Source organism: Ruegeria sp. YTSC230 (assembly GCF_059609665.1).
The window spans coordinates 283,733-341,160 of sequence record NZ_JBXWMC010000002.1; the positions used below are offsets into that span (position 1 = coordinate 283,733).

Genomic DNA, 57,428 nt, shown 5'->3' on the forward strand with positions numbered 1-57,428 from the left:
GGCTTCGTCATCAATCTCGTCCACGATCACGTCGATGGTCTGGCCAACCTTGGCGGCCAGCTTAGCCTCGGAGATGGCCTGCGCTTTTTCCATGAAGCGGTCCCAACGCTCTTGCTTGACCTCGGCTGGAACGTGATCCGGCAGGTCGTTCGATCGCGCGCCATCGACGTTTTCGTATTGGAAGCAGCCAACACGATCCAGTTGCGCCTCGCCCATCCAATCCAGAAGGGTCTGGAATTCAGCCTCAGTTTCACCCGGGTAACCAACGATAAACGTTGAACGCAGGGTGATATCCGAGCAGGTCGCCCGCCATGCGGCGATTTCATCCAGTGTTTTAGCCGCTGCCGCGGGGCGAGCCATGCGTTTCAGAACGTCCGGATGGGCATGTTGGAACGGAATATCCAGATAGGGCAGGATATTGCATCCTGCGTCTGCCATCAGGGGGATCAACTCGCGAACATGCGGGTAGGGGTAGACATAGTGGAGCCGAACCCAGGCATCCAACTGCCCCAGCTCACGCGCCAGATCGGTAATGTGGCTGCGCACCTCGCGATCCTTCCACGGGTTCACGCCGTATTTCCGATCCAAACCATAGGCGGATGTATCCTGCGAGATCACCAGCAATTCACGCACGCCGTTGTCGACCAGCTTTTCAGCTTCGCGCAGTACAGCATGTGCCGGACGGCTGGCGAGTTTCCCACGCATGTCGGGGATGATGCAGAACTTGCATTTGTGGTTACAGCCCTCGGAAATCTTGAGATAGCTGTAATGGCGTGGTGTCAGTTGCACACTTGCGACGGGCAGCAGGTCCACAAACGGGTCAGGATCAGGCGGCACGGCCGCGTGCACCGCATCCAGCACCTGCTCGTATTGGTGCGGGCCGGTAACAGCCATGATGCGTGGGTGATGTTCGCGGATGTAATCCGGTTCCGCACCCAGACAGCCGGTCACGATGACTTTGCCATTCTCCACCAATGCCTCACCAATAGCGTCCAGCGACTCGGCCTTGGCACTGTCGAGAAACCCGCAGGTATTCACGATCACGGCATCCGCGCCTGAATAGTCGGGCGAGATGCCGTATCCTTCGGCACGCAGGCGCGTCAGAATGCGCTCACTATCGACCAGGGCCTTGGGGCAGCCCAAAGAGACCATACCGATGGTCGGCTGGTTCGAACGTGGCGTCTCGGGCATCCGGGCGGCAGGCGCCAGGTCGGGGCGGAGGTTTGGCGGGTTCGTTGTCATTGCGCGGCATATAGTGGGGAACGCTTCCCCTTGCAAATGCGGCGCAGGCTTTGGATGATCTTTTTAACGCATGAAAAAGGCGGAGAGCAGAATATGAAGTGGCTGTTGCGCATAGTTTTCCTGTTGGTGGCGGTTTTTGGCTTGGTCATCGGGGCATTGCTGCTGATGCCCGGCGACAAGCTGGCCACCATATTGGCTGAGCAGGTCCGCACCCAAACCGGGCGCGACCTGAAGCTTACGGGCGATGTGAACCTGTCTTTCTGGCCCGTGCTGGGGCTGGAAACTGGTCCGGTGACTCTTGGAAATGCGCAATGGGCCGGTCCTGAACCCATGCTAAGCGCCGAAAGCCTGGCCGTGGGGGTTGATGCTGCCGCGCTGATCTCAGGGGACCTGCGCATCAAACGGGTGGTCGCCGATAATCCGGTTCTGCGGTTGGAACTTTCGGATGGGCGCGGGAATTGGGAGCTTTCGGCACCCGCAAACGCAGCCTCGGTAGGCGCCACAAGCGGCGCGGCACCGCAAGGGCAGCAGGGCGAGGTGACGCTGGATCATCTGAAGCTGACGAATGCACGTTTGGTCTATATCGAAAACGGCGCAACTAAATTCGATTTTGCCAATGTCGATCTGGCGGCCAGTTGGCCGGACGTTTCGGCGCCTCTGCAGGTTCAGGCTCAGATGGCAGTGCCCGGGGGGGCGGTCGATGTCGACCTCAAGATTCAAGATCTGCCAGCTTACGCGTCCGGCGCGGTAACGCCGCTGGATTTGACCATGACCGCGCCCGGCGGAGAGTTCGGTTTTGCAGGCCGGGTCAATCTGGCTGGTGAAATGGATGGCAGAATGCTGGCCAAAACGACGAACACGGAACGTATGCTAGCTGCTTTTGGTCAGGCCGGTGTTGGGGTGCCATTGGGTCTGGGGCGCGAGGCCGACGTGGCCGGGCAAATGACCTATACCAGCGATGGTCGGATTTCGCTGCGCAATTTGGTGGCGTTGCTGGATAATAATCGCCTGACTGGTGAGGCAGATATCGTTATCTCGAACCCGCCGCAGATTACCGCGCGGCTGGAAGGCGGTGACCTGGATCTTACTCATTTCAATGATACGCCTGGTGGCGCTGGCGGCGGGTCGGCGCCGTCACCTGACCAAGGGTGGTCGACCACCCCGATTGATGCGTCTGCGCTGGCCTTGGCGAATGGCAAAATCCGCCTCAAAGCCAATTCCATTGCCGTACCGGGTCTGACGCTGGGACCCAGCGATCTGACGCTTAACCTTGATCGATCCAGAGCGGTTCTTCAGATGAACCCTGCCACATTGTTTTCAGGGCATCTGAACGGGCAAGTGGTCGCCAACAACCGGAACGGTTTATCGGTCGGCGGCAATCTGACCGCGGATGGCATGGATGTGCAGCAAGCTCTGTCCGCCCTTGGCGGGATCGAGCGGTTGTCCGGCACCGGATCAGGGTCGTTTGAATTTCTGGGAGTTGGACAGACCGAGGATCAGATTATGCGCTCACTCAGCGGCAAGGGTCGTGTGGACGTGGGCAAGGGCGTGATCTCGGGATTTGATCTGGACCGCCTGATGGGCCGCAGCGGGGGCGAGCGCGGCACAACCGTGTTCAACAGCTTGTCTGCCAGCTTCACCATGGATCAAGGGGTGTTGTGGAACAACGACCTGTTGATGTCGCTGGATAACTTCCGGGCCGACGGTTCCGGTCGGGTCGGAATCGGCAACCGCGATATCGACTATCTTTTCACACCTGTGGCGCTGCGCGCGAATTCGGGAAACGGCATCGCGGTACCAGTGAAAATTGTCGGGCCGTGGAGCGACCCGTCGATCAAGCCGGATCTAACCAAAGTCATCGAAGCTGTTGCTGAAGGAAAGGCCAAAGAGCTTGAAGATGAGGCCAAGCAAAAAGTTTTGGACAAAGTCGGGGACGAGCTGAATACGACGATTTCGGACAGCGATCAGATCGAAGACGCGATCAAGAACAAACTGGAAGACGAAGTGAACAAGGGGCTGCTGAAGCTGTTTGGCGGCAACTAATCAGCGCCAATACGCAAGGGTTTCGGGGCAGAAAGTGCCCCGAAACGCAGTAGCGCTTAGATGGTCTGATCGTAGTCGCCAACACCGGGTTCCGTGCGAATAACCGCGTCGATATCGCCAAAGATTGCGCGCATCTCATCCTCGCTTTCGCTGCTTTCGCAGACCACGACAAGGTTCGGAGTGTTCGAGGATGCGCGCACCAAACCCCAGCTGCCATTGTCCAGAATAACACGAGCGCCGTTGACGGTGACAACCTCTTTGATCGCGCGACCGGCAAAACTGTCTCCGGCATCAGCTTTTGCAACCAGCTTGTCGACCAGCCGCTGAAGAATGTCATATTTCTCTGTATCGGCGGCATAGGGTGACATGGTCGGCGTAGACCAGGTTTTTGGCAGCGCCTTGCGCAAATCCGACATGCTTTGATCCGGGTTGCGATCCATCAGCTTGCAGATTTCAACGGCGACGCGCATCCCGCAGTCGTAGCCGCGCCCGATAGGTTCAGCCAGAAAGTAATGACCAGACTTCTCAAAGCCGGCCAGCGCGTTGATCTCCTTGACCCGACGCTTCATGTGGCTGTGTCCGGTCTTCCAGTAGTCCGCTTTGACACCAAGGGCCTGCAATTCGGGATCGCTGGCAAACAGACCAGTGGATTTCACATCTGCCACAAAGGTCGAGTTCGGATACAATTTGGCCAGATCACGGGCCATGATCACTCCGACCTTATCGGCGAAGATCTCTTCCCCCTCATCATCCACAACACCGCAGCGATCGCCGTCGCCGTCAAAGCCCAGAGCCAGATCGGCACCGCTGGCTTTCACAGAGGCGGACATGTCGTGCAACATCTCCATAGCCTCGGGGTTGGGGTTATAGTGGGGGAAAGTATAATCCAATTGGGTATGGCTGGGCACCATTTCGACGCCAATGCGCTCGAAAATCTCAGGCGCAAAGGCCGAAGCCGTTCCATTACCAGTTGCGCACACGACTTTCAGGGGGCGGGACATTTTGAAATCGCCGACCAGATCGTCGATGTAGGCTTCTTTTACACCATCAACGAATTCGTATGTTCCGCCTTCATGCGGGGTGCCTTCACCGTTCAGGACGATGTCGCGGAGCTCTGACATCTCGTCGGGGCCGTGTGTCAAAGGACGATCAAAGCCCATCTTGACGCCGGTCCAGCCGTTAGGGTTGTGGCTGGCTGTGACCATGGCCACGGCCGGCACATCCAGATGGAATTGCGCGAAATAGGCCATCGGGCTGAGCGCGGGGCCAATGTCCTTGACCTGAATGCCAGCCTGCATCAGACCCAGGATCAGCGCGTTTTTGATTGCCAGCGAGTAGTCGCGGTAGTCGTTGCCCACCGCAATCACCGGTTCGATCCCACGTTTGCGCATCTGTGTGCCCAGACCCAAGCCAAGCGCGGTCATGCCGGGCAGGTTGATCTCTTCGGGATATTTCCAGCGCGCGTCATATTCGCGAAAGCCGGTCGGCTTGATCATCGGATCGCGCAGAAAACTCCAGGTGTTCGGGGTCACCTCTGGGATGGGTTTGGTCATGCTATTGCTCTTGCTTAAATCTGTATAGGATTGGCTTTGGCCAGTGCATCAAAGCGCATCAATGTGTCAATCAATTGAGGCATTTGATCCAGATAGATCATGTTGGGCCCGTCTGACGGAGACTTGTCCGGGTCTTCGTGTGTTTCAATAAACACAGCACCTACGCCGATGGCGGCAGCTGCGCGCGCCATCACCGGAGCAAATTCACGCTGTCCGCCGGTCGAACCTCCAAGCCCTGCAGGCTGCTGAACCGAGTGGGTTGCGTCCATCACAACCGGATAGCCCGTCGCCGCCATCTGCGGGAGCGAGCGCATATCTGTCACCAAGGTGTTGTACCCAAACGAGGTGCCACGTTCTGTCAGCAGAATATTCGAGTTACCAACACTCTCGATCTTGGCGACAATGTTCGCCATATCCCATGGTGCCAGAAATTGCCCTTTTTTGACATTGATCGCTGCGCCTGTTTGGGCTGCGGCCAACACCAAGTCGGTTTGACGGCACAATAACGCGGGAATCTGCAAAACATCACAAACACTGGCCGCGTCTGAGCATTGCTCCGGCGTATGTACGTCAGTCAGGACAGGTACCCCAATTTGTTTTTTGACACCTTCCAGAATGTCCAGTCCTTTAGCAATTCCGGGCCCACGGACACCTGAAATTGATGTGCGGTTCGCCTTGTCATACGAGGCCTTAAAAACATACTGCGCACCGGCGGCATCACAGGCTTCTTTCATTTTGCCTGCGATCATCTGCGCATGATCCGCGCTTTCAAGTTGGCAGGGGCCAGCAATGATCGTCAGAGGCAGATCATTGCCGACCGTGAGATCGGAGATTTTTACATGTTTCATGTGTCTTACGAGGATACCTGTTCACGAAGGACCGACGCGGTAAGCGAGATCAACAGGTAGATACCAGCAAACAACAGAAAAGCCAAAATCGTATTTTCGAACTTGCGCGGATAGGTGGGTTCCTGACTTGGCACCGGCCTCACAGACACTGTCAAATAGCGCACTTTACGGTTTGCTTCGGTCCGCGTGGTTTCCATTTGCTGCATGGCTGTCTGCAGCATCATGTCCCTGGCAACAAGATCGGCTTGTGCCATCTGAATTCGTAAGCTGAGCCGGGCAAGCGAGTTTTCGCCTGCAGACACATCCAGCATTTCCGAGTTGAGTTCTTCCAACACAGTCTCAAGCCGCGCAATGTCCGCGCGGGCACCATCCACCTTGGCCTGGTTCGGACGACGGTTGTCCAGCAATGCGGCCAGCTGCAGCTCTTTTTCTTGAATCTGTGTTTCCAGGGCGTCGATGCGGCCGCGCAAACTGACGATGACGTTTTGCGGGTCCAGCAGCGCGCCTTGAATCTGAAGTTCGATCAGATCTTCCTGTGCTCTCCTGCGCTCCTTCTGTGCCATTTCAAAACCATCCAGCGCGTCGCGCATCTGGTCCTCGCGCTTGAGTTCTGTGAGCCCGTTTATGGTTTCTTCGGCGTAGGACAGAAGACGGTCAGAGATGGCCACCGAAATCTGCGGATCAGGTGCCGCAACTTCCATTCGGATAATGCCATCGCTCGGGTCGTATCCGATGGTGATCATGCGCCGGAAAAGCTTGTAGGCTTCTTCCAGCGTGGCGTCCGGCGAAAGCCGTTGAATAGGGTCGATCCAGTCTTGCTGGAAAATCTCTGCGAAGCCCATGTCACGTTCAAGCCTCAGCAGCGCATCCTTGGACTCAAGAAATTCCTGAGTAGCGACAGAATCCTGTGCGGTGGCGAATTGTGTGCCCGCCAAAAGCCCGCCAAAAGCTGCACCGCCCCCGTCCGCCTGCAGGATCGAAAAGGCCGAGTCGCTGGCATACATGGGCGTCGCCACACGGTAGAAATAGAACCCGACAATAAAGGTGGGCAGGAAGACGAAAACCGTCAGGCGGGCAAACAGGGCAAGCAGTTTGCGACGGCGACGGCGGGCGATGTCTTTTTGTATCTCGCCAATTTCAAGCTCGCGTCGTTGCGCAGGAGACATCTCGGGCCCGGGCAGGGTCTTTCCACCTTCACTGACCGTTTGCGGCAAATGAATCGTGACTTTGTCCTTGGCTTGATCCTCGGTTTGTGCCGTTTCACCGGCCATCCCCAGCAAATTGGCGCGATGAAACGGATCGATGCCCTTTTGGCGTAGCAAACGCACCGCATCATAGTCCGAGGTCGCCTCTAGGCCGTTCTTTTGCGCCAATCTGCGTGCCAACCGCAATTGGCGCCCGGTCAGTCCCTCGCGTTTGATGGCGTCAATCTCGGTATTGGACTCCGAGTCATTGGCCGCAGTGGGTGGCTGGGTCGCGTTGCGAATGCGTGAAATGGCATCAGCGCGGTCTTCTTCCGTTCCCGCGTTGCGGCGTTTGCGGCGCCAGTTGTAGATGCTAGCCTTGGGTTTGGTAGTCATATAGCTGCTTTGCCTCTTCCAAGGTGTCGAACATGTAAAGCTGGCCATCCATCAAAACGGCAGCCTCTTGCGCAAATTTCTCCAGCACGGCGGGACTGTGCGACACGATCACCATTGTAGTCGTGCGTAGTTTTTCCCGAAGGATGTCGCCGGCCTTCCTGTTGAATTCCACATCCGTCGACGCCGGCATCCCTTCGTCAATCAGGTACATGTCGAAATCCAGGGCCAACATCAACGCAAACGTAAAGCGCGCTTTCATACCGCTGGAGTAAGTGGCCAAAGGTTGGTTGAAATACTCCCCCAATCCGCATAGCCATTTGCAGTAGGCTTCGACGTAATCGGGGTCCATCCCGTAGATGTTGGCGACGTAGCGCGCGTTTTCCAGGGCGGACAGTTTGTTTGCGACACCTCCGGTGAAACCCATAGGAAAAGACACTCGGCAGGACTTTCGAATCACGCCTTCATCGGGCTTTTCCAGGCCGGCCATCATATTGATCAAGGTAGTCTTGCCGGTTCCGTTAGGTGCAAGAATGCCAATCGAACGGCCCAATTGAACCCGAAACGAGACACTGTCCAGGATCACCTTGCGGCGTGTCCCGGTCCAGAAGGACTTACTGACATTTTCAAACTCAAGCATTGAGGGCCTGCTGCTTGCACCATTTTAAAAGTACCGGATGTGCCGGTAATCGGGTTGTTATCCTACGTTTTATGTGGGCCATATTATGTCGAGTTTTAGTGGCAATGATCAATGCACCGGCACGTGTGCTGTTGGTAATGTGACTTTTCCATCGGTTGGACCCACGCATTGCGTTGACTATCTTTAAGGGTGACCGTCAACCAATTTGATGCAGGAAACCTTGCCATCTGATGAATTCGCTACAGAAAGAAATCTCGGCCTGCCGTATTTGCGCGGAAAGATTTGCTGCGACAGAGACCGCGCATCAGCCGCGCCCAGTGGTCTGGTTTCAGCCGGGAACGCCAGTTTTGATTGCCGGTCAGGCTCCGGGTGCGCGGGTGCATGAATCGGGTCGGCCGTTTACCGATCCGTCCGGAGACCGTTTGAGGGACTGGCTTGGGGTGGATGAAGCCGTGTTCTACGACCGGTCACGGGTTTCAATCGTGCCGATGGCTTTTTGTTTTCCGGGTTATGATGCGCGCAAGGCGGATTTGCCGCCCCCCCCTGTCTGCGGGCAAACCTGGCACAACAAAGTCATGCAAACGCTGGGGGAAATACCCCTGACTATTTTGGTGGGTGGGCACGCTCATAAATACCACCTGCATGTGCGCAGCTCGGTGACGGAAACGGTTCGCAACTGGCGGGACCATGCGCCGCGGGTCTTTGCCTTGCCTCATCCCTCGTGGCGGAATACGGCATGGATGAAGAAAAACCCGTGGTTCCAGACCGACCTTCTGCCGGTTCTGCGTGCACGGGTGCAAGAGGTTCTGAATGACTGAAACCACGGCTCTGGACGCTACCTACGCCGCAATGACTACCGCCCCACAAGATGATGCAGCGCGATTGAGGTTCTTCGAACGGCTTGCCGACAGCGAGCTGTTTCTGATGCTGACAGAAGAGGCGAAGGGCGAAAACATCTCACCCGAGTTGTTCGACGTCGCCGATGGGCGCTTTGTGCTGGCCTTTGACCGAGAGGACCGGTTGGCGCAGTTTGCCGAACGTCCTGTCCCTTATGTGGCGCTTTCGGGCCGGGTGTTGTCCTCCATGCTCGCGGGGCAAGGGATTGGGCTGGGCCTCAACCTCGAAGTTGCGCCGTCCTCTATGCTGATCCCGTCCGAGGCGCTGGGCTGGCTGGCGGAAACTCTGCAGCATGAGCCAGAGGAGGTTCAGCAACGGTTGGCAGAGTTCTTGCCCCCTGCAGGCCTTCCCGACGATTTGTTGACCGCACTGGACGCGAAACTTGCCACCGCAGTTGGGCTGGCGGAAGCCGCATATCTGGTGGGAACGAAGTCCGAAGGCGGCGGTTCCGGTCACCTGCTTGGGTTCATTGGTGCGGTAGAAGGGGCAGAGCCCGCGCTGGCCAAGGCCGCGTCCGAGGCGTTGACGTTTTCCGGGATTGAGGCCGGGGCAATGGATGTCGGGTTCTTCGGTGTACACGATCAGGCTGCTGCCTCATTGGCGCGGATCGGTTTGCGGTTCGATCTGCCACAGCCAGAGGCGCGTGTTGTCGCGCAGACGACACCCGGCAGTAACCCGGATAAACCGCCTATTCTGAAGTAGAAAAAAAGCCCCGCGCACGACTGATCTGCGGGGCTTTTTGTGATTATTCCGCAGCTGCTTCCAGTTTGTCCTGGGTGCGGGTTTCGAAATCGCTGGCCTCGTGACGTTCGTGCAGCTGGGTATGTGGCTCACCGAACGGGCGGTTGACCATGCGGCCCCGCTGAACGGCAGGGCGTGCGTCGATCGCCTTGGCCCACCGCATGACGTTCTTGTAGGATTCCACGTCTAGGAACTCGGCGGCGCTGTAAAGGCGGCCCAGAACCAGCTGGCCATACCAGGGCCAGATCGCCATGTCCGCGATGGTGTAATCCTCGCCTGCGATATACGTCTTGTCGGCCAGTTCGCGATCCAGAACGTCCAGCTGGCGCTTGGTCTCCATCGTAAAGCGGTCAATTGGGTATTCGAACTTTTCCGGCGCATAGGCGTAGAAATGGCCAAACCCACCGCCCAGATAGGGTGCACTGCCCATCTGCCAGAAGACCCAGTTCATGACTTCCGTACGTTCCGGTCCGGACGCGGGCAAAAACGCGCCAAACTTTTCGGCCAGATGAAACAGGATCGAAGCGCTTTCGAACACGCGTGTCGGCTTGTCGCCCGAGCGATCCCAAAGAGCGGGGATTTTAGAATTTGGGTTGGCCCCGACAAAGCCCGAGCTGAACTGATCGCCTTCGCCGATATTGACCAGCCAGGCGTTGTATTCGGCACCTTCGTGACCCAGCGCCAGCAGTTCCTCCAGCATCACGGTCACTTTCACGCCGTTCGGCGTGGCCAGTGAATAGAGCTGCAGGGGGTGCCGTCCAATCGGCAGATCCTTGTCGTGGGTGGCGCCAGCGATTGGGCGATTGATGTTGGCAAATTGGCCGCCATTCTGGCTGTCCCATGTCCAGACCTTTGGGGGCGTATAGGTCGGTTGCTCGCTCATTTCTTGCCTTTCTTCGCAAAGTGCAGGTGAATTGTCCGTCCATCACAACAGCTAATGTTGCAAAGCACCAAGTCCAACCCCCCAGAGCGCAGCGTTTTTGTAACAATCCTCACCCGACATCTCACGAATTCTCATTCAACGTCACAGCGACGCGAGGGGGACTTCGCAAGCGGTCTGAATCACCTATTGTATGTTCAGACCCGCAAGTTCGGGCAAATCAACAACCCCGAGGACAAAAGGACTTACCACCATGAAACGTTTTGCCCTGACTGTAGCTGCGGCTCTGACCCTTGCCGCTCCGGCCTTTGCTGGTGACCAGTATATTGACGGCACCGGGTTCGCCGTGTCCGGCTACGATGTCGTCGCATACCGTGGTCTAGATCAGGTTGCGGTTGGTCAATCTCAGCCCGCGCCTGTACGCGGCCGTGCAGACATCACTGCGGAATACAATGGTGCCACCTGGGCATTTTCGTCTGAAGAGAACCGCGACAAATTTCAGGAGAACCCAGCCTTCTACGCACCGCAATATGACGGACATTGCGCATACGGTGTGTCGAAGGGCGGCAAAGTCCCGGCGAACCCGAACCTGTGGCGCATCGTCGATGACAAGCTTTACCTGAACATCACCGATGTCGTCGTCGGTTTCTGGGAAGAAGATGTGCCCGGCAATATCAACCTCGCCGAAGGCAACTGGCCGGGGATCGAACCCGATGGCGCATCCACCAGCGTGATCCCGAAATTCACCTCGGAAGGCCCGGTTACAAACTAAGTGGCCACTCACCAAGTCAAAGCTCGGCTCATTTCAGCCGGGCTTTTTTTGTCAATGCGCAAACGAGAATTCGTCCCGCATCTGCTGATCGGCATCGAACCGAATGCGAACGCTTTTGGCCCCGGGGAACGTACGCGCAGTAATCGCTTCGGGCACAACAACCTCGCCACCGCCAGAGTCGTTGGACTGGAAATTCAGCACCTCGGTTTCCGTCTGGCGTGAACTCGCCAAAACCGATGTGGGCAATGCCACGCGGTTTGCACCTTCATAGACCGGCGTTGAGACAAAGAATGTCAAATGGCGGCCAAAGAAGCCGACCGCATCGGGCACATGGTCCGACTTGCACATCAGCTCGGAATCCGGTGTTTCAACCTCGTCTGATCGGTCCGGCAACGCGTTGTTCAGCAGGGCGCGGCATGCGTTGATATCGGCGGTTTCCAGTGTCAGAATACGACGGCGCAGTTTCGGGCGCCGGGGTTTTCCCGATCCAACACCCTTACCCGCCAGCCCTTCTTTACGCAAAAAATCATATGCATCCTTGGCGCGGGTAAATCCGGAGCTATCACCCTTGGCTTGGTCTGGATGACCATGGAACGCAATGTCCCGCCAGGCGCTTCTGATGTCGTCCGAACTGGCGTTTTGATCCAACCCCAGAGCATGCAGTGCTTCTGTGCGGGCTCTGATCTTCTCAACAGTTTCCATAACCCAATTTACTCATTACAAAACAAAAAAACGTCACTTCTTCAGTTTGAGCAGGACGGTGTATTTGTCAAATTTCACGCAAAATTGAAGTGCTTACGGGAACAATTGCAGCGCGTCGCGGCAATTGTTCTTAGTTTCTTTCCTCGCAGTGGGATACTGTCTTTTGGGCCGACCCGATTAGGCCACGTTTTGCAGATCAGCCTTCGGCGTTATGCCAAGGGCAAAACACACATCACGCGTCAATTCCGGCCGGTTCAGCGTGTAGAAATGCAGTTTGTCCACGCCCCCGTCGATCAGGTCCGAGCACAGTTCGGTACACAATGCTGTAGCCAGCAAATCCTCACGATCGTCGCGCACGGCCTTTTCAAACGCCTGTTCGACCCATTGGGGAATGCGCGTGCCGCATCGTTTGGCGAAATTGCGTGCACCCTTCCAGTTCTCGATCGGCAGGATGCCGGGCACGATGGGCTTGTCGATGCCGGCTTTTTCACAGGCGTCCCGGAACCGGAAAAACGTCTCGGCCTCAAAAAAGAACTGGGTCAGGGCCTCATCTGCGCCCGCATCCAGTTTGGCTTTGAGCCAATCAATATCGGTGCGGGCGTTTTGTGCCTCGGGGTGAATGTCGGGGTAGGCGCCGACCCGAATGTTGAACATCTCAGTCTCAGCCAGGGCCGAGATCAGTTCAACCGAATTTGCAAAACCTTCGGGGTGTGGCTCAAAACGATCCTGACCGCTTGGCGGATCACCGCGCAGGGCAACGATATCCTGAACGCCCGCGCGCGCGAAAGTATCCGCGATTTCCAGCGTTTCCTGCCGCGAGGCATCAACACATGTCAAATGGGCGGCAACAGGCAGCCCCGAGGATTTGTGCAGGGTCGCCACCGCATCACGGGTCAGTTCCCGCGTTGTGCCACCCGCACCATAGGTGACCGAGACAAAGCGCGGCTCTAAAGGGGCCAGAGTCTGGACCGTGTCCCAAAGACGAAACGAGGCTTCGAGCGTCTTGGGCGGAAAGAACTCGAATGAAATTTCTGGCTTGGTCATCTCGGCCTCATTTGGTTGGTGTAGAGTCCTTGTGCCAGTTCGGGCAATGTGAGACAAACTCATATTATTCAAGAACAACATGAGTATCGCTGTAATGCACATCGAATTCCGCCACCTGCGTACAATCAAGGCGATCCATGAATGTGGTGGTTTGGCCCGTGCGGCGGATCAATTGAACATCACCCAATCGGCTCTGAGCCACCAAATCAAAGGGTTAGAGGATCAGGCGGGGGTTGAATTGTTCCTACGCCGGTCCAAACCGATGAAGCTGTCTGCGGCCGGGCTGCGCCTGTTGCGTCTGGCCGAACAGATATTGCCGCAAATCCAAGCCGCACAACAGGAATTCTCGTCGCTTCGGGATGGACGCACGGGGCGGATGCATATCGCGATCGAATGTCACGCGTGTTTCGAATGGCTGTTTCCAGTTCTTGAATCTTTCCGGAAATCATGGGGTGATGTGGACGTTGATATCCGCCCAGGTTTGGCATTCGACGCCCTGCCAGCACTGCAAAAAGAAGAGGTGGATCTGGTTGTCTCGTCCGACCCCGAGGACCTGCCGGGCATCGAGTTCATTGAACTGTTTGACTATGATGCCGTCTTTGTCGCTGCATCATCCCACCCGTTGGCGCAGAAAGAGTTCATCGAGGCCGAGGATTTCCGTGGGCAAACCCTGATTACCTATCCGGTCGAGCGCACCCGGCTGGATGTGTTCAGCCAGTTGCTAATACCCGCGCGGGTCGAGCCGGCCGCAATCCGGCAGGTCGAATTGACTGCAGTGATCCTTTTGCTCGTCGCGTCGAACCGCGGTATTTCGGTGCTGCCTGACTGGGTTGTGCGCGAAGTGAAGTACAATTCCGACTACGTCACTCGCCCCCTGACCAAGGGCGGCATCACCCGCAGGCTTTACGCGGCAGTGCGCAGCGAGGACCTAGAAAAACCTTTCGTACAAGAGCTGATCAAGCTGGCCGAAACCGAGGCGCGCAAGCTGCAAGAGCAATAGGCAAAAAACGCGGGTCTGCTATGCGCATCATTCCTCTTGGCAAGGGCGCTTTGCATCAGTATACGCGCGGTTTGACCGGACAGGAGCCTTTGGACAATGGTTGGCAGTGCAAACCTCAACATCATGATCAAAGCCGCGCGTAAGGCGGGGCGTTCTTTGGTCAAGGATTTCCGTGAAGTCGAGAACCTTCAGGTTTCGATGAAAGGCGCAGGCGACTTTGTGTCCAAAGCTGACATTGCTGCCGAGGCGATCCTGAAAGAGGAACTGCTGGGCGCGCGCCCGACCTACGGGTGGCTGGCCGAAGAGGGTGGCGTGATTGAGGGCGAAGACCCGACCCGCCGCTGGATCGTCGACCCGCTGGACGGCACCACGAACTTCTTGCACGGCCTGCCGCACTGGGCGATCTCAATTGCGTTGGAACACAAGGGTAAGATCGTGGCTGGCGTAATCTATGACGCTGCCAAGGATGAGATGTTCTTTGCCGAAAAAGGCGAGGGCGCTTGGATGAATGACATGCGTATCCGCGTCTCGGGCCGTCATCGGATGATCGAGTCGATTTTCTCGACCGGCCTGCCTTTTGGTGGCCGTTCGGACCTGCCTGCAACGCTGCAGGATCTGGCGCGCCTAATGCCTGCTTGTGCTGGTGTGCGCCGTTGGGGTGCCGCTGCGCTGGACATGGCCTATGTCGCAGCGGGACGTTACGAAGGCTTTTGGGAACGTCGGCTGAATGCATGGGATGTGGCCGCTGGGATCATCATCGTCCAAGAAGCGGGCGGATTTGTTCAGGCGCTAAACCCTGAAGGCAACGTTTTGGAAGACGGTGAAGTGATCTGTTCGAACGAGCCGATTTTTGATCAGTTTTCCAAGGTGATCCGAGGCTAATCAGCCATATAGAAATTCCGCAAGCGCGCCCCGATTGAGGCGCGCTTTTTTTGTTTTCAAAGGGTCGCGCGTTGTGCCAGACCTGCTTCGTCCGCCAGCCGCGCGGCGACGGATGCAACAGCGAGGTCCTGCAGACCCACGCCAGTTCCGTCGAACAGGGTGATCTCGTCAGCACTGCTCCGCCCGGGGTGATCGCCGTTGATGACCGCACCAATTGGGGTGATCTGTGTTTCGGTCAAAGTGCCGCTTCCCATGGCGTGCTGTGCCTCGCCAATCGTCGCGGATTGCGCGACCTCGTCGGTGAAAACGGTGGCCGAGGCGACCAGCGCCGGATCGACCTCCATCTTGCCTTTCGTGTCTGTGCCCATACAGGCCAGATGCGTGCCGGGTTTGATCCAGTCTTTCATCAATAGCGGCTCGAACGCCGAGGTGATGGTGATGATGACATCCGATTGGGCACCCAGCTCTTGTTGACTGACGGCTTCGAATTCCAGTCCGATTTCCTCGGCGACAGCCGCCAAACGCGGCAGCATGTCCGGGTGCGGGTTCCAGGCGACAACTTTTTCAAAGTCCCGCTGTTCAGCGGCGGCGCGTAGCTGGAAGGCCGACTGATGTCCGGCGCCAACCATGCCCAGCACTTTGGCGTCTTTTCGGGCAAGTTGTGCGATGGAAACCGCTGATGAAGCTGCTGTTCGCACGGCCGTTAGGTAGTTGCCACCCACCAATGCCGAAAGCCTCCCCGTGTCGGGATCGAACAGAAACACCGTGGATTGGTGATTGGTCAATCCTTGTTCGGCATTGCCCGGCCAATAGCCGCCGGACTTAACGCCCAACACCTGTCCATCCCGATCAAAACCGGATTTGAAACCATACAGCGCATCAGCATAGCCAAGTGCCTCGCGAACGACAGGAAAGTTCCGTGCCCCGCCGTTGGCCATCGCACCAAACACGGATTGGACCGCGTCAAAGGCCTGTTGGCGGCCCACCAGCTGTTCGCACAAGTCTTCGCCCACAATCAGCAGGCCATCTTGCGTGGTCATAGCATCCCTCATCAATAAGCCTTTCCGCGGGCCGACACGGGCCACAGAGCCTCGACCTTGCCGTCGCGCACGCCGACATACCAATCGTGGACGTTGCAGGTGGGATCACAATGTCCGGGCACAAGCCGCAGCTTGTCGTTCACCTTCAAAACGCCGTCGGGATCGCCGATGACACCGTGTTCGTCCGAACATTTGAGGTATTCCACATCGTCGCGCCCAAAGATGAAGGGCAGGCCGCTATCGACCGATTGCGCCTTGAGGCCGGCGTCGCAGATGGCCTTGTCAGTCTTGGCATGGCTCATAACGCTGGTCAGAATGAACAGCGCGTTTTCCCATTCGCCCTGATCGATCCGTTTGCCGTTCTCGTCCAGAATGCGCCCATAATCCGCATCCATGAAAGCATACGATCCGCACTGCAACTCGTTGTAAACGCCTGAATTGCTCTCGAAGTAGTATGATCCTGTTCCGCCACCCGAGACCAGTTCACATTCGATGCCTTCGGCTTTCAAACCGTCAACCGCGTCTTTGACCATGGCGATGGCTGTAGCGAGCTTCTCTTTGCGCGCCTCATAGGTGTCGAGGTGCTGCATCGCGCCCTGATAGGCTTGAATGCCGGTAAACTTCAGGTTTGGCGCAGCGTTGACTGCTTTTGCGATATCGACAACCGCCTGGGTCGTGGTCACACCACACCGACCTGCGCCGCAGTCAATTTCGACAAAGACTTCAAGTTCCGTGCCGTGATCGACAGCGGCTTTGGACAGGTCGGCGACATTGTCGATGTCGTCTACGCACACAATAGTGCGCGCGCCCAATTTGGGCAGTTGCGCCAACCGGTCGATCTTGGCCGGATCACGGACTTGGTTCGACACGAGAACGTCCTTGATGCCGCCCCGCGCGAAAACCTCAGCCTCAGATACCTTTTGACAGCAGACGCCAACCGCACCGCCGAGCTGTTCCTGTAGCTTGGCGACGTCGACGGATTTGTGCATCTTGCCGTGCACGCGGTGGCGCATACCGTGGGCCTTCGCATAATCGCCCATCTTCTTGATGTTCCGCTCCAGCGCATCGAGATCCAGGATCAGGCAAGGGGTCTGGATTTCGCTTTCATCCATGCCGATTGCAGCGGGGATGTCGAACCCGACTTCCAGTTCTTTGATGTTCACAGGTTTGTTCATGTCGTTCCTCCTTACCCTTTCAGCCAGGGCAGTTTGTCCAGATCCACGTTGCCGCCGGTGATGATCACACCGACGCGCTTGCCGCGGCATACGTCCGGGTTCTTGAGTATGGTTGCCAGAGGCACGGCCGATGACGGCTCCATCACGACGCGCAGGTATTTCCACGTCAGCTTCATCGCTTCGATGATCTCGTCGTCAGAGGCGGTGAAAATGTCGGTCACATTTCGGGACACGAAGTGCCACGTGTTCTCTTTCAGCGGCACCAGCAGCCCGTCGGCGATCGTTTTTGGCGCGTCGTCGGCGATGATGTGACCTGCTTTGAAGGACCGGTATGCGTCGTCCGCCTGTTCTGGCTCGGCGGCATAGATCGCGGTGTCAGGTGCCAGGTTCGAAACCGTCAGGCACGTGCCCGAGACCATGCCCCCGCCTCCGATCGGGGCGATGACTGCATCCACTCCGTCTGTCTGCTCCAACATTTCGGCCGAGCAGGTGGCCTGACCCGCAATGACGCGCGGGTCGTTATAAGGGTGCACGAACTCTCCGCCCGTTCTGGCCTGAACTTCGGCAAAGGTCGCCTCGCGGGATGAGGTTGACGGCTCGCACTCCGTGATTGTCCCGCCATAGCGGCGCACGGCGTCCTTTTTGGCTTGCGGCGCAGTGCGCGGCATCACCACGTTGCAGGGAATACCCCGCCGTCCGGCGGCATAAGACAGGGACAAAGCGTGGTTGCCACTGGAGTGTGTGCAAACGCCCTTGGTCGCCATATCATCACTCAGGCCGAAAACCGCGTTGCTCGCACCGCGTACTTTGAACGCGCCGGCTTCTTGGAAGTTCTCGCATTTAAAGAACAGCTGCGCTCCGGTCAGGTCGTTCAAATAGTCCGACACCATGATCGGCGTGCGTCGGATAAAGGGTTTGATCCGTTCATGCGCAGCGCGCATATCGTCGATCGTCAGATCCGCTGCGGGGATGTGATCCAGCATTGCCATCCTCCTCAGGCTGCGGCCTGGGCGCGGTCAGATGGGCCGGTGCGATAATAATCCTGCGCCGCCGCGACCCCGCTGCCCAAAGTGATCGGATAGTTCAGATCGGCCATCGCCATCTCGATTGTGCTGAGGCCGGACAGAACCATCACATCCGTCAGACTGCCCAGATGGCCGATGCGGAACGCCTTACCATTCAGTTGACCCAGTCCAATACCAAAGGACACGCCATAAGCGTTGAACGCGTGGTCAGTGAGTGTGTTGCTATCATACCCGTCGGGCACGTAGATCGCGCTGACAGTGTCAGAATACAGATCAGGCGATTGCGCGACCAGTTTCAGCCCCCAGGCGTCGACGGCGCGGCGCACACCTTCGGCCAGTCGGAAATGCCGGGCATAAACGTTCTCAAGCCCTTCTTCAAACAGCATCTTGAGGCTTTCGCGCATGCCGTAGATCAATTGCAGCGGCGGCGTATAGGGAAACCCGCCCGATGCATTGGCTGCCATCATATCGTCGAAGTCAAAGAAAGTGCGCGGCAGCTTCGCGCTTTTCATCGCGTCCTGTGCCTTGGGGCTGACGCATAGGATTGCCATGCCGGTCGCCAGCATGAACCCCTTTTGCGACCCCGATACGGCGATATCTACACCCCAAGCGTCAAAGTCGAATGGCATGGAGGCCAGAGAGCTGACGCAATCGACAAACAGCATCGCGGGATGGTTTTCCGAATCCATCGCTTGTCGAACGGCGGCGATGTCCGAACGCACACCAGTGGCCGTTTCGTTGTGTGTGACCAGAACAGCGCGGATTTCATGCGCGGTATCATCGGCCAAAGCGGCCTGAAACTGATCAGCGGGCGCGCCGGTGCCCCAAGGGCATTCGACAATCTGAACGTCCAGCCCGTGCCGCTCGCACAGGTCGATCCAGCGATGGCTGAACACGCCATAGCGGGCAACCAGAACCTTGTCGCCGGGGCTGAGTGTGTTGGTCACGGCCGCTTCCCACCCACCGGTGCCGCTGGCTGGGAAGGTCACGATCTGGCCGGTCGTGGTGCCGAACACCTTTTTTGTGTCCTCAAGAACGGGCGCAAAGGTTTCGACAAAATCCGGCGCACGGTGATCCTGCGTCTGAACCTGCATGGCAAGACGCAACCGGTCTGGGATGTTGGTTGGGCCGGGTATGAAAACCGGGTTTTGGTTGGACATCTGTTATTCCTCCGCTTTGGATGTAAGTGTCCGGGAAAACCTCACGGCGCGCAATTTTCTTGAAAAATATTTTCATTTTTGCGATTAAATATTTAACGCGCTGTATTTATGCAGTTTTTCGTTTTTCATTTTTGAATCTCAAAAATGGATGGTTCAGAAATATTCTGGCGTTGTGCAAGGGAGTAGGGTGATGGACAATCAGAAAAGACCGCGCGGCAGACCCAAATCCCTGTTCAAGGAAAGCTCGGCCGGGACCATGCAATCGCTGGATCGGGCGCTGGGCGTTTTGACAACGGTGGCCCGGTTGGAACGCGCGGCACTCAGCGATCTGGCACGCGAGATCGATGTTCCGACGGCCACGACGCACCGCATTCTGGTGACCTTGCAGAAACACGGCTTTGTTGCCTTTGACGACGAGCGTCAGGAATGGATGATCGAGATCGAGGCATACCGGACCGGCGCTTCGTTCCTGCGCCGCAACAGCGTGCTTGAAATCGGGCGCCCAATCCTGAGACGCCTTATGCAGGAGAGCGGTGAGACCGCCAACCTGGCGGTTCCGGATGGGTCCGAGGTGGTCTTTGTCGGGCAGGTCGAAACTCCGAACCCCATTCGCGCCTTTTTCCCGCCCGGGGCAAGAACGCCGATGTATGCCTCGGGCACCGGCAAGGCGATCCTTGCCGCGATGACCGAAACGGGGTTGGCCAAAACGCTAGAGGCAATTGATCCGGTGGAATTCACCGCGAACACGCAGATACCGGGCGACGGACTTCAACAGGATCTTTCCAAGACCCGTGCACGCGGCTGGTCGCATGACCGAGAAGAAAGATATCAGGGCATGTCCTGTATCGGCTCGGCGATTTTCAATGACCGGGGGGAGCCATGTGCAGGGATCTCGGTATCGGGTCCGACCGCTCGGTTTGGCGCGGATCGAGCGCATGTGCTGGGTGAATTGGTTCTGGCCGCAGCGCGGGAAATCACCCATCTTAGCGGCGGCCAGACCCCGAAAACCTGAAGCCCTGCTACCTGCGGGGTACGCGGGGAATACGCGACTGAGTTAGCTTGTACTTGTGTTCAGGATGCGGCGGATGGCCGTGGGTGCGGCCCCAAAAATCAGTGCCGCCGCGCCGCAGCCAGATTGGGATGCACAAGATCAGACCCACAAAAAACCCACCCGTATGCGCCCAATAGGCCACCCCGCCTTCGTCCGGGTTGCTGGCCAGACTGCCAAAGAACTGCATAGCTAACCAGACCCCCAGCATGACAAAGGCAGGTATTGTGAAAATGCGAAAATAGACGATGAGTATCAGCAGGATATCCACGCGGGCCTTTGGGAATAGCAGCAGGTAACCACCCATGACACCCGCAATCGCACCGGATGCGCCAATGGTCGGCACGACCGAGCCCGGCGCTGTGAAAACATGGATCAGACCCGCCCCGATTCCGGCTGCAGTATAGAACAGCAGAAAGGGCAGGTGGCCCATTTCATCTTCGAGGTTGTCGCCGAAAATCCACAGGAACAGCATGTTTCCGGCCAGATGCATCCAACCTCCGTGCAGAAACATCGAGGTCACCAGTGTCTCAAACGCAAAACCGTCCGTGATCCGCGCCGGGATAATCGCATAGTCGTAGTATAGCTGATTGATCAGCCGAGCATCGTTCATGATACCCACATAGCTGAGGAATATCAGGATATTGGCCGCCATCAGCAAATAGACGACATAAGGTGTTCGCCCCGAAGGGTTATGGTCGCGGATTGGAAACATGAGGCGACGCTGGGCTTTTCCCGGCCCAGCGTCAAGGCATGCTTACGCCGCACCCCCAAGCAATGCGGCATTGCCGCCTGCGGCTGTTGTATCAACGCACAGGTGACGCTCGGCCAGAACCCGTGCGCGGTCCGGAAGGCCGGGGATCAGCGGCAGGATCGGACCGTCCCGGCGGGCGAGGTGACGTTCGATCTCACGCGCTGTGTCGTCATCGCCCCACCAAAGAACGCCCGATATCCCGGTCACGTTCTCCAACCGATGCAAGTCTAACGAACCGGTCGCCTGAATGGCCGTACCACCCAGCGCCTGAACGGCGTCGGTCTGTACACGTGCGGCCTCGGCTCCGGGACCCAGGCACAGCAATGGCGCGCGTGGGAATTCGCTCAACCGGTTGGATTCGCCCGTCGGGCCGGGCAGGGATTGGGTCTGCACCGACGCGGGCGTACCCTGAACATCGGGAAGCTCGCTCATTGGGTGGTCCCAATGTTCGTCGGACTGCTGCCGGTCCGGGGCGCAGAACCGCGTCATGTAATTCGGCCCACCCGCCTTGGGGCCTGTGCCCGAAAGCCCCTCACCGCCAAATGGCTGAGATCCTACGATGGCGCCGATTTGGTTGCGGTTGACGTAGATATTGCCCGCATGCACCGCTTCGGTGATGTGTTGCACCCGGTCGTCAATACGTGTGTGCAAACCAAATGTCAGTCCGTACCCGGTTGCGTTAATGTCCGCGATCACCTGATCAATCTCAGATGCCTTGAAGCGAACGACATGCAGGACAGGGCCAAAAATCTCACGCTTCAGCGCGGAAATGCCGGGTATCTCAATAAGTGTTGGGGCGATGAATGTCCCTTCCGGCGGTATGGGCGTGTCCTTTAAAACGCGGCCTGCGGCGCGGGCATGGGCAACGTGATCTGCAATGCCCTGGCGCGCCGACTCGTCAACAACCGGTCCGCAATCGGTTGAGATCAACCAAGGATCTCCGACCTGTAGAGCCTGCATTGCACCGGTTAGCATTGTCAGCAAATCGTCGGCGATATCTTCCTGGACATAGAGACACCGCAAGGCAGAACACCGCTGCCCGGCAGATTGAAACGCGCTTTCGATGATAGACTGAACGGCCTGTTCGGGCAGGGCGGTACTGTCCACGATCATCGCGTTCAACCCGCCGGTCTCGGCGATCAGAGGCGTGCCGGGGCGCAGGTTGTCGGCCATGGCTGCGCGTATTTTCAACGCGGTCGCCGTCGATCCGGTAAACGCCACGCCGGATACACGCGGATCAGAGGTCAACGCCACACCAACGGACGGGCCGCCGGGCAATAATTGCAGCACGTCGCGGGGAACTCCGGCCTCGTGCAGCAATTGAACGGCCCGATGCGAGATCAGTGGCGTTTGCGGTGCGGGCTTGGCCAGAACTGCGTTGCCTGTGGCTAAGGCTGCTGAAATCTGGCCTGTGAAGATAGCGAGCGGGAAGTTCCATGGGCTGATGCAGGTGAAAACGCCTGCCGGTTCCGCATCGGGAATGTTCGCAGCGTAGTAGCGCAGGAAATCGACCGCCTCACGCAGTTCGGCAACGGCATCGGGCAGGGACTTACCTGCCTCGCGCGCGAGCAAGGCGAAAAGCTCGCCGAAATGAGCCTCATATAGATCGGCAGCAGTATTCAAGATACGCGACCGTTCTGCTGGTGGTGCCTGCCACGGTGCCGCGGAATTCAGGGCAAGCTCGACATCCTCGGCGCTGGCGGGGGCGATTGCTCCGGGGCGATCCTGCGGTTGGGCCGGATTGGTAACCGGTTGGTCCTGTTCCGGGCTTGCATCGCCGGACAACAGCGGCTGCGCATACCAGTGGTGCGCCCGGAATGCATCCCGCGCGGCGTCGATCTTGTCCAATGTCGGGGTGTGGTGAAGGTCGAAACCCTTCGAATTGACGCGTTCCGGTTGGAACAGGTTCGGTCCGGTTGGCAGCGGTCGTGCCTGATCCACAATGGTCAGGAACGGATCAGCGGCGACCTCTTCCGGCGGAACGTTCTCGTCCACGATTTGGTTAACGAATGACGAGTTTGCACCGTTCTCCAGCAGACGCCGCACCAGATAGGCCAGCAGGTCCCGATGCGCCCCGACCGGCGCATAGATCCGGCACCGTGTGTTGTTTTGGTCTTTGACAAGCTGGTGCAGGGTTTCTCCCATTCCATGCAGGCGCTGGAACTCGAATGGCTGGTCATCGGCCATATGAAGGATCGCACTGACCGTATGGGCGTTGTGGGTGGCAAATTGCGGGTAAATTCGATCGGTCAAACCCAGCAGTTTCCGCGCATTCGAGATGTAGGAAATGTCCGTGGCCGCCTTGCGGGTGAACACGGGAAAGCCATCGATGCCTTCAACCTGAGCTCGTTTGACCTCGGTATCCCAGTAGGCCCCTTTGACCAAACGAACCATCAGCTTTCGATCGTGACGCCCGGCCATGTCATACAGTGTGTCCAGCACGATCCCGGCGCGCGGGCCATAAGCCTGAACGACGATACCCAGGCCGCCCCAACCATCCAGGGCCGGTTCGGCCATCACCGCCTCAATCACCTGCAAAGACAAGGAGAGGCGATCTGCTTCTTCAGCGTCTACATTTAAGCCCATACCTGCTGCCTTGGCCAAAAGGGCCAAGGCCCGCAACCGGGGCACCAGTTCTTCCATGACTTCTGCTTCTTGCGCCAACTCATAGCGTGGATGGAGCGCCGACAGCTTGACGGAAATCCCCGGATTGGCCCGGATATCGTCGTGAATGCAGGCTTCGGCGATTGCAGCAATCGCCCGTGAGTAGGACAGGTGATAGCGGGCGGCATCGGCTTCGGTTCGCGCGGCCTCTCCTAGCATGTCGTAGGAATAGGTGTAGCCCTTAGCCTCCATGCCGCTGGCGCGGTCCAAGGCGGATTGGATGGTCTCGCCTAAGACAAACTGGCGACCCATTTCCTTCATCGCGCGCCCGACGGCCGTTCGGATTACGGGTTCGCCCAGCCGTTTGATCGCACCGCGCAAGACACCGACCGGAGAGGTCTTGTCTTCATCCAGCACCTTGCCTGTAAGCATCAGGGCCCATGTGGACGCATTGACCAGAGACGATGAGGATTGACCCAGATGCTTGCCCCAATCCGACGGGGCAATCTTGTCCTCGATCAGCGCGTCGATGGTGTCGGCATCGGGTACGCGCAGCAGCGCCTCGGCCAGACACATCAACGCGATGCCTTCGTCGGTGGACAGGCCGTATTCGGCCAGGAACACTTCCATCATACCGGGTGAGGTGCTGGACCTGATATCAAGCACCAATTGCGCCGCAGCCGCGCAGATCGCGGCGCGGTCGGCTTCGCTCAGATCAGCATTTGCGATCAACGCGTCAAGAATTCTCGACGGATCGGCATAGGTTTTGGCATCAATGCGGGCGCGCAGGCTGTGTGACATGTGTCCTCCGGTCTTTTGAGTAATATAGTGTCGATTTTTCGGGACGATTGCCTTAGTTTTGTCTTTGGTCAGGCGATCAGCCTGTTTTTTGAGGTTTTGGCGATGCAAAAAGACTTTCCGGGGCTGGATCGGTTTGACACATCAATTCTGGCGATTCTGGCCGAGGACGGCCGGATCCCCATCGCCGATCTCGCGCGGCGTATCGGGCTTTCGAAATCCCCAACTCAAGCACGTGTGAAGAGACTTGAGGCTGATGGCATCATTACCGGATATCGTGCCTTGCTGGACCCCATTCGCCTTGGTTTGGACCACGTAGCCTTTGTCGAAGTCCGATTGACTGACACGCGCGAGAGAGCTTTAGCCGATTTCAACGCGGCCGTTCGTAAAGTGCCTGAGATCGAACAAGCCCATATGATTGCGTCGAATTTTGACTATCTTCTGAAAATTCGCACCGGGTCTATGTCGGAATACCGCGCGGTTCTGGCCGAAAAGATCTCATCATTGCCGCATGTCGCCAGCACTTCAACCTTTGTCGCGATGGAGGCTGTGAAAGAGACCGGGATGTCTGGGGCCTTGGATGCGATGGGTTGACGAACACGTTGCACGCGTCACCATTGGCGCATGAAACGCTTTGCTTACGCCTCAATTTTCTATGCTGCGACCGTTTTTGCGGCCAATGCGCAAGACTGCCCTGTCGCGCCAGACCATTCCGCAGATGTATCGGCGGTTCTGGAACAGATACAAAGCGCTGAAACCGAACAGTCCGCTCGTGCACTGTCCGGTCAGTTATGGGAGTTCTGGACCGATGCCCCGGACGAAAGCGCGCAGGCCGTTCTGGACCGTGGCATGACACGTCGAAATGCATGGGACTTGCTGGGCGCGATTGAAGATTTTGACAAGCTGGTCGCGTACTGCCCGTCCTACGCCGAAGGGTACAACCAACGCGCATTCGCCCACTACCTGCTCCAGGATTTTCAATCCGCGCTGCCCGACTTGGACAAGGCAATCGAGTTGTCACCCAACCATGTTGCCGCGATCAGTGGCCGTGCGTTGACTTTGTTGGGGCTTCAACGCGTTGATGAAGCCCGCGAGGCGTTGTCTCAGGCATTGGAACTGAACCCTTGGCTATCGGAACGTCATCTCATGGCTCCGGGAGGACCGCTGGCCGTGCCGGGTGAGGATATCTGAAAAAAACGCCCCCGATCCGCAAGGCCGGGGGCGTTTTGATTATTAAGGTTTTAGCCGACCAGACCGTTATCGGTACGCTTGATTGCTATAACCGACGACCGTGGCGTGCCGCCGTCCGGCCAATTGCTGCCGGGGTGCTGAATGCCGACAAACATGGTGCGCAGATCGCTGGACCAGGCGAGACCGGTAACCTCACAGCCGTTCGGGCCGGTCATGAAGCGCGCGATCTCGCCGGTGATCGGGTCACCAACCAGCATCTGGTTGTTGCCGTTGCCTGCGAAGTCTCCTTCATTGTCGTCATTGCCGTCCGTCTGGATCCAGATCAACCCGGTCGAGTCTATCACCATGCCATCGGGCGAGTTGAACAGGTTCCCTTCATTCACGTTTGCCGAGCCGGCGCGATCGTCCGAGTGAACCGTCGGATTGCCCGCCATCACGTACAGGTCCCAATCGAACCCTTCGGCGGCGTGGTCGTCATTTGCGGGGCGCCAGCGCACGATCTGACCGTACTTGTTGGCCTCGCGCGGGTTGGGGGCGTTGACCGAGGTGTCATCTCCACCGGCGTTAGCCTTCACGCCGCGGTTCTTGTTGTTGGTCAGACAGCAATACGCTTCTACCGCAACAGGGCTGGATGCGACCCATTCAGGGCGGTCCATGGTCGTGCCGCCGGCCTTGGACGCGGCCATACGGGTAAAGACTGCGATATCGGCTTCGTCCATCCCGGTGGTTTCCGGTGTCAGAGCCAGCCATTCGCCCTTCATGTCGTCGTTGAACTTGGCGACGTAGAGCGTGCCGTCGTTCAGCAGGCCCTCGGTTTCACCTCCCGGTTGGTAGGTGCCGTTCGAAACAAACTTGTACAGGTACTCGCCCCGCTCATCGTCGCCCATGTAGACAACAACACGACCATCTGCGGCCAGAGTGACCTCGGCATTCTCGTGCTTGAAACGGCCCAGACCGGTGTGCTTGACCGGCGTGCTGTCGGGCTTGGTCGGGTCGATTTCGACGATCCAGCCCGCGCGGTGCGGCTCGTTCGGGTTTTTCGACGTATCGAAACGAGCATCGAACAGTTCATAGCCGTTCCAGCTTTCGGCCTTCACACCATAGCGCTTGAAGCCATCTGCAACCTTTTGGTCGTAAGTGGCGTTTTCATCGCTAGACCCGAAGTAGCCGTTAAAGTTCTCTTCGCAGGTCAGGTAGGTACCCCACGGAGTTTTACCCGCACCACAGTTGTTCATCGTACCTAGCGACGTGGTTCCGGTCGGATCAGCTTCAGTTTTCAGCAGGTCGTGACCTACGGCCGGGCCAACGATCTTCATCGGCGTATTGTGGTGGATACGACGGTTGAAAGGGCTGTCCTTGACGACCGACCAGCCATCGGGGCCTTCGGTGATTTCCATCACGGTGACACCTTGAATGTTCTGCAACTTCAAAACATCGTCGGCGTTGGCCGGAACACCTTCCTGCGCGGCGGGCAGGTTGATCTTGCGGTTCGGGTATTCGTGGTTGATCGCGATCAACTCGTGGCCCTGGAACGAGAATGTCTCCATCCCGTCGGTGTTTTCACCGAAGATGCGGTCCGATTTTTCAACTGGGCCACCATCGGTGATGTCATAGCCGTCGGCATCGGAAAACAGCGGGTCGCCCCAGCGCGTCATAACCTTCCACTCATAGCCTTCAGGTACGTGAACAGTGCCGTCAGTCTGTGCGGCAATCGGAGTAAAGGCAAAGCGCGAGGCCGTAACAGCGTGTGCTGCAGTTGAGCCCAGCAGGCCCGTGCCCATTGCGCCGGCACCCGAGCCAAAGGCCACTACGCCAGCCAGAAACCCACGGCGCGAGATGGCGTTTTCGACGACGCGATCAAAATCGTTTTCTTCGGGGCGGGGGAAATGCAGCTCGTCCCAATCGTCGGCGGACAGGGTGGTGTTATCAACGTCTTTCATGAATGGCTCCTGGCTGTCTTAGAGTAGTCGATGAAAGGCATGTAGGGCGACTTTGTGACATGTTCTTAACAACATTATTAATGACTTCATTTGGCCCTCAAGAAAAAGCAATCGGCTGGCGAAAGCATACCAAAGCTTTCTGCCAGCCGCGCTTGTTATCTTGGTAAAATGTTGTTGTGACGATCAGGTTGTGTGATCCCAGCAGTATGCCGGTTTAAGCCAGCCGCTGCCCTGCTTCGTCAAAGCGATAGGCCTTCTCGGATGCATATCCGAATCGCAACTCCTGACCTTCGGCGATGGCATGCTGGCCAAACAAACGGGCTGTGACGTCGTGGTCCTGAACTTTGGCTATCACATTGGTGTCCCCGCCCAACTTTTCCACATGGCTGACACGCGCGGCAAGCGGGCCGTCATCTGACAGGAACAGGTCCTCGGGGCGAATTCCGATCGTGTTCTGACCGCTTTCTTGAACTAACGCTTCAGGCAGGAAGTTCATGGAAGGTGAGCCCAGGAACCCGGCGACGAATTGATTTGCGGGGTTGTTGTACAGTTCCATCGGGCTACCGATCTGCTCGACCCGACCATCGCGCAAAACAACGATCTTGTCGGCCAACGTCATGGCTTCGGTCTGGTCATGGGTGACGTAGATCATCGATGCATCCAAAGCACGGTGCAGATTGGCGATCTCGATCCGAGTGTTCATTCGCAGGGCGGCGTCCAGATTGGACAGCGGCTCATCAAACAGGAACAGTTTAGGTTCACGCACAATGGCGCGCCCGATGGCGACGCGCTGGCGCTGGCCACCTGACAGCTCGGACGGGTAACGGTCCAAATAGGGTTCAAGGTTCAGCATCCGGCTGGCTTTGGCGACACGGCCTTCGATTTCCGATTTGGGCTGCTTTTCCTGCTTCAGCGCAAGGGTCATATTGCCCCGAACGCTGAGGTGAGGGTAGAGTGCATAGCTTTGGAAAACCATCGCGATCCCACGCTTGGATGGTGGCACCAGATTGACTTGCTGCCCGCCAATGTTGATCTCACCTGACGATGCATCCTCTAGCCCTGCAATCACGCGCAACAGGGTGGACTTGCCACAGCCCGACGGTCCGACAAAGACGACGAATTCGCCTTCTTCGACTTCCAGGGTGATGTCTTTCAGGACATGCACGTTGCCAAAGGACTTGTTCACATTGTTCAGCGTCAGGGCGGTCATGATGCGGGCTCCTCAAGGGAAACGGGCTGGCCGGTTCGGATACTTTGATCCGCAGCCAGACAAATGGCGAGCGATTGGACGGCGTCATTCATATGACGGGTCAGGTCGATATCTTCGGCGATGGCGCGCAGCATATAAGCCTGCTCAGCATCACAAAGGTCTTGATGGCCGGGTTCGTCCGGCATCTCGATCGTGTGGTCGCCTTGCGGTGTATGGACCAGCAAGCCGCCGACTTTGGTATGGCCGTCGATGTCGGCAGACGCACCCTTGTTTCCGTCGGTGATCGAGACCGACCCGTTGGGCGACACGATATCTTTCACGAAGAACGCTGTTTCCGACATCATCGGGCCCCATCCAGCCTCGTACCAGCCGACCGAGCCGTCGTCGAAGACCACCTGAAACTGGCCGTAATTGTACATGTCCGGTGCGATTTCATCCGACAGGCGCAGGCCCATACCATGCACTCGGAGGGGCTGCGCGTCAGTGATCTGGCACATCACGTCGACATAGTGCACGCCACAATCGACAATGGGCGAAGTGGTCTGCATCAGTGCCTTATGCGTTTCCCATTCCGCGCCCGACGACTGCTGGTTCAGGTTCAAACGGAACACGTAGGGCCCGCCAAGACTGCGCGCCTCATCGATCAGCCGCATCCAAGAGGGGTGATGGCGCAGGATATACCCAACCACCAGCTTACGATTCAGCCGGGTTGCTGTTTCGACCACACGCCGGGCATCGGCGACATTAGTGGCCAGCGGTTTTTCAACAAACACATGTGCGCCGGCCTCCATCGCCGCGCAGGCGAAATCCGCGTGGCTATCAGAGTAGGTGGCGACCACGACCAGATCGGGTTTCGTTTCAGCCAGCGCCGTGTCGAAATCGGAATAGGCCGGATAATCGGTGAGATGCGGGTGATCCACACGGCCAGACCGGTTCACCAAACCAACGATCTGCGCGTCGGGGCGGTGATGGTGCGCCAGCGCGTGGCTCAAACCCATATTGCCGAGACCTGCAACCAGAACGCGGGTCATTTGACTGCTCCGGATGTGATGCCGCGGATCAGCTGTCGCGAGAAGATGACATACAGGACAAGCACCGGCAGGATCGCCATCGACAGGGCTGACAGAACTGCGTTCCAGTCCGTCACGAACTGTCCGATGAACACTTGGCTGCCCAGCGTCAATGTCTTGGTCTCTTCAGCCGGAGCGAGGATCAGCGGGAACCAAAGGTCGTTCCAGATCGGGATCATGTTGAACACGGCCACGGTCGCCATCGCGGGCCTGACCAGAGGCAGAACAAGGCGGAAGAATATCGTGTATTCAGATAGTCCGTCGATACGCCCGGCATTCTTCAGGTCATCGCTGACTTGTCGCATGAATTCGGACAGGATGAATACGGCCAATGGTAATCCCTGGGCCGTGTATACAAGGATCAGCGCCCAGAGCGAGTTCACCAGCCCGGTCGCCACCATCATCTCAAGGATTGCCACGGTGCCGATGCGGATTGGGATCATGATCCCCAGCGCCAGATACAGCCCCATGATCAGGTTGCCCTTGAACTGGTATTCCGACAACGCATAGGCGGCCATCGCGCCAAAAAGCAGGATGAAGGACAGCGATGCCACGGTGACAATCATCGAGTTTTGGAAATACAGGAAGAAGTCCCCCTGCTTCATCACCGTCTCATAGCCGATCATCGAGAAGCTGTCCGCATTGGGCAGGGCCAGTGGTTCACGGAAGATCGCGCGGCGGGATTTGAAGCTGTTGATCAGGATCACAAAGACCGGAAACAGCGCGATCAGCGTGTACAGGATCAGCGCGCCGTGCATCGCGACCATGTTGAGGGGGGTATGACGTGCTTTGTTCATCGCGTGGCCCTCACAATTGATACCGGCGCATCCGGGTCTGGATGCCGAACAGGTAGATGCAGACTCCCACAAGGATGATGGCGAACATCGCCCCGGCGATAGCCGAACCCATATGCGGGTCACCCAGTTGCAGCTGGAAGCCAAAGAATGTGCGGTACATGAAGGTACCAAGAATATCGGTCGAGAAATCCGGCCCCGCCAGCGCGCCTTGTGACGCGTAGATCAGATCGAAAGCGTTGAAATTCCCCACGAAGGTCAAGATCGAGATGATCCCGATCGAGGGCAGGATCAGCGGCAGTTTGATCTTCCAGAAGGCCGCAGTTCCGGTGATCCCGTCGATCTCTCCAGCCTCAAGGATTTCTTCCGGAATGGTCAACAAGGCGGCGTAGATCAACATCATCGGGATGCCGACAAACTGCCAGACCGAAATCAGCGCCAGTGTGGTCAAGGCGTATTCCTCTTTCCCCAGCCATGGGGCGAACAGCGACTTGAGCCCGACGGCATCCAGCATCGACGGCGCAATGCCCCAGATCGGCGAGAGGATCAGTTTCCACGCGAACCCGACAATCACAAAGCTCAGGATCGTGGGAATGAAGATCGCCGACCGATACAAGGCCGCAAACCTCAGGCGCGGGTGGCTGAGCAGGGCGGCCAAGGCGATCCCGATCGGGTTTTGAACCAGCATGTGGATCAGGAAGAACCAGAAGTTATTGCCCAAGGCGTTCCAGAACTGTTCGGACCAGATCGGATCAAAGAACAGGGTTTGAAAGTTCTGCAATCCAACGAAAACGCGGCTTTGGTCAATCTCGGTGTAGAGCGCCAGACGCAGCGTGTTGAACAGCGGGAAGATCATCACCGCCGTGTAAACAAGAACGGCCGGTGCAAGAAACACAAGGATATGCCAGCGGAAGCGGGGGCGGTTCATGGGACTGCTTTCAATGGGGTGTCGGGGATACCCGGGCGATCACCGCCGCCCGGGTATATGTCAGATCAGCGCTTACTGGTGCGGAGCGTACCAGGAGGACAGACCTTTTTGCAGGTCGGCGCCCAGTTCTTCGGGGCTGTTGGCACCCTTGATGGCGGCAACGGATGCGCCCCAGGTCTCGTTCTCAAGGTTCGGCGTGCCGCGCGACAGGATCTGATATGTTGAACGGATGGTCGATTCACACTCGTCGCGCCATCCGACGAACTCCTTGGCCAACGGATCTGCCAGCTCGACCGGAGTGTTGGACAGCGGGAAGAAACCCGGGACGGCGTTGCCAAAGATTTCGGCAAACTCGGGGCTTGCGACCCACGCGAGGAAGGTCTCAGCGGCCTCGGGGTGCTCGGAAGCAGCATTCATGCCGATGCCGATATCCGTGTGGTCAGAGATATAGCAGGTGTCGCCCGCGTTTTGGACCGGCGGCTTGAACGCGCCCATCTCAAAGTCGGCTTGTGTGTTGAAGCCAGCGATTTCCCACGATCCGGCAGGGTAGATGGCGGCCCGGCCCAGAGTGAAGATATTCTGGCTGTCGGGATAGGTCTGTGCCTCATATCCGTCGCCCAGATACTGTCCCCAGCGCGCCAACGTGGCATAAGGGGCAGTCCAGGCTTCATCTGTCAGTTTCTGCTCGCCCGCGATCAGGGCCTGACGACCTTCTTCGCCCTTCCAATAGTTTGGGCCGATGTTGTTGTAGCCCATTGTGGCGGCTTCCCACTGATCGTTGGTGCCCATCGCCATCGGAATGTAGGTGCCGTCTTCCTTGATCTTGTCGAGTGCAGCAAAGAACTCGTCTTCGGTGGTAGGCACGTCGATGCCCAGCTCAGCAAACGCATCCTTGTTGTAAATGAAGCCGTGGATCACCGACGCCATCGGAACACAGAAGCTGGCCGAGCCGTCATCCGTCTGCCATGCCGATTTTGCCACGTCCGAAAAGTTGCTCATCGCGTCGACCGAGGACAGATCGGTCAGGTGCCCGGCCTCATACAGTGCCAGCGACGCATCAAACGGACGGCACGTGATAAGATCACCGGCCGAACCCGCATCCAGTTTCGAGTTCAGCACGGCGTTGTATTCCGCCGGAGCTGATGGGGTGAACTGCAGTTTGATCCCAGGGTGTTTGGCTTCGAACGCCGGGATGATCTGTTCCTGCCACAAGGTCAGGTCGTCATTGCGCCAGCTTTCGATGATCAGCGTGACGTCCTCGGCATAGGCGCTTGAAGCCATCAGGGTCGTGCCCAGTAAGGCCAGTTTCAGGCTATTGCGTTTCATTCGTGTTCTCCCAGTTGGTTAGCAGTTATTTATCTTGTTCCAGTGCGGAATTCAGAACCCCGCCGCTTGCGTCCAGAACGGCCGAGGCATCTTTGGGTGATATGCCACGTGCAGCGACTAGCACCGCCGGCTTCACGTCTCCGTTCGCGGCGTCCAGCGCGAGTTTTGCTTTTTTTGTATCAACTTTGGCGATCCGCGCGACGATCCCCGTCGCCCGCGCGCGCAACTTGTCGTTGTCGGCGCGCAGGTTGACCATCATGCCGCCGTGAACATGGCCAAGTTGCAGTGCCATGAGAGACGACAGCATGTTCAGAGCGATTTTCTGAGCTGTTCCAGCACCCATACGCGTCGAGCCCGAGATTAATTCCGGCGGCGTTGCCAAAAGAATCGGAATATCCGCGCTTTCCAGCAAAGGGCTGCCTGCGTTATTGGCAATTCCGATAACCGTTGCGCCCTGTGACTGTGCCAAATTGCTGGCGGTCAGGGTGTATGGCGTCGATCCGCTTGCGGACACTGCGATGATCGTATCCGTCGGTTGCAATGTCGAAAGCGCGTCCGCTAGTCCGTCGGCTTCGTCTTCTGCGCCTCCGGGCATTTCGACACCGGTAGGCAGGCCGCCTGCCATATGTATACGGAGTTGGTTTGCGGGAATTGAGAAGGTACCGCCCAGCTCTTGCGCGTCGGCAGCGGCCATCAACCCGGACGAGCCTGCGGCCACATAGTGCAGCACGCCGCCGGCGCGGATGGTCTGCGCCATGGCGTTGCCGCCCCGCGCGATCGCGTCCAATGCGCCACGCGCTGAGGCCGCGGCTGCAATCTGCCCCTCAACCAGCGCCCGAGCAGAGGCGACAGGGTCTTGTGGGTCCAGCTTGTTGGCGTCTGGATGCAGTTGTTCGGTCGGCGGCAGCGTCAAAAGAATCCCCCTTTGCGGTTCCCAATACAATACCTATTCAATACCACTTGTCCATAATTTTATTTTTCCAGTGGAAATCAACGTATTCTGTATCAAAACAGAGAAAAGCTACGGAAATCGGCCTATTTTTGCCTTCCTAAATTCAAATAGGTATTATAATGGTATTGTCATGACTGAGTCTCTGAGCAATGCTGTACTGGCCATAGATGGTGGCGGAACCCGATGTCGGGTTGCATGTGAAGTCGATGGTATTGTCCATTCTGTTGAAACCGGGGCTGCCAATGTCTCGACAGATTTCGATGCGTCCGTTCTGCAGATGAAATCGGGGATCACCCAGATCGCGCAAACGCTTGCTTTAGATGTTCAGGACCTGACTCAGTTGCCCGCCTTTGTTGGATTGGCTGGCGTCACAGATGACCATATTGCCCGTCGCGTGCAGAGCGCGCTGGGCCTAACGCGGGCACGCGTTTCCGATGATCGACCAGCCGCGCTGCGGGGCGCGCTCGCGTCTCAGGACGGCTTGATCGCCCATTGTGGCACGGGGTCCTTTGTTGCTTCGCAGAAGGATCGGGTGATGCGGTTTGCCGGGGGGTGGGGGCCAGTATTGGGGGATGAGGCATCTGCGCAATGGGTTGGTCGTTTTGCATTGGCAGAAGCATTGAATTCCATGGATGGAATTCAGGTCACTAGCGATCTTACGCAGAAATTGCTGGATGATTTTGGCGGTAGTGCAGGGATCGTCGAATTTGCCGGGCGGGCGACGCCGACAGAGTTCGGCGCGTTGGCCCCGATGGTTACCACTGCAGCAGTTTCCGGAGACGACGTCGCCAGAAAAATTATGCAGGCCGGTGCTACTTACATCGCCGATATGGCGGCACGTCTCGGATGGCAGCCAGAAGTCGCGATCTGCCTGACCGGCGGTATCTCTCCGCACTATGCGCACTATCTGCCTGCTGTCATGCAGTCAGAGATACGCCCTCCATCGGGCGAGCCGTTGGCCGGGGCACTGGCTTTGGCGAAGGAGGTCCCGCATGAGCATTGCTGAATTCCTACGCTCTGATCTTTGGCTGACCTCGGAAAATGGTCCCCGCTACGTGCAGTTGCGGCGCAGGTTGCAAGAGGGGATCGATACGGGCGTCCTTGCGCCGAACTCATCGCTGCCATCCGAACGGGAACTGGTGGAAATTACTGAGTTGTCCCGCGTAACCGTGCGCAAGGCGATTCAGGAGCTGGTGCAGGAAGGTGTGATCGAGCAGCGCCAAGGGTCAGGGTCCTTCATTCGGGAACGTGTTCAAAGGGTTGAACAATCGCTGAAACACCTGACCTCGTTCACCGAAGATATGTCGAGCCGAGGAATGGAGACAACTTCAAAGTGGTTGGAGCGCGGAGTATTTGCGCCAACCCCGGAAGAGGTCACTGCGCTGAATCTGTCAGAGGGTGAGCAGATATCCCGCATTTACCGCCTGCGCGAGGCGGACGGGCGTCCCTTGGCGCTGGAACGTGCTGCGCTGCCGCTGGATATTCTACCGAACCCGATCGAAGTCACGACGTCTCTGTACGAAGTGCTTGATGGTCTGGGCTGCCGCCCGGTGCGCGCGGTGCAAAAGATATCGGCTCTGAATCTAGCCGCGCGAGAGGCCGAACTGCTGGAGGTGCCCGAAGGTGCGGCGGGGCTGAACATCGAGCGTATCTCATTTTTGAAAAACGGGCGGGTCGCAGAGATGACGCGGTCGCTCTATCGCGGCGACGCTTATGACTTTGTCGCTGAATTGCGCCTATAACCGGAAGGACCGGGATCAAATGTCCGAAAAGAACTCGAAAATGCGTCAGGAAATTCTGGAGATCCCTGATGCCGTCGACAGATTGCTCAGCACGGGGGCAGACAATATCCGAGCAGCTGCGCAAAGCGTAAGGGACACGGATCCACGTTTTTTGATCTCGGTCGCCCGGGGATCATCCGACCATGCCTGCAGCTATCTGAAATATGCCAGTGAACTGCTTCTTGGATTACCGGTTGCCTCAGTAGGGCCATCCGTCAGTTCGATTTACGGGGTGGATCTCAGGGCAAAAGGATCTGTCTGCCTGTCCATCTCGCAATCCGGCCAAAGCCCGGATATCGTTGGCCTGACAGGGTCTTTGCGAAACTCTGGCGCACTGACAATTGCGGTGACCAACAACTCGGAATCGCGCCTGGCCGACGTGGCGGATGCAGTTCTGCCATTGCACGCGGGGCCGGAACTGAGCGTCGCAGCAACCAAGACATTTGTGACCTCGTTGGTGTCCGGTCTATGGTTGCTGGCCGAGGTCAAAGAGGATGCTGAATTGATCGGGGCGATCCAATCCTTGCCCGAATACCTGGCGCGAGCGGCCCAATGCGATTGGTCGGCTGCAGCCGAAACAATCACCGGGCGGTCTTTGTTTACGCTTGGTCGGGGGCCTTCTTATGCGATCTCTGACGAAGCTGCATTGAAGATCAAAGAGACATGCCAAATCCATGCCGAAAGCTATTCAGCGGCCGAAGTGCTGCATGGCCCGGTGTCGATTGTCGAAGAAGGGTTTCCGGTGATTTCGTTCGCGGCCAATGATGCAGCCGAACAGGCGACTGCCGATGCGGCTGATGCCTTGGCCGAAAAAGGTGCTGCGGTTTTTGCGACGACCACCAAAGTAACGCGCGCGCAGGCTCTGCCAGTGGTTCGAACGGATCATTGGATCACCGACCCAATAACGGCGATTACGTCTTTCTACAGCATGGTAGAGGCCGTCGCCAGTGCGCGGGGGATCGACCCGGATGCACCGCGGCACCTTAAAAAAGTGACCGAGACGGTATGATAGAACGCAAGGTGATTTTTCGAAACGGGCCAATCTTTGACGGCAGCCGATTGTTACACGACCACGCGATTGTTTTTCGCGAGGGGCGGGTTGCTGAAGTTTTCCCTGACGCTGAGGTGACCGAAGAAAAGGACGTTGTAGATCTGAACGGCGATATCCTCAGCCCCGGTTTTGTGGATCTGCAGGTCAATGGCGGCGATGGCGTTATGTTCAACGATGATCCGTCGGTCGAAACGATCCGCAGAATTGCCGGCGCCCATCGCCGATTGGGGGTGATTTCGCTGCTGCCCACTCTGATCACCGACGAACCCGCCAAAACCCGCGCAGCAATAGATGCGACGATCGAGGCAGTGCGAGCAAAAGTGCCGGGCGTCGCAGGGCTGCATTTGGAAGGGCCGCATTTGTCGGTCGCGCGGAAAGGGGCGCACGACGGTAATTTGATACGGCCGATGGAACCATCGGATCTGGACACGCTGATAGAAGCGGCTAATGCACTTCCCTGCCTGAAGGTAACTGTCGCCCCCGAGGGTGTGTCCGAGAAGCAAGTCCGCGCCATGAGCGACGCTGGTATCCTTGTCTCGCTCGGGCACAGCGATGCGGATTTTGCGACTTGCCAGCGGTATGCTGCCGCCGGTGCGCGTTGCGTAACCCATCTGTTCAACGCGATGAGCCAATTGGGCAATCGTGAACCCGGCCTCGTCGGCGCGGCGCTGGCCAGCGGAACGCTGTCTGCAGGGTTGATTGCCGATGGTGTCCATGTGCACCCCGCCGCGATGCGCGCTGCCTGGGCTGCGAAAACTGCGCCGGGTCAAATCTTTCTGGTCAGCGATGCGATGGCTGTGGCCGGTACGGATCAAACCGAATTCACCCTTGAAGGTCGCAAAATCACGCGAACCGAAGGCAGGTTGACACTGGCGGACGGAACGCTGGCCGGCGCGGACCTGGACCTGACGACCGCCGTTGGTGTGCTGGTCAACCAAGTCGGTGTGCCGTTGCAGGACGCACTGGCGGCGGCCACTTCTTATCCGGCTCAGCTGATCGGGTTGGCCCCGCCAACGGTCTTAGAATACGGTTCGGTGATCCGGATATCTGCCGATTTCAGCCGTTGCGAATGGCTGCCCGCACAATCTCGAGTTTGTCTTTAACTGCCAGAACGACTGGCTGCGGGATGCGGTATACCGCCTGTCAATTTTTGTCGACGAATTTGAAATCTGGCTTCGAACGGCGCTTGACGACATCTGACGCATCGCTTAAACCGACCAGCGCTGAGCGGGCGTCGTATACTGGCTATTACCTCAGCCTTCCAAGCTGATGAAGCGGGTTCGATTCCCGCCGCCCGCTCCAAATCAGCCCTAAAATTCTGCGTCAAATAGCCCTTTTATGTTTGGTCATATATTGTGGTTCTTGACCCGGCTTGCCGTGGCCGCCAAGAAGCGAACACTTAAGTGCGAAAAAGACGTAAGGGCCAATTATGGCAAACTCTGCCTCAGCCACGCCTAAGGGCAAACCTGCACCCGGTGCCACGGAAGAGCGTGCTGGATCGCGGAAGATAGGCGTTCTGTCGTCTCTTTGGCCATTTATGAAGCCGTATCGGGCCCTGATGACGGGGGCGATACTGGCACTGGTGTTGACAGCCAGCATGACGCTAACTCTGCCACTTGCGGTACGCCGCGTAGTCGACAATTTCCGAATTGAAGATGGTGAGCTGCTGGATTGGTACTTTCTGGCGGCGCTGGGCATTGCCGCGATTTTGGCAGTGGGAACAGGCATCCGCTATGCGTTGGTCACCCGGTTGGGTGAGCGCGTTGTGGCCGATATCCGCAAGGCCGTGTTTAACCGCGTTATCGGGATGAGCCCCGAGTTCTATGAACGGGTCATGACCGGAGAGGTTCTCAGCCGTATCACCACGGACACGACCTTGATTCAGTCTGTGCTGGGATCGTCCGTATCCATTGCCTTGCGCAATATGCTTTTGTTCGCGGGCGGTTTGGTTCTAATGCTGCTGACTTCGGCCAAGCTAACGGGTTTGGTGCTTTTGCTGATCCCGGTGGTGGTGGTGCCGATACTTGTTCTGGGGCGTCGTCTGCGGGTCCTCAGCCGCGAAAATCAGGACTGGATCGCGGCCTCGTCGGGTAACGCAGGCGAGGCACTGAGCGCGGTGCAAACCGTTCAGGCCTTTACGCATGAAAAAGCCAGCCGGAAGCAATTCGGCGATATGACAGAAACCTCTTATGCGGTTTCTCTTCGGCGTATTCAGACGCGCGCCGTGATGACGGTAATCGTTATCTTCCTTGTATTTTCGGGCATCGTCGGCGTGTTGTGGATGGGGGCAAACGACGTTCGCAACGGCGTGATGACCGAAGGTGTTCTGATCCAGTTCGTGATCTACTCAATCATCATGGCCGGCTCTGTCGCCGCCCTCTCTGAGATTTGGAGCGAGCTGCAACGTGCCGCCGGCGCGACCGAGCGTCTGGTGGAATTGCTGAATGCGCAGGATACCGTGATTGATCCGGACAAGGCAGCGTCGCTGCCTACACCTGTTCGGGGCGAGATCCGTTTTGAGGATGTGATCTTCCACTATCCGGCCCGTCCGGATGTTGTGGCACTGGACCATCTGACCCTGTCGATCCAACCGGGTGAAACCGTGGCTTTCGTTGGTCCATCGGGTGCAGGCAAAACCACAGTGATTCAAATGATCCAGCGGTTCTACGATCCGGATGCAGGTCATGTCAGTCTGGACGGCGTTGACCTGCGTGACCTCGACCGATCCGATTTCCGGCAGCACATGGCATTGGTGCCCCAGGACCCGATCATCTTTGCAGCCTCGGCCCGCGAGAATATTCGGTTCGGGCGTCTGAACGCCTCGGATGCCGAGGTTGAGGCCGCCGCGCGTGCAGCTGCGGCACATGAGTTCATCTCGAAACTGCCCGAAGGCTATGACAGCTTTGTCGGGGAACGCGGCGTTATGCTGTCGGGCGGTCAGAAACAACGCATAGCGATTGCCCGCGCGATCTTGCGTGATGCTCCGGTTCTGCTGCTGGACGAGGCGACTTCGGCCTTGGATGCCGAAAGCGAACGCGCGGTTCAGGGCGCGGTTGACCAGATGCGCGCCGGGCGCACCACACTGATCGTGGCCCACCGTCTGGCGACGGTCAAAAAGGCGGATCGGATCGTTGTGATGGAAGCCGGTCAGATCGTGGCCCAAGGCACGCACGAGGATCTGGTCGTTCAGGATGGCTTGTATGCTCGCCTGGCGCGCCTGCAATTCACCGACGGAGTTGCGGCAGAATAGCCTGACGTCGGGGAAGTCAGTTTTACGCCGCTGCGTAATTCTACAAATTTGGGCGTGGCCCCTCTAACCCGTCGCTTGCACCTGCGGGGTTTTGCTTCCATCTTGTTTTGGAAAAAACCGCGCAAGACGCGGGAGAAAAACAGGGAGGAGTCACATGGCCTTTGTGGGTTTGGAAGACAAGGCGAGAATGGAGCAGGAAATGTCGTGGGGGGATCGGGATGTTCCGGTCACTTTCCACCAGTTGCTGTCACGCACAGCAGGCAAATTTCCGAACAGTGATGCGGTCAGCTTTCAGCTCATGTCTGGTCCGACAGACAAGGCCGAGACTCTGACGTGGTCGCAACTGCTTGGCAAAGTCAATCAGGCAGCGAACCTGTTCCGGTCTTTGGGTGTCGGTGAGAAAGACGTGGTGGCATATGTGCTGCCCAACTGCAACGAAACGCTGGTCACCATGATGGGCGGTGCAGTCGCAGGGATCGTGAACCCGATCAACCCGCTACTAGAGCCCGAGCAGATCGCCGCAATCCTGCGCGAAACCGGTGCCAAAGTGGTTGTGACGTTGAAGTCCTTCCCCAAAACGGATGTGGCGCAAAAGGTCGAAGAGGCGGTGCGCCACGCGCCCAACGTCAAAACCATTCTCGAGATTGACCTCAACCGCTATCTGACGCCGCCAAAATCCTGGCTGGTGCCGTTCCTGCGTCCAAAGATGGGCGACAAGGAAAAACTGGCCCATGCGGATTACAAGAACTTCAATAAAGAACTGGCCAAGCAGCCAACGACACTGGCTTTCGAAGACAGCAAGGAAGATCGCGTTGCCTGCTATTTCCACACCGGCGGCACAACGGGCATGCCGAAGGTCGCGCAGCACAAATACTCGGGCCTTATCTACAACGGCTGGCTGGGGAACACTCTGTTGTTCTCGGACGAGGACGTGATCATGTGCCCGCTGCCCATGTTCCACGTTTTTGCCGTGCACGTGATCATGATGGCTGCTGTGTCGTCGGGCGCCCATGTGGTCTTCCCAACGCCTGCGGGATATCGCGGCGACGGTGTTTTCGACAATTTCTGGAAATTGATTGAGCGCTGGAAAGTAACGTTCATCATCACCGTACCTACAGCGATTGCTGCCAAGATGCAGCGCCCCGTAGATGCGGACATCTCAAGCGTAAAGACGGCGTTCTCAGGTTCAGCGCCTTTGCCCGTCGAACTGTTCCGCAGGTTCGAAGAAGCGACCGGTGTGACCATCGTAGAAGGCTATGGGCTAACCGAAGCCACCTGTCTGGTGTCCTGCAACCCGGTGGACGGGGAAAAGAAGATTGGCTCGATCGGTATTCCGTTCCCCTATACAGATGTGAAAATCCTGCAGGATGGTCCGGACGGACCAAAGGAATGCGCCGCAGATGAAATTGGTGAGATTTGCATTTCGAATCCCGGTGTCTTTGCGGGCAATACCTATACCGAGGCGGACAAGAACGTAGGTCTTTACCACTTCGACAAATACCTGCGCACAGGTGATCTGGGACGTTTTGACGGGGACGGCTACCTGTGGATCACAGGTCGTGCCAAGGACCTGATCATTCGCGGCGGTCACAACATTGACCCGGCCGAGATCGAAGAAGCTCTGCTGGGGCACGATGCTGTCGCGTTTGCCGGTGCCATCGGGCAGCCTGACGCCTATTCGGGCGAGGTGCCTTGCGCCTTTGTCGAATTGGTCGATGGAGCCTCGGTCACCGAGAAAGAGCTGATGGAGTATTGCAATGTGCATGTCCATGAACGCGCGGCACAACCCAAGCACATGACCATTCTGGACGAGCTGCCTAAAACTGCGGTCGGTAAGGTCTTTAAGCCCGAACTTCGCAAACAGGCGATCACGCGTATCTATAACGGCGCGTTGGAAGAGGCTGGTCTTGAGGCACGGGTCATTTCGGTCATCGACGATAAGAAACGCGGACTCGTTGCGCAGCTTGACGCGAAGGGTTCCGCAGAGGACGATGTCAGCAAAGTGCTGGGATCGTTCACCCGGCCGTGGGAGTGGGCTGCCTGACCGGGAGGAAACATGGATTATGAACGTCTGATTGATGAAGAGACTTGGGCGTTCATAAAACGAACGGCTGAAAGCTATCCCGATGATGCGGTCGAACAGTCGATCCAGGATCAACGCCGGGTGTACGACACGATGTGTCGCGACTTTCGCCAACCCCGCCCGCAGGGGGTCGAGACTGAGGACAGGCAGGCATTTGGCGTGCCTGTCCGGGTCTACAACGCGGGTCAGCCGACGCGAACTGTCACTTATTTTCATGGTGGCGGATTTGTTGTTGGAGGTCTGGACAGCCACGATGATGTTTGCGCCGAGATCTGCGCGCAGACCGGATATCGGGTTGTGGCCGTGGACTACCGTCTGTGTCCCGAACATGTCCACCCGGCGCAGTTTCAAGACAGCTGGAATGCGACAAACTGGGTGGCGCAGGAATTCGGCGACCCGATTGTCCTTGCGGGTGACAGTGCCGGTGGCAACCTGGCGGCCGCAGTCGCCCAATACGGACGAGGTAAGTTGGACCATGTGCTGGGTCAGGTCCTGATCTACCCCGGTTTGGGTGGTGACAGCACGAAAGGGTCGTATATAGAGCACGCCCACGCGCCGCTTTTGACGCTGGATGAGATTCAGTTCTACGAAAAAGTGCGTTGTGGTGGTGATATCCCGCAAGATGATCCGACCTTCGCGCCGCTTCACGACACAGATTTCTCGGGTCTTCCGCCGACCGTGGTGGTGACTGCAGATTGTGATCCGCTGCGGGATGATGGTGGCGCTTATTGCGACAAGATTTCCGCCGCCGGAGGGCATGCGCATTGGATCAACGAGCCGGGCCTCGTTCACGGTTATCTGCGCGCGCGAACCAGTGTTAAGCGCGCGGCAGACAGTTTTGAGAGGATTTCGGTCGCGATCGAGGCGTTGGGTCAGCAGATCTGGCCCTACGACTGATCTCTCACTGCAGGAACGGTTTCGCCTTCATCGTTTCGGCAATGGGCGCACCCATTCGGTTCAGGATCGTGGGCGCTAGTTGCAGTTGGTCGATCACCGTGTCGACCTCGGGGCCTTCCGCGTCGCCAAAGTAGTACAGTGCCGTTTCCTGTTGCAGTGGGCTGCGCCCGCCGTGGTGCCCCCGCTCATCCTGTCCGTGATCAGCGGTCACAATCACGTCGTACCCCAGTTGCCGCCAACGCGGGATGAAAGGGGCCAGCATCTCGTCTGCGACGAAACAGGCGTGGTCCATCTCTTCGCAATCATGGTAGAAACGGTGCCCCATACTGTCCAATGTGCAGGCATGCAGCAGGCCGTAATCCAGCCCATGACGCAGGCAAAGGTTGGTCAGAGTGGCATAGAGATCTACGTCAGACGGGGTCATCTGATTGGCTTTTCCATAGCCGGTCATCGTGTGAAAGCGGCCGTGGTTGATCGTTTTGCTCTCAGGCTCATCATATTCGATGTCGCGGGCGTAATCGAACGGGTGGCGGTTGAAGAACTGCGACCAATAGCTGTGGGTGACAGCTCCGGTTACGCCGCCAGCTTCACGGACCTGGCTGAAGACGTCCTTATGGCCTAAGCGAAAGACATTACCGTTGCCGGTACAGCCATGCTCCTGTGGTGTGACACCAGTGTGGATCGAGGCATAGCAGCTGGCGGATGTGGACGGCAGAACAGCACGCAGTTTCCACACGCGCGCCTCACCGCTGTCGACCCAACCTTCAAGGTTACCGAACAACCGTCGGAAATTGCGCCACGGAACACCGTCCAGGATGATAAGGAGTAGTTTGCGGTCCATGTCTTTGGCCTTTTGAATAAATATTTCTGGCGACCCTAGGGGATTCGCGATCAGGGGTCTGCCCGTTCGCGCCCCCAATAGCAAAATCCCGACACCTGTCATCGAACAAGGCGTCGGGATTTCAATTTTTCACTTATCTGTCACGGAAAGGGCAGGGGTCAGTTTCCGGCGCTTTCCATTTTGCGGTGGGCAACGACCTCTTCCAGCCAACCCAGATGCATCTCGGGGACGGAACTGAGCAGCAGGTCGGTATAGTCGTCGAACGGCGGGCTCAGCACCTCGCTTTTCGACCCATAGCGAACCACGCGACCCTGATACATCACCGCGATACTATCGCTGATCGCGCGCACCGTCGCCAGATCGTGGGTGATGAACAGGTACGCCACATCCTCGATCTTCTGAAGGTCCAGCAGCAGTTTCAGGATGCCGTCCGCAACCAGTGGATCAAGTGCCGAGGTGACTTCGTCACAGATGATCATCTTGGGCTTGGCCGCCAGTGACCGCGCGATACAGACACGCTGTTTCTGACCACCTGACAGTTCCGCCGGATAGCGGTCCATGTACTTTTCGCCCAGTTCGATCTCATCCAACAGTTCGACGATCCGCTTGCGTTTTTCGGCACCGCGCATGTTGAAGTAGAACTCCAGCGGGCGTCCGATGATCGTACCAACCGTCTGGCGTGGGTTCATTGCCACGTCAGCCATCTGGTAGATCATCTGCAGCTCGCGCAGGTCTTCACGGCTGCGGCCCTTCAGATCGCCACTAAGCTTGCGGCCAGCAAAGGTGATTTCACCATCGCGCGGCGGCAGTAAGCCTGTGATCACCCGCGCCAGTGTCGACTTGCCCGAGCCGGATTCTCCGACGACGGCCAGTGTCTGCCCCGGGTGAAGTTCGACATTGACGTTGTGTAGCACGTCGAAATTCAAACCCTTGTAGCGCGCGGTAATACCTTCGACGCTCAATACCGATTCCGGTGTGGGTTTTTTCTCTTCGTGCTCGATCGAGCGGACCGAAACCAGCGCCTTGGTATACTCTTCCTGCGGGTTGTTGATGATCTGGTCGGTATTGCCATACTCGACCGTATTGCCCATCCGCAGAACCATGATGTCATCACTGACCTGAGCGACAACGGCGAGGTCATGCGTGATGTAGAGCGCAGCAACGCCAGTATCGCGAATGGCCTCTTTGATCGCCATCAGAACATCGATCTGAGTGGTCACATCCAGTGCTGTGGTCGGTTCATCAAACACTACCAGATCAGGCTCGGGGCACAGCGCCAGCGCCGTCATGCAACGCTGTAGCTGACCGCCCGAGACCTGGTGAGGATAACGATCACCGATATTGTCCGGATCGGGCAGCCCTAGCTTGGCGAACAGTTCCCGCGCACGGCCTTCGGCCTCTTTGCGTGAAAACTTCTTATGTTCGACCGCAGCTTCGACCACCTGGTCCATGATCTTCTTCGCCGGGTTAAACGACGCAGCCGCGGATTGCGAGACATAGGCAACTTCGCCCCCACGCAGATTGCGGATATCGCTATGCGGGGATTTCAAAATGTCGCGCCCGTTGACCCAGACTTCACCACCGGTCAGTTCGACTCCACCGCGGCCATAAGCCATGGACGCCAGACCGATGGTCGATTTACCGGCACCGGATTCACCGATCAGCCCCAACACCTTGCCGCGTTCGAGGTCAAAGTTGACCCCGTGCACGATTTCGATGTCATGGGGTTTTTCACCCGGCGGATAGACGGTCGCGCCGATCTTGAGGTTGCGGACCTTGAGAAGGGTATCACTCATCCCCGGCCTCCTTTCAGCGATGTGGTACGGTTCAGAACCCAGTCAGCTACAAGGTTGACCGAGATGGCGAGCGTCGCGATGGCGACAGCGGGGTATAGGGCCGCGCCGATGCCATAGACGATCCCGTCCTTGTTTTCCTTCACGATGCCGCCCCAGTCCGCCAGCGGTGGCTGGACGCCCAGACCCAGGAACGACAGGGTCGAGATGAACAGAACCATAAAGATGAACCGCAGCCCGAATTCAGCCACCAGAGGCGACAGAGCGTTTGGCAGGATTTCCCGGAAGATGATCCAGCGCCGGCCTTCACCGCGCAGCTTTGCGGCTTCGACATAGTCCATCACGTTGATGTCCACGGCGACCGATCGAGACAGTCGGTAAGGACGTGTGGCGTCCAACAGCCCCATCACAAGGATCAGGATCGGAACGGTAACCGGAACAATCGCCAGGATAACCAGTGCCAGGATCAGCGTTGGGATCGACATGATCAGGTCAACCGTCCGGCTCAGCGCCTGGTCAGCCCAACCACCCAGAACCGCAGCCAAAAGGCCCAGCGAGGTGCCAGTGATAAAGCTGAGGATCGTAGCCATCGCAGCGATAAAGATGGTCGTGCGACCACCATAGATCATACGTGTCAGCAGATCGCGCCCGATATTGTCCGTGCCCAGCAGATGCTCGGCGCTTGACGGTTCCCACACATCACCGACCACTTCGGCCATTCCGTAAGGGGCGATCAGTGGGGCTGCGATCGCTATGAAAAAGTACAGTCCGGTGAAAAACAGACCGACGGCGGCCGAAATAGGAATGTTCTTCATCATTTCGGATGCCTCAGTCTTGGGTTGGCAAGGATAGACACAATATCGGCAACCATGTTGAGCCCGATATAGACCGCGGCAAAGACGACGCCGCAGGCCAGAACGACTGGCACGTCACGCTTGGTCACCGAATCCACCAGATATTGCCCCATGCCGGGATATACGAACACCACTTCGACAACGACGACGCCCACAACCAGATAGGCCAGGTTCAGCATCACAACGTTGACAATAGGGGAAATCGCGTTGGGAAACGCGTGGCGCGCAATGACCTGAAAATTCGAGAGGCCTTTCAGTTCAGCCGTTTCGATATAGGCCGACTGCATCAGGTTCAGGATCGCAGCGCGGGTCATTCGCATCATCTGCGCCAGAACCACCAGTGTCAGAACGAAGGCAGGCAAGGCGATGGCATTGAGCTTTTGCCCGAAGGACATTGTATCGTTGATCATTGCGAGTGAGGAGAACCAGCCCAGTTTCACCGAGACGAAGTAGATCACCACGTAACCGATCAGGAATTCCGGGATCGAAACCGTTGTCAGGGTGATTGCAGAAATCAGTTTGTCAGGCCAGCGGTTGCGGTACCGAACGGCCAGAAGGCCTAAAAAGATAGCTAGCGGCACGGAAATGACGGCAGCAGCACATGCCAGGAACAGGGTGTTCCCTAAGCGCTTTCCGATGCTTTCTGCGATGTCGAGTTTGTTGGTCAAAGACTGACCCAGATCGCCCTGCAGGATGCCGCCCAACCATTCGAAATATCGGGTTAGAGCGGGACGGTTGAGGCCCATTTCCTCGCGCAGGTTTGCCAGCGCCTCGGGGGTTGCGGATTGGCCAAGGACCGCTTGCGCAGCGTCCCCAGGCAGGGCTTCGGTGAGGCCGAAAATCAGAGCCGATGCACCGAAGAGAAGCAGGAGTCCCAGCGCAAGGCGCTGGGAAACCAGTTTGATGATAGGATGCATTATCCGTGGGCCCTATCAGGCGAACCACATCTTGCGTGACATGTTGCCATTCATCATCTCTTGGGTTGGGTCGCTTTCCCAACCTTCGAGCTGATTGGTGACGCCTTCGACAAAATCGTTGAACATCGGGCAGATCAGACCGCCCTGGTCGCGGACCATCATGCCCATTTTGCTGTAGATGTCCTTGCGTTTGTCGTTGTCCAGTTCGGCCCGTGCTGCAAACAGCATTTCGTCGAACTCTGGCACCTTGAAGCGGGTGTCGTTCCAGTCGGCAGTCGACAGATACGCTGTCGCGTACATCTGATCCTGCACCGGACGGCCACCCCAATAGGATGCGCAGAACGGCTGAACGTTCCAGACCTCGGACCAATAGCCATCGTTGGGCTCGCGCTTGATTTCCAGCGGGATACCGGCCTGAGCCGCGCTTTGCTGGAACAGGGCCGCTGCGTCAACGGCACCCGGGAAGGCGCCATCTGCAACACGCAGGATGATCGGCGAACCGTCATGGCCCGACTTCGCATAGTGCTCTGCCGCCTTTTCAAGGCTGTAGTCGCGTTGCGGGATAGAGCCGTCAAACAGCGGGTATGCCGCATTGATCGGCATGTCGTTGCCAATTGTGCCGTAGCCGCGCAGAACCTTGTCGACCAAGTCCTGGCGGTTGATTGCGTGTTTTAGCGCCAGCCGCAGTTCGTTGTTGTCGAACGGCGCGGTGTCGCAATGCATGATGAACACATAATGTCCACGGCCGGCGGTCGAGTGCACCGTCAAGTTCGGGGCGCGGCCCAGCAGATCGGCAACCTTTGGTTCAACGCGGTTGATCGCGTGAACCTGACCGGACTGCAGAGCAGCCGTACGGGCAGTCGCATCGTTGATGACAATTACTTCGACGCTGTCGAAATTGCCGAAATCGGGGTTCCAGTGGTTGGCAAATTTCTTGAACACGTGGCGTACGCCCGGCTCGTCGACTTCCAACTGGTATGGTCCGGTGCCAATGCCCGCACCTGGGTTTTCCATTCCGCCATCAGGCTGAATGATCAGGTGATAGTCGGCCATCAGATAGGGCAAGTCGGCATTTGGCTCGGTCAGTGTGACCTGGAAATTGTCGCCATCGGCCTTCATTGACTCGATGCCCTTCATGATACCCAGGGCACCGGACTTGGAGTCTTCGTTCGAGTGGCGCTCCATGGTTTTCAGCACGTCTTCGCTGGTCATGGTCTTGCCGTTGTGGAACTCGACACCCTGACGCAGTTTGAATGTCCAAACTTTGGCGTCCGCGCTGCCTTCGACGGCTTCAGCCAGGCGCGGCTCGATCGACCCGTCGGGCGCAACTTCCACAAGCTGGTCGCCGAATTGTTTGCCGTTCTGGAACGGCACCGAGCTGGCATAGGTCGCCGGATCCAGCGAATTGGTGGATTCGCCGCCCTGCAGGCCAAATTTCAGGTCGCCGCCCTTCTTCGGTCCTGCCGCGCGCGCAGCGTCAGCGAACATGGTGCTGGCCATCGCCGCCGACACACCCAGAGCCGCCGCTTTCCCCATGAATTCGCGACGGGTCAGTTTGCCCGCAGTGACCTGACCGGCCATGTGAGTGAGTTGTTCGTTCATTTAGTGATCTCCCAGTTGATTGAATTTCAGCCCTTCCCGGGCATTTTTATTGACGCATGAGTCAAGTTAGGCGCATTTCGGTCTACCGAGCAAGGACAAATGTCTGACCTTTGGCCACCAAAATATCACATCTGGTTTCGTGGAACGGCGTCCTCCGTTTGTTTAGAGAATACCAAGGTTTCGTTTTCAAAGGCACTTATTTGCGCCTTAAGAAAAAAGCTCTCTCGATCCGACCACATTTCGCAGGATGTTTCCGTGCGCAGGTCTATCCCGTCCCGACTGATCTTCTGTGTCCAGCGGCACTGCCCGTGGGCGGATAGCGGGTCGTCGGGGTGGATGGTCCAGCGTTCATCGGCTGTACCACCATATGTCAGCCCGTGGTGATTGTCGGTCACACGACCAAAATCGTCTTCGATTATCAGGCTGGTTTCACCTGAATTCATGTCTGTTTCCACCCGGCGAGAATTGCTGCTGTCCCGCAGGGACGTCACGTCAATCGGGGTTTCAGAGTCGGGTGGTTGAAACACATGTTCATCATCACCCGCTGTCGGCCGGTTCGGGATCGTGATCGTACCACCTGTCAGGTGCAGTTCGACGGGTTCGGGTGAGGGCCAGATCAGCGGCCAATACGCGCTGGACACAGCCACCCGCACGCGATGCCCTTTGGGAACGCGATAGGCGATGTGATCCAGGTCCAGTGAGATTTCGTAGGGCGCTCCGGGCATCAACGGAGTTGGTTGCGCGTGGCTGTCTCGGTGCGACAGGTTCAGAACGCCATAGGTGATCCGGGTTGAGGCCCCGTCCGGATGGATATGATTTAGCCGCACCGCAATCTGTGCTTGCGGTCGGTCGGCACTGACATTCAGGCAAATGCGCGGAGCGCCGACAATATCAAGATCTTCCGACAAAGGCGGGCCATCGAAACAGGCGGACAACGCATCATCGGCGCGCTGATCGCCGGGCATGTCCGGGCCCAGCCAAATTGCGCAAAACTCGCCGCTATCCATGCCGCAGGTTTGGGGTGACCGGATCCGCGTGTCCAGCGGATCATCTTGCCCGAGGCCACCGTTCGACAGGTTCAAAGTTAGGTTGGACAAATGCGAGGTCGCGCCGGATTGCTCGCTGATCCAGCGCCCGGGTCTGTTGTTGTACCACCGCTTAGGACGGACACCGTCCATTAGATACGCTCGATAGTCTGGGTCGGTTTCAACGCCGCTATCCAGACCCTTTAGCCAATGATCCCACCAACGCAGCGCCTCTTGCAGAAAACCGATCCGAGGTTCGGGCACTGCGAAATGCGGGTATTTGTGCACCCAAGGCCCCACGATCCCCTTGGCCGGAGCGCTAAGCTGTTCGACCAGCAATGGCACTGTATTCTTGTACGCGTCACCCCAGCCGCCTATGGCCAAAGTCGCCGCGCGGATCGCGCTGAAATCTTCGCAGACAGAGCCATGCTGCCAATAGGCGTCGCGCGTCTGGTGGCGCAGCCAGATCGAGGGTAGGAACGGTTGGTTTTCCAAACGCTCAAGCCATAACTCCCGCCAGTTGGGGCGCAGCGTAGGGTCCGGTGCGCGGGATGAGTACGACCACATGGTCGCGCCCCAACCCAGGTTTTCATTCAGCAAGCATCCGCCCTTAAAGTGGATGTCGTCTGCGTAACGATCTGCGGTCGAACACAGGGTGATAATTGCTTTCAGCGGCGCGGGTCGAAGGGCAGCAACCTGAAGCGCGTTGAACCCGCCCCAGCTGATTCCCATCATCCCAACGGTGCCCGAACACCACGGCTGATCCGCCAGCCATTTAATTGTGGAAACGGCATCCTCCAGCTCTTGCTGGGTGTACTCGTCTTCCATCAACCCTTCGCTGTCTCCATTGCCGCGCATGTCCACACGAATGCAAGCATAGCCGCGTTTGGCAAACCATGGATGGGTCAGGGCATCCCGCGTCGCCGTGCCGTCGCGCTTGCGATAGGGCAGGAACTCCAAAATGGCCGGAACGGGGTTGCTGTCCGCATCCACCGGGCGCCAGACACGCGCTGAAAGACGACATCCATCCGGCATCACTATGCCGACATCCGGTAGATCTTCGATATCGCATAGCGAATTGGGCGAGCGAGTCATTTCGGAAGTCTTTCGGTCTTTGTCTTTTTGCAACGTACTAAAATCGTCAAATCACTGTTTGATTGCGACAACAAGGTCCATCACGTTCGTTCCGGTTGGGCCTGTCACCAGCAAAGCTCCGGCCTTGTCCAGAAAACTGCCACTGTCTGCCTGCTGCAAGGCGGTATCGGCCCCTTTGCCCCAAGTTTTGCCGTCGACTACGGCTCCGGCCGCATTGGTTGGACCATCGGTGCCATCGGTACCACCGACAACAACAGTCAAGTTTGGTGTTCCAGCTATTTCCCGGGCGAGTGCCAGCGCCAACGCCTGATTGCGCCCGCCACGGCCCGGCTTGTCCGGCAAAACCACCGTTGGTTCGCCGCCGAAAACCATGACGCCGGGGGGTATATCCCTCAGGCGTTGCCCGATAAGGGATGCGACGCTTAAGTAGTCGTCATGCAGGCATTCTTCCTCAGCCAGCAATTGCAATCCGTCTCGGCGCGCCATTTCTGCGGCTGCCAAGCGTGCATGGGCGTTCGAAGCAACGATCTTGGTCGAGGCGTCAAATTTGTAAGTGACGGGCAATGCACCAATTCCCGATCCGATGACTTTCAGGTCGTCCCCGGGCACATCCGAGATTGCCAGAACGGTCGCTTTCGCCCCGTCGAAATGGGACAACAGCCCGCCGCCCTTGATCCGCGACTGCTTTCGACGCTCGGCATTCATTGCGGTGATATCCAAACCTTCGGCCAGCAGCCTTGTGTTCAATTGTGCCAGATCTGCCAAAGAGTTACCCGGCAGTAAGTCCTCTGCCAAGGATGATGCCCCGCCCGAAACCAGCAGCAGTACATGGGAACCAGGTGCCATCGCCTCGATCTCTTCGCGCAGGGCGCGGCCACCGTCCAGACTTCGTGTGTCCGGAACCGGATGAGAGGCTTCGATCAACTGCACATGTTCCGGCAGGTCGCGCCCGTGATCGTCCTTGGTGACAACCAGCGTCGGACGCGGTCCGAAGTGGTCCAATGCCGCGCTGGCCATCGCTGCGGCTGCCTTGCCGACGGCCAGAATCCGGTCGGGCGTTGGGACCTTATCCAGAGCAGCTTTGGTGGCTCGTTTTCCGTCAACCGCATCAACACCGGCCTGCCAAATACGAATTGCTTGTTGCCTTTGGTCCATCAGCTTTCCATCCAAATTGTGACCGGTCCATCATTGACCAGCTCTACCGCCATGTCGGCCCCGAAATGCCCGGTTTCGACGGGCACGCCATGGGCCTGCAACCGCCGCGCAAACTCTTCATAAAGGCGCTGCCCCACATCAGGGGGGGCTGCCTCGGAAAACCCCGGTCGGTTCCCGCGCGAGGTATCGGCGGCCAGCGTGAACTGGCTGATCACCAACGCCGAGCCACCCACATCCACGACAGAGCGGTTCATCTTACCTGTGTCATCTTTGAAAATACGCAGCTTTGAAACCTTGGCCGCCAGTTGTTCGACCTTTTGTTCGTCGTCACCCTTCATCGCACAGACCAGGATCATCAACCCCGGACCGGACTGCCCAACCGTTTGTCCGTCAACCGAGACTTTTGCCCGGGAAACTCTCTGTAAAAGTGCACGCAAATCTGTTCTCCGTTTGGTGGCGTGGTTATCCGACCCAACGAGCGATCTCGTCCAGATCGGCCCGGTCGGTTCGAAACCCGTTCGCAGGGTGGTCTGCATCCGAGTATCCGAATGAGATTGCGCACAAGATCAACCGATCATCGGGAATGTCGAAATACCGGTGCAGAAACTTGCCATAGCTGGCCACGGCGGCCTGAGGGATTGTGGCCACTCCCAAGGCTTGCGCGGCGAGGGTGAAGGCCATGACAAATCCACCACTGTCCATTGCTCCGTACGCGCCAAGTTCCTTAGGGCTTGAGATGATCGCACAATGGGGCGCACCAAAAAGGGTAAAGTTTTCCATCATTTGCTTGGCCGAACCGGCGCGGTCCCCGCGCTGCACGCCCACGGCTTCGTATAATGCCCAGCCACATTCGCGACGTCGCTCCTGATATATACCGGTATACGCCGTCGGGAACGGCAGGTCGGGTTCCGGTGCGCCGGTTGTGACTTCGTTTTGCAGCGCCTTTCGAAAAGCGTCAGTCTCGGCTCCACTGGTGATCACGATGTTCCAGGGCTGCGCATTACACCAGCTGGGCGCACGGGACGCGCTGGTCAGAATCTGTTTGATCTGGTCTTTGGGAACGGGTTCAGGTCGGAACGCCCGGCAAGAATGTCGCTCAGCCAGCAATCGATCCAAATCGGATAGCGTCACTCTGCTCCCCCTTCGTGTATCCGAGGCGCAGGATGGCGTCAGGTTCGGCGATATTCAAGCGGTCAAAAGGGGACAGGTGCTACTGCTGACCAGTTGCCATGAGGTATCCGACACCCGCTGCAACCAGCAGACCCAACACAACAGCGATCGTGATCTTGATAGCGGACCAAGGGCGTTCGCCCTGAACACGCCCCGTTCTGCCGTTAACAACGAAACGATAGGTCTGACCCCGATATTTGTATGCGGCCAGCCAGACAGGCAGTAGAATATGTTTGAAGGTTACATTTTGCACATCCGTGTCGATTGCGTGAATGCGCTGCCGGTCACCGCCGATATCGAACCGAACATCCCGTTCGATCACCCGGGCCATATGCCCGCGCGCTTCGGCATACCCGTCCTGCAATTCGATTGTATAAGCCTCGGCCCGGAATCCCGCCAGATACTCGGGCTGGTAAGGTTCAAGCGCCGGCAGGTCCCAGGGTTCCAACGCGTCGGTATAGCGTTTCGGCAATGACTGGGATGCCAGCACAAGAACATCGTCAAAGAACCGGGCAACCCGACCGGATTTTGGGGACCACCGCACCTTTGCCACCTGCTGTTGCACGCGCTTGCCGTCACGCATGACGGTCCGGGTCTCGTAATACACCGTGCCCCGCTCGCCGCGATAAGCTGACTTGGTATCCGCGTCGAAGGTCCAGTAGGGGACGTAAATCCCCTGCATCTTGCGACCTTTGCGGGCGTAATCCTTCAACCCGTTGGGCGCGAACCACAACTTGCCAAGCCAGCTCGACATCGCCTTATGAGCCGACCGTTCATCCAGAGCAAAGGGCAACACGCCTTTTGGCTTGATATGCCGGTTAACTCCCGTCTCCGTGACTACCGGAGTGGCACAGAACGGGCATTCGGCCGCATGGGTGTTCGGGTCAAACTCGACCTCAGCTGCGCAGTTCGGGCAGGACAGAACCCGCGTTTCTTCGATCTCTGCTTCCGGCAGCTTGTTCGCCAGCGCTGCGTTGAAATCCAGTTCTTTCAGGCTGGCACCGCCCCACGGTCCGGCGCCTATGGATTCCGAATGCCCGCAATGATCGCAGGTCAGGGTCCCGTTGCCCGGATTGAACCGATAGTCCGAGCCGCATTGCTCGCAGGGAAAGCGGTGTTCGTCTGTCATTGCTTTGCCTCGATTGGAGGGGCGATTTTTCCGGGGCCGATAATCAGGCGCACGATTATTGCCGCGACGATGCAGATCAGGATGAAATGGAAGGAGTTCTGAGCAAACCGCCACCAATCGTAATCAGTCAATAGATCGCTTACTTCTAACGTACCAATGCCGTCGCCATAGCCGGACGTGGTCTTTGGATCATGTGCCTGACGCCAGCCCCTGTAACGGCTAAAAGCAACTGAAACAGTCACGAGAACGAACCCGATTCCTGCGCCCCAACAGGCTGCTCGGACATAACCAACCTTGCGCCGCATCATGACGCGCAAAAACGGCTTGACGAACAGCCAGCAAATGAAAAGAGAAATAGGCAACCCAAATAACGCATACCAAAAAACAAGGGACAGCGAGTTCAGGTCAAGGCCGCTTCGATATTCGTTTGAGAAAACTGGTACGCCAATAACGCCGACCCACCCCAAAAGCGCAGACAGCTTGACCGCGCACGCGATATCGCGTTGGGAATATGGAGCCATTTGATCGGCGTTAGCCACAGGGTTAGGCCCCAGGAGGCGGCGGGGGCAGGATGGTAAACAGCTGCGCAAGCTCCTGCACGTCGCCCGCTTTTTTCCACCCGTCCTGACCGGCGGTCCAGACATGGGTATCCCGGGTGATCTCACCATCAGTCGCCATGCGGCCCATCTTGGCCTTGGAAAACGGCCCGCTGGTCTGCCCTTCCACTGCGATATGCCACACATGCTCAACCGGAGGAGGGGGCGGTGCCGCATGTGCGGTCGGTTGCGAGGCAGCGGGGGCGGAACCGCCCCACGGTCCGCTTGGTTGACCCGCTGCCATGTTTGCCATCTGGTTGGCCATCGCCATGCCCATACCCATGCCTAGGCCTGCACCCATGCCGCCGCCCTGACCGGGGTTGTTGGCTGCTGCGGTCATCGCTTCGGCGGCGGAATACTGGGTGAACTTGCCCAGATCGCCTGCCAATCCCATCGACGTCCGCTTGTCCAACGCAGCCTCGACCGCAGGCGGCAGCGAGATGTTTTCGATGTAGAATTCCGGCATCTCCAACCCGTAACCTTCTAGAACGGGCGAGACCTCGGCCGCAATCAGCTTGCCCAGATCGGCGGTGTTGGCGGCCATGTCCAGCACCGGAATGCCCGACCCGGCAATTACGCGGCTGAACTCCTGCACGATGATGTTACGGATCTGAAAGCTGATCTCATCCATGGTGAATTCACCATCGGTGCCGACGATTTCAATCAGGAACTTCGCGGGGTCCTTGACCCGGACCGTGTATGTGCCAAAGGCGCGGATACGGGTCGGACCGAACTCCGGGTCGCGCAACATGATCGGGTTCTTGGTGCCCCATTTTAGATCATTGAACCGCGTCGTGTTGACGAAATAGATCTCAGACTTGAAGGGCGATTGAAACCCGTGATCCCAATGCTGCAGCGTCGTCAGGATCGGCATGTTGTTGGTCTCAAGCATGTAGAGGCCGGGCGTGAATACATCCGCCAATTGCCCTTCGTGCACGAACACCGCTGCCTGTCCTTCGCGCACCGTCAGTTTGGCGCCGTACTTGATGGCATGTCCTTCACGCTCGAACCGCCAGACCATGGTGTCACGGGTGTCGTCGACCCAGTGAATGACGTCGATAAACTCTCCGGTCAGAAAATCGAAAATACCCATTGGGGTCTCCTTTTCTTGGGCTCAGAGCTGCTGGCCCATCAATTCGCGTGCAATAATCCGTACCACGGGGCGGGCGTCCTCGGCTGTCACACCGGGTTCAAGGCGCGGGTCATAAAGCATTGTCAGAAGTTTCTCGTCATGGCTGGTCAACAGCGCAAACTCGTCATTGTCGTTGAATATCGACGGTCGTGCCGCCGGGCTGTCATTGGATAATCCAAGCCCCTGCGCAATTTCTTCGTGGATGCAGCTGCGCCGGGTGAGGTCCGGCAGTTCAGCCCGGATGAGCGTGACAGCCCGCACAAATTTATACGGTGAGGTATTGGTCGGAGACGCAAAAACAAGACAGTCAATATTGGCGCGCGGGTTTGCAACCAAGTCCAGTGAAGGCGTGCTGATGCCAGGGATTAGCTGTTTCAGGCGTTTGACCACATAGGCGCTGTCATCTTTGCCTGCAAAGAAGACATGGAAATTGGCCTTGCGATTGACGACCGAGATTGGATGATCCGTCAATTTGCTCAGCCGTTCCGCAAACGCTTCGACGTCGGCGGAGTCTTTTGCGCGTATCTCGGGTGCCACGGACGGGGCGAACTCGGTCTGAATTCGCACAGGTCCTGCCCACCGGCTAAGCTGTCCGTCCGTTCGCCGAATGCGTGTAGTTACAGCGTGATCGGGGTATTCGCTGTAAAAGGCTATGGCCTCGAAATTGCGGGCCAGATCATCGGCATCATAGGGTGTGTCGGGCCCGCCTCCGTCCACGCGCAACATATCGCGGGTCAGTAGGTCACGTTCGACTCGCTGATAGAACCGGGCCAGATCCTGACTTGCCGCAGACGGGGGAACATAAGCATTGGGTGCTGGTGCAGGTGCCACCGGGCGCGGTTGCGGCACAACGGACGACGTCAGCGCCTCATCACAATTGGCCAGCGCTAACAGCGCCACCATACCCAACAAGGGTTTCAGATATCCCGGCACCTGCACGTCCAGCCCGCCTTTAGCTCGAAACCGCAGTTCCAGCGTTGTCGCCGACGCCGTCTTTGCGCGCCTTGGCAGAGGCAAGGGTGTCGCGCAGCTCGGTCTCCATCTTCTGCAGTTCCTGTTCGGCTGCGGCGCGTTTGGCCTTGCCTTCGTCAGCAATTGCAAGACTTTCGTTGATCGTACCGATCAGGTCGGCATTGGCTTGCTTGACCGCTTCGATATCAAACACACCGCGCTCCATTTCCTCGCGGATCATCTTGTTCGACTCACGCAGGTTCGCCGCGT

The 57,428-nt window shown here is 57.7% G+C and carries 51 protein-coding genes and 1 tRNA gene (2 of these 52 running past the window's edge); 17 read left to right on the plus strand and 35 right to left on the minus strand.

All coding sequences use genetic code 11. The features are described from left to right. Positions 1 to 1,242 carry the 5' portion of a 30S ribosomal protein S12 methylthiotransferase RimO gene (gene rimO / locus AC2FD9_RS05445; RefSeq protein WP_496835761.1) on the minus strand. It extends 147 nt beyond the left edge of the window, so 1,242 of the gene's 1,389 nt are visible here — the first part of the coding sequence; the start codon lies at positions 1,240 to 1,242; its stop codon lies beyond the left edge, outside the window. Between the two features lie 93 nt (positions 1,243 to 1,335). On the opposite strand from rimO, the gene AC2FD9_RS05450 reads away from it, so the two are divergent. Next, positions 1,336 to 3,285: an AsmA family protein gene (locus tag AC2FD9_RS05450; RefSeq protein WP_496835763.1), complete on the plus strand. Its 1,950-nt coding sequence runs from the start codon at positions 1,336 to 1,338 to the stop codon at positions 3,283 to 3,285. Between the two features lie 56 nt (positions 3,286 to 3,341). Here AC2FD9_RS05450 and AC2FD9_RS05455 read toward each other — a convergent pair whose 3' ends face one another. The 4 genes from AC2FD9_RS05455 to AC2FD9_RS05470 are packed head-to-tail and all read right to left on the minus strand — an operon-like array spanning position 3,342 to position 7,903. Further along, positions 3,342 to 4,838, minus strand: a complete 1,497-nt coding sequence (locus AC2FD9_RS05455) for a phosphomannomutase/phosphoglucomutase (protein WP_496835764.1) — start codon at positions 4,836 to 4,838, stop codon at positions 3,342 to 3,344. A gap of 14 nt (positions 4,839 to 4,852) precedes the next feature. Then, positions 4,853 to 5,686, minus strand: coding sequence for a 3-deoxy-8-phosphooctulonate synthase (gene kdsA / locus AC2FD9_RS05460; RefSeq protein ID WP_282168938.1), 834 nt, complete (start codon positions 5,684 to 5,686; stop codon positions 4,853 to 4,855). A 5-nt stretch (positions 5,687 to 5,691) separates the two neighbouring features. Further along, positions 5,692 to 7,266: a KpsE/RkpR family capsule polysaccharide export protein gene (locus tag AC2FD9_RS05465; protein WP_496696110.1), complete on the minus strand. Its 1,575-nt coding sequence runs from the start codon at positions 7,264 to 7,266 to the stop codon at positions 5,692 to 5,694. Further along, complete coding sequence (locus AC2FD9_RS05470; protein WP_282119017.1) at positions 7,244 to 7,903, minus strand: ABC transporter ATP-binding protein; 660 nt, start codon at positions 7,901 to 7,903, stop codon at positions 7,244 to 7,246. The genes AC2FD9_RS05465 and AC2FD9_RS05470 overlap by 23 nt, the downstream gene beginning before the upstream one ends. Before the next feature lie 230 nt (positions 7,904 to 8,133). On the opposite strand from AC2FD9_RS05470, the gene AC2FD9_RS05475 reads away from it, so the two are divergent. Both AC2FD9_RS05475 and AC2FD9_RS05480 read left to right on the plus strand, forming a co-directional pair. Beyond that, positions 8,134 to 8,721, plus strand: coding sequence for a uracil-DNA glycosylase family protein (locus AC2FD9_RS05475; RefSeq protein WP_496835767.1), 588 nt, complete (start codon positions 8,134 to 8,136; stop codon positions 8,719 to 8,721). Beyond that, positions 8,714 to 9,502, plus strand: a complete 789-nt coding sequence (locus AC2FD9_RS05480; RefSeq protein ID WP_496835769.1) for an SseB family protein — start codon at positions 8,714 to 8,716, stop codon at positions 9,500 to 9,502. Before AC2FD9_RS05475 ends, AC2FD9_RS05480 begins: the two co-directional genes overlap by 8 nt. A gap of 43 nt (positions 9,503 to 9,545) precedes the next feature. Here the strand turns inward: AC2FD9_RS05480 and yghU are convergent, their stop codons facing one another. Further along, positions 9,546 to 10,424, minus strand: coding sequence for a glutathione-dependent disulfide-bond oxidoreductase (gene yghU, locus AC2FD9_RS05485; protein ID WP_282151734.1), 879 nt, complete (start codon positions 10,422 to 10,424; stop codon positions 9,546 to 9,548). A 250-nt stretch (positions 10,425 to 10,674) separates the two neighbouring features. Between yghU and AC2FD9_RS05490 the strand changes: the two genes are divergently transcribed. Beyond that, positions 10,675 to 11,193 (plus strand): YHS domain-containing (seleno)protein, encoded by a 519-nt coding sequence (locus AC2FD9_RS05490; RefSeq protein ID WP_496835772.1) that lies wholly within the window; start codon positions 10,675 to 10,677, stop codon positions 11,191 to 11,193. Between the two features lie 51 nt (positions 11,194 to 11,244). Here the strand turns inward: AC2FD9_RS05490 and AC2FD9_RS05495 are convergent, their stop codons facing one another. Continuing rightward, entirely contained in the window at positions 11,245 to 11,895 is a 651-nt protein-coding gene (locus AC2FD9_RS05495; protein ID WP_472723168.1) for a J domain-containing protein, read from the minus strand. 177 nt (positions 11,896 to 12,072) lie between these two features. Continuing rightward, positions 12,073 to 12,939, minus strand: coding sequence for a methylenetetrahydrofolate reductase [NAD(P)H] (gene metF, locus AC2FD9_RS05500; RefSeq protein ID WP_109313221.1), 867 nt, complete (start codon positions 12,937 to 12,939; stop codon positions 12,073 to 12,075). A 94-nt stretch (positions 12,940 to 13,033) separates the two neighbouring features. Here metF and AC2FD9_RS05505 point away from each other — a divergent pair, with 94 nt between their 5' ends. Continuing rightward, entirely contained in the window at positions 13,034 to 13,939 is a 906-nt protein-coding gene (locus AC2FD9_RS05505; protein ID WP_058275735.1) for a LysR family transcriptional regulator, read from the plus strand. 96 nt (positions 13,940 to 14,035) lie between these two features. Further along, positions 14,036 to 14,821 (plus strand): inositol monophosphatase family protein, encoded by a 786-nt coding sequence (locus AC2FD9_RS05510; protein ID WP_282119024.1) that lies wholly within the window; start codon positions 14,036 to 14,038, stop codon positions 14,819 to 14,821. A 56-nt stretch (positions 14,822 to 14,877) separates the two neighbouring features. On the opposite strand, the gene bhcD is transcribed toward AC2FD9_RS05510, so the two are convergent. Genes bhcD through bhcA form a run of 4 tightly spaced genes read right to left on the minus strand, consistent with a single transcriptional unit; the run spans position 14,878 to position 19,221 of the window. Next, a complete protein-coding gene (bhcD, locus tag AC2FD9_RS05515) occupies positions 14,878 to 15,861 on the minus strand; it encodes an iminosuccinate reductase BhcD (RefSeq protein WP_109313351.1) in 984 nt (327 codons plus the stop codon). Between the two features lie 11 nt (positions 15,862 to 15,872). Then, positions 15,873 to 17,036 (minus strand): 3-hydroxy-D-aspartate aldolase BhcC, encoded by a 1,164-nt coding sequence (bhcC, locus tag AC2FD9_RS05520; protein WP_496835775.1) that lies wholly within the window; start codon positions 17,034 to 17,036, stop codon positions 15,873 to 15,875. A gap of 11 nt (positions 17,037 to 17,047) precedes the next feature. Further along, entirely contained in the window at positions 17,048 to 18,019 is a 972-nt protein-coding gene (bhcB, locus tag AC2FD9_RS05525) for a beta-hydroxyaspartate dehydratase BhcB (RefSeq protein WP_496835776.1), read from the minus strand. Positions 18,020 to 18,030: 11 nt separating this feature from the next. Further along, positions 18,031 to 19,221: an L-aspartate--glyoxylate aminotransferase BhcA gene (gene bhcA / locus AC2FD9_RS05530; protein WP_472723171.1), complete on the minus strand. Its 1,191-nt coding sequence runs from the start codon at positions 19,219 to 19,221 to the stop codon at positions 18,031 to 18,033. 190 nt (positions 19,222 to 19,411) lie between these two features. Between bhcA and AC2FD9_RS05535 the strand changes: the two genes are divergently transcribed. Continuing rightward, positions 19,412 to 20,233, plus strand: coding sequence for an IclR family transcriptional regulator (locus tag AC2FD9_RS05535; RefSeq protein ID WP_496835779.1), 822 nt, complete (start codon positions 19,412 to 19,414; stop codon positions 20,231 to 20,233). Between the two features lie 7 nt (positions 20,234 to 20,240). Here AC2FD9_RS05535 and AC2FD9_RS05540 read toward each other — a convergent pair whose 3' ends face one another. Then, the gene (locus AC2FD9_RS05540; protein ID WP_496738158.1) at positions 20,241 to 20,984 is read right to left on the minus strand and encodes a rhomboid family intramembrane serine protease; all 744 of its coding nucleotides are present in this window, start codon (positions 20,982 to 20,984) and stop codon (positions 20,241 to 20,243) included. Between the two features lie 42 nt (positions 20,985 to 21,026). Then, positions 21,027 to 24,428, minus strand: coding sequence for a bifunctional proline dehydrogenase/L-glutamate gamma-semialdehyde dehydrogenase PutA (gene putA / locus AC2FD9_RS05545; protein ID WP_496835782.1), 3,402 nt, complete (start codon positions 24,426 to 24,428; stop codon positions 21,027 to 21,029). A gap of 102 nt (positions 24,429 to 24,530) precedes the next feature. On the opposite strand from putA, the gene AC2FD9_RS05550 reads away from it, so the two are divergent. Together AC2FD9_RS05550 and AC2FD9_RS05555 are read left to right on the plus strand one after the other, a co-directional pair. Next, complete coding sequence (locus AC2FD9_RS05550; RefSeq protein ID WP_058275736.1) at positions 24,531 to 25,019, plus strand: Lrp/AsnC family transcriptional regulator; 489 nt, start codon at positions 24,531 to 24,533, stop codon at positions 25,017 to 25,019. A gap of 30 nt (positions 25,020 to 25,049) precedes the next feature. Further along, complete coding sequence (locus AC2FD9_RS05555; protein WP_496835784.1) at positions 25,050 to 25,616, plus strand: tetratricopeptide repeat protein; 567 nt, start codon at positions 25,050 to 25,052, stop codon at positions 25,614 to 25,616. 50 nt (positions 25,617 to 25,666) lie between these two features. Here AC2FD9_RS05555 and AC2FD9_RS05560 read toward each other — a convergent pair whose 3' ends face one another. From AC2FD9_RS05560 to AC2FD9_RS05590, 7 genes are all read right to left on the minus strand, one after another. Beyond that, on the minus strand, positions 25,667 to 27,556 hold the full coding sequence (locus AC2FD9_RS05560) for a PhoX family protein (RefSeq protein WP_496835786.1): 1,890 nt from the start codon (positions 27,554 to 27,556) through the stop codon (positions 25,667 to 25,669). A gap of 214 nt (positions 27,557 to 27,770) precedes the next feature. Then, positions 27,771 to 28,766: an ABC transporter ATP-binding protein gene (locus tag AC2FD9_RS05565; protein WP_058275591.1), complete on the minus strand. Its 996-nt coding sequence runs from the start codon at positions 28,764 to 28,766 to the stop codon at positions 27,771 to 27,773. Then, a complete protein-coding gene (locus AC2FD9_RS05570; protein ID WP_496835788.1) occupies positions 28,763 to 29,797 on the minus strand; it encodes a Gfo/Idh/MocA family protein in 1,035 nt (344 codons plus the stop codon). The genes AC2FD9_RS05565 and AC2FD9_RS05570 overlap by 4 nt, the downstream gene beginning before the upstream one ends. Further along, on the minus strand, positions 29,794 to 30,633 hold the full coding sequence (locus AC2FD9_RS05575; RefSeq protein ID WP_282168923.1) for a carbohydrate ABC transporter permease: 840 nt from the start codon (positions 30,631 to 30,633) through the stop codon (positions 29,794 to 29,796). The genes AC2FD9_RS05570 and AC2FD9_RS05575 overlap by 4 nt, the downstream gene beginning before the upstream one ends. A 10-nt stretch (positions 30,634 to 30,643) precedes the next feature. Then, entirely contained in the window at positions 30,644 to 31,558 is a 915-nt protein-coding gene (locus AC2FD9_RS05580; RefSeq protein ID WP_058275594.1) for a carbohydrate ABC transporter permease, read from the minus strand. Positions 31,559 to 31,630: 72 nt separating this feature from the next. Next, complete coding sequence (locus tag AC2FD9_RS05585; RefSeq protein ID WP_058275925.1) at positions 31,631 to 32,884, minus strand: ABC transporter substrate-binding protein; 1,254 nt, start codon at positions 32,882 to 32,884, stop codon at positions 31,631 to 31,633. Positions 32,885 to 32,909: 25 nt separating this feature from the next. After that, positions 32,910 to 33,797, minus strand: coding sequence for an N-acetylmuramic acid 6-phosphate etherase (locus tag AC2FD9_RS05590; protein WP_496835791.1), 888 nt, complete (start codon positions 33,795 to 33,797; stop codon positions 32,910 to 32,912). Between the two features lie 169 nt (positions 33,798 to 33,966). Here AC2FD9_RS05590 and AC2FD9_RS05595 point away from each other — a divergent pair, with 169 nt between their 5' ends. The 8 genes from AC2FD9_RS05595 to AC2FD9_RS05630 all read left to right on the plus strand — a co-directional run bounded on the left by AC2FD9_RS05595 (position 33,967) and on the right by AC2FD9_RS05630 (position 42,898). Further along, positions 33,967 to 34,842 carry a glucosamine kinase nucleotide-binding domain-containing protein gene (locus AC2FD9_RS05595; RefSeq protein ID WP_496835793.1) on the plus strand — a complete coding sequence of 292 codons (876 nt, stop codon included), beginning with the start codon at positions 33,967 to 33,969 and terminating at the stop codon, positions 34,840 to 34,842. Then, a complete protein-coding gene (locus tag AC2FD9_RS05600) occupies positions 34,829 to 35,578 on the plus strand; it encodes a GntR family transcriptional regulator (protein ID WP_496835795.1) in 750 nt (249 codons plus the stop codon). Before AC2FD9_RS05595 ends, AC2FD9_RS05600 begins: the two co-directional genes overlap by 14 nt. Positions 35,579 to 35,597: 19 nt before the next feature. Continuing rightward, positions 35,598 to 36,626, plus strand: a complete 1,029-nt coding sequence (locus AC2FD9_RS05605; RefSeq protein WP_496704949.1) for an SIS domain-containing protein — start codon at positions 35,598 to 35,600, stop codon at positions 36,624 to 36,626. Next, positions 36,623 to 37,771, plus strand: coding sequence for an N-acetylglucosamine-6-phosphate deacetylase (nagA, locus tag AC2FD9_RS05610; RefSeq protein WP_496835797.1), 1,149 nt, complete (start codon positions 36,623 to 36,625; stop codon positions 37,769 to 37,771). Before AC2FD9_RS05605 ends, nagA begins: the two co-directional genes overlap by 4 nt. A 124-nt stretch (positions 37,772 to 37,895) precedes the next feature. Further along, positions 37,896 to 37,970: transfer RNA gene (locus tag AC2FD9_RS05615), tRNA-Gly, on the plus strand. 127 nt (positions 37,971 to 38,097) lie between these two features. Beyond that, entirely contained in the window at positions 38,098 to 39,918 is a 1,821-nt protein-coding gene (locus AC2FD9_RS05620) for an ABC transporter transmembrane domain-containing protein (RefSeq protein WP_496835799.1), read from the plus strand. Between the two features lie 154 nt (positions 39,919 to 40,072). Further along, positions 40,073 to 41,962 (plus strand): acyl-CoA synthetase, encoded by a 1,890-nt coding sequence (locus tag AC2FD9_RS05625; protein WP_496835801.1) that lies wholly within the window; start codon positions 40,073 to 40,075, stop codon positions 41,960 to 41,962. Positions 41,963 to 41,974: 12 nt separating this feature from the next. Continuing rightward, complete coding sequence (locus AC2FD9_RS05630; RefSeq protein ID WP_496835803.1) at positions 41,975 to 42,898, plus strand: alpha/beta hydrolase; 924 nt, start codon at positions 41,975 to 41,977, stop codon at positions 42,896 to 42,898. A 4-nt stretch (positions 42,899 to 42,902) separates the two neighbouring features. Here AC2FD9_RS05630 and AC2FD9_RS05635 read toward each other — a convergent pair whose 3' ends face one another. The 14 genes from AC2FD9_RS05635 to AC2FD9_RS05700 form a co-directional block, all read right to left on the minus strand. After that, complete coding sequence (locus AC2FD9_RS05635) at positions 42,903 to 43,739, minus strand: alkaline phosphatase family protein (RefSeq protein WP_496835804.1); 837 nt, start codon at positions 43,737 to 43,739, stop codon at positions 42,903 to 42,905. Between the two features lie 158 nt (positions 43,740 to 43,897). Beyond that, positions 43,898 to 45,535 (minus strand): ABC transporter ATP-binding protein, encoded by a 1,638-nt coding sequence (locus tag AC2FD9_RS05640; RefSeq protein WP_496755151.1) that lies wholly within the window; start codon positions 45,533 to 45,535, stop codon positions 43,898 to 43,900. Beyond that, a complete protein-coding gene (locus tag AC2FD9_RS05645) occupies positions 45,532 to 46,347 on the minus strand; it encodes an ABC transporter permease (RefSeq protein WP_108859503.1) in 816 nt (271 codons plus the stop codon). Before AC2FD9_RS05645 ends, AC2FD9_RS05640 begins: the two co-directional genes overlap by 4 nt. Further along, positions 46,347 to 47,303 carry an ABC transporter permease gene (locus AC2FD9_RS05650; RefSeq protein ID WP_282168914.1) on the minus strand — a complete coding sequence of 319 codons (957 nt, stop codon included), beginning with the start codon at positions 47,301 to 47,303 and terminating at the stop codon, positions 46,347 to 46,349. Before AC2FD9_RS05650 ends, AC2FD9_RS05645 begins: the two co-directional genes overlap by 1 nt. 15 nt (positions 47,304 to 47,318) lie before the next feature. Continuing rightward, the gene (locus AC2FD9_RS05655; protein WP_058275605.1) at positions 47,319 to 48,905 is read right to left on the minus strand and encodes an ABC transporter substrate-binding protein; all 1,587 of its coding nucleotides are present in this window, start codon (positions 48,903 to 48,905) and stop codon (positions 47,319 to 47,321) included. 125 nt (positions 48,906 to 49,030) lie between these two features. After that, positions 49,031 to 51,025, minus strand: coding sequence for a CocE/NonD family hydrolase (locus tag AC2FD9_RS05660; RefSeq protein ID WP_496835807.1), 1,995 nt, complete (start codon positions 51,023 to 51,025; stop codon positions 49,031 to 49,033). 51 nt (positions 51,026 to 51,076) lie between these two features. After that, positions 51,077 to 52,180 (minus strand): glycerate kinase type-2 family protein, encoded by a 1,104-nt coding sequence (locus tag AC2FD9_RS05665; protein ID WP_496696062.1) that lies wholly within the window; start codon positions 52,178 to 52,180, stop codon positions 51,077 to 51,079. Beyond that, positions 52,180 to 52,617 carry a D-aminoacyl-tRNA deacylase gene (gene dtd, locus AC2FD9_RS05670; protein WP_496835809.1) on the minus strand — a complete coding sequence of 146 codons (438 nt, stop codon included), beginning with the start codon at positions 52,615 to 52,617 and terminating at the stop codon, positions 52,180 to 52,182. Before dtd ends, AC2FD9_RS05665 begins: the two co-directional genes overlap by 1 nt. Before the next feature lie 25 nt (positions 52,618 to 52,642). Beyond that, complete coding sequence (locus AC2FD9_RS05675) at positions 52,643 to 53,311, minus strand: nitroreductase (RefSeq protein ID WP_282119046.1); 669 nt, start codon at positions 53,309 to 53,311, stop codon at positions 52,643 to 52,645. Between the two features lie 79 nt (positions 53,312 to 53,390). After that, entirely contained in the window at positions 53,391 to 54,479 is a 1,089-nt protein-coding gene (locus tag AC2FD9_RS05680) for a TFIIB-type zinc finger domain-containing protein (protein WP_496835811.1), read from the minus strand. After that, entirely contained in the window at positions 54,476 to 55,018 is a 543-nt protein-coding gene (locus AC2FD9_RS05685; protein ID WP_496835813.1) for a hypothetical protein, read from the minus strand. Before AC2FD9_RS05685 ends, AC2FD9_RS05680 begins: the two co-directional genes overlap by 4 nt. Before the next feature lie 4 nt (positions 55,019 to 55,022). Next, on the minus strand, positions 55,023 to 56,168 hold the full coding sequence (locus AC2FD9_RS05690; RefSeq protein WP_282168907.1) for an SPFH domain-containing protein: 1,146 nt from the start codon (positions 56,166 to 56,168) through the stop codon (positions 55,023 to 55,025). A gap of 21 nt (positions 56,169 to 56,189) precedes the next feature. Next, complete coding sequence (locus AC2FD9_RS05695; RefSeq protein WP_282119213.1) at positions 56,190 to 57,110, minus strand: DUF2927 domain-containing protein; 921 nt, start codon at positions 57,108 to 57,110, stop codon at positions 56,190 to 56,192. Between the two features lie 49 nt (positions 57,111 to 57,159). Further along, on the minus strand, positions 57,160 to 57,428 hold the 3' portion of the coding sequence (locus tag AC2FD9_RS05700) for a toxic anion resistance protein (protein ID WP_496704710.1). Its footprint extends 922 nt past the window's final position; only the last 269 of its 1,191 coding nucleotides appear in the window; its start codon lies beyond the right edge, outside the window; the stop codon is at positions 57,160 to 57,162.

Bases quoted from the DNA above. Each gene is read 5' to 3' on its own strand.
- AC2FD9_RS05450 (WP_496835763.1), top strand. From the start codon at position 1,336: ATGAAGTGGCTGTTGCGCATAGTTTTCCTGTTGGTGGCGGTTTTTGGC.
- AC2FD9_RS05455 (WP_496835764.1), bottom strand. From the start codon at position 4,838: ATGACCAAACCCATCCCAGAGGTGACCCCGAACACCTGGAGTTTTCTG.
- kdsA (WP_282168938.1), bottom strand. From the start codon at position 5,686: ATGAAACATGTAAAAATCTCCGATCTCACGGTCGGCAATGATCTGCCT.
- AC2FD9_RS05465 (WP_496696110.1), bottom strand. From the start codon at position 7,266: ATGACTACCAAACCCAAGGCTAGCATCTACAACTGGCGCCGCAAACGC.
- AC2FD9_RS05470 (WP_282119017.1), bottom strand. From the start codon at position 7,903: ATGCTTGAGTTTGAAAATGTCAGTAAGTCCTTCTGGACCGGGACACGC.
- AC2FD9_RS05475 (WP_496835767.1), top strand. From the start codon at position 8,134: ATGAATTCGCTACAGAAAGAAATCTCGGCCTGCCGTATTTGCGCGGAA.
- AC2FD9_RS05480 (WP_496835769.1), top strand. From the start codon at position 8,714: ATGACTGAAACCACGGCTCTGGACGCTACCTACGCCGCAATGACTACC.
- yghU (WP_282151734.1), bottom strand. From the start codon at position 10,424: ATGAGCGAGCAACCGACCTATACGCCCCCAAAGGTCTGGACATGGGAC.
- AC2FD9_RS05490 (WP_496835772.1), top strand. From the start codon at position 10,675: ATGAAACGTTTTGCCCTGACTGTAGCTGCGGCTCTGACCCTTGCCGCT.
- AC2FD9_RS05495 (WP_472723168.1), bottom strand. From the start codon at position 11,895: ATGGAAACTGTTGAGAAGATCAGAGCCCGCACAGAAGCACTGCATGCT.
- metF (WP_109313221.1), bottom strand. From the start codon at position 12,939: ATGACCAAGCCAGAAATTTCATTCGAGTTCTTTCCGCCCAAGACGCTC.
- AC2FD9_RS05505 (WP_058275735.1), top strand. From the start codon at position 13,034: ATGCACATCGAATTCCGCCACCTGCGTACAATCAAGGCGATCCATGAA.
- AC2FD9_RS05510 (WP_282119024.1), top strand. From the start codon at position 14,036: ATGGTTGGCAGTGCAAACCTCAACATCATGATCAAAGCCGCGCGTAAG.
- bhcD (WP_109313351.1), bottom strand. From the start codon at position 15,861: ATGACCACGCAAGATGGCCTGCTGATTGTGGGCGAAGACTTGTGCGAA.
- bhcC (WP_496835775.1), bottom strand. From the start codon at position 17,036: ATGAACAAACCTGTGAACATCAAAGAACTGGAAGTCGGGTTCGACATC.
- bhcB (WP_496835776.1), bottom strand. From the start codon at position 18,019: ATGCTGGATCACATCCCCGCAGCGGATCTGACGATCGACGATATGCGC.
- bhcA (WP_472723171.1), bottom strand. From the start codon at position 19,221: ATGTCCAACCAAAACCCGGTTTTCATACCCGGCCCAACCAACATCCCA.
- AC2FD9_RS05535 (WP_496835779.1), top strand. From the start codon at position 19,412: ATGGACAATCAGAAAAGACCGCGCGGCAGACCCAAATCCCTGTTCAAG.
- AC2FD9_RS05540 (WP_496738158.1), bottom strand. From the start codon at position 20,984: ATGTTTCCAATCCGCGACCATAACCCTTCGGGGCGAACACCTTATGTC.
- putA (WP_496835782.1), bottom strand. From the start codon at position 24,428: ATGTCACACAGCCTGCGCGCCCGCATTGATGCCAAAACCTATGCCGAT.
- AC2FD9_RS05550 (WP_058275736.1), top strand. From the start codon at position 24,531: ATGCAAAAAGACTTTCCGGGGCTGGATCGGTTTGACACATCAATTCTG.
- AC2FD9_RS05555 (WP_496835784.1), top strand. From the start codon at position 25,050: ATGAAACGCTTTGCTTACGCCTCAATTTTCTATGCTGCGACCGTTTTT.
- AC2FD9_RS05560 (WP_496835786.1), bottom strand. From the start codon at position 27,556: ATGAAAGACGTTGATAACACCACCCTGTCCGCCGACGATTGGGACGAG.
- AC2FD9_RS05565 (WP_058275591.1), bottom strand. From the start codon at position 28,766: ATGACCGCCCTGACGCTGAACAATGTGAACAAGTCCTTTGGCAACGTG.
- AC2FD9_RS05570 (WP_496835788.1), bottom strand. From the start codon at position 29,797: ATGACCCGCGTTCTGGTTGCAGGTCTCGGCAATATGGGTTTGAGCCAC.
- AC2FD9_RS05575 (WP_282168923.1), bottom strand. From the start codon at position 30,633: ATGAACAAAGCACGTCATACCCCCCTCAACATGGTCGCGATGCACGGC.
- AC2FD9_RS05580 (WP_058275594.1), bottom strand. From the start codon at position 31,558: ATGAACCGCCCCCGCTTCCGCTGGCATATCCTTGTGTTTCTTGCACCG.
- AC2FD9_RS05585 (WP_058275925.1), bottom strand. From the start codon at position 32,884: ATGAAACGCAATAGCCTGAAACTGGCCTTACTGGGCACGACCCTGATG.
- AC2FD9_RS05595 (WP_496835793.1), top strand. From the start codon at position 33,967: ATGACTGAGTCTCTGAGCAATGCTGTACTGGCCATAGATGGTGGCGGA.
- AC2FD9_RS05600 (WP_496835795.1), top strand. From the start codon at position 34,829: ATGAGCATTGCTGAATTCCTACGCTCTGATCTTTGGCTGACCTCGGAA.
- AC2FD9_RS05605 (WP_496704949.1), top strand. From the start codon at position 35,598: ATGTCCGAAAAGAACTCGAAAATGCGTCAGGAAATTCTGGAGATCCCT.
- nagA (WP_496835797.1), top strand. From the start codon at position 36,623: ATGATAGAACGCAAGGTGATTTTTCGAAACGGGCCAATCTTTGACGGC.
- AC2FD9_RS05620 (WP_496835799.1), top strand. From the start codon at position 38,098: ATGGCAAACTCTGCCTCAGCCACGCCTAAGGGCAAACCTGCACCCGGT.
- AC2FD9_RS05625 (WP_496835801.1), top strand. From the start codon at position 40,073: ATGGCCTTTGTGGGTTTGGAAGACAAGGCGAGAATGGAGCAGGAAATG.
- AC2FD9_RS05630 (WP_496835803.1), top strand. From the start codon at position 41,975: ATGGATTATGAACGTCTGATTGATGAAGAGACTTGGGCGTTCATAAAA.
- AC2FD9_RS05635 (WP_496835804.1), bottom strand. From the start codon at position 43,739: ATGGACCGCAAACTACTCCTTATCATCCTGGACGGTGTTCCGTGGCGC.
- AC2FD9_RS05640 (WP_496755151.1), bottom strand. From the start codon at position 45,535: ATGAGTGATACCCTTCTCAAGGTCCGCAACCTCAAGATCGGCGCGACC.
- AC2FD9_RS05645 (WP_108859503.1), bottom strand. From the start codon at position 46,347: ATGAAGAACATTCCTATTTCGGCCGCCGTCGGTCTGTTTTTCACCGGA.
- AC2FD9_RS05650 (WP_282168914.1), bottom strand. From the start codon at position 47,303: ATGCATCCTATCATCAAACTGGTTTCCCAGCGCCTTGCGCTGGGACTC.
- AC2FD9_RS05655 (WP_058275605.1), bottom strand. From the start codon at position 48,905: ATGAACGAACAACTCACTCACATGGCCGGTCAGGTCACTGCGGGCAAA.
- AC2FD9_RS05660 (WP_496835807.1), bottom strand. From the start codon at position 51,025: ATGACTCGCTCGCCCAATTCGCTATGCGATATCGAAGATCTACCGGAT.
- AC2FD9_RS05665 (WP_496696062.1), bottom strand. From the start codon at position 52,180: ATGGACCAAAGGCAACAAGCAATTCGTATTTGGCAGGCCGGTGTTGAT.
- AC2FD9_RS05680 (WP_496835811.1), bottom strand. From the start codon at position 54,479: ATGACAGACGAACACCGCTTTCCCTGCGAGCAATGCGGCTCGGACTAT.
- AC2FD9_RS05690 (WP_282168907.1), bottom strand. From the start codon at position 56,168: ATGGGTATTTTCGATTTTCTGACCGGAGAGTTTATCGACGTCATTCAC.
- AC2FD9_RS05695 (WP_282119213.1), bottom strand. From the start codon at position 57,110: ATGGTGGCGCTGTTAGCGCTGGCCAATTGTGATGAGGCGCTGACGTCG.